The 56,607-nt window shown below is 72.4% G+C and carries 52 protein-coding genes and 1 tRNA gene (2 of these 53 running past the window's edge); 37 read left to right on the top strand and 16 right to left on the bottom strand.

Going from position 1 to position 56,607, the window contains the following annotated elements; translation table 11 throughout:
- The 10 genes from CBP52_RS05180 to CBP52_RS05135 form a co-directional block, all read left to right on the top strand.
- Positions 1-28, top strand: the 3' end of a protein-coding gene (locus tag CBP52_RS05180; protein ID WP_094182177.1) for a replication-associated recombination protein A. It extends 1,370 nt beyond the left edge of the window; only the last 28 of its 1,398 coding nucleotides appear in the window; its start codon lies beyond the left edge, outside the window; the stop codon is at positions 26-28.
- A gap of 228 nt (positions 29-256) precedes the next feature.
- Positions 257-883: a 30S ribosomal protein S4 gene (rpsD, locus tag CBP52_RS05175; protein ID WP_094180098.1), complete on the top strand. Its 627-nt coding sequence runs from the start codon at positions 257-259 to the stop codon at positions 881-883.
- A 142-nt stretch (positions 884-1,025) separates the two neighbouring features.
- Entirely contained in the window at positions 1,026-1,394 is a 369-nt protein-coding gene (locus tag CBP52_RS05170; protein ID WP_094180097.1) for a DUF948 domain-containing protein, read from the top strand.
- Positions 1,394-1,786: a hypothetical protein gene (locus tag CBP52_RS05165; RefSeq protein WP_094180096.1), complete on the top strand. Its 393-nt coding sequence runs from the start codon at positions 1,394-1,396 to the stop codon at positions 1,784-1,786. The genes CBP52_RS05170 and CBP52_RS05165 overlap by 1 nt, the downstream gene beginning before the upstream one ends.
- Positions 1,787-1,875: 89 nt before the next feature.
- Positions 1,876-4,572 (top strand): alanine--tRNA ligase, encoded by a 2,697-nt coding sequence (alaS, locus tag CBP52_RS05160; protein ID WP_094180095.1) that lies wholly within the window; start codon positions 1,876-1,878, stop codon positions 4,570-4,572.
- Positions 4,572-5,198 (top strand): Holliday junction resolvase RuvX, encoded by a 627-nt coding sequence (gene ruvX / locus CBP52_RS05155; protein WP_094180094.1) that lies wholly within the window; start codon positions 4,572-4,574, stop codon positions 5,196-5,198. Before alaS ends, ruvX begins: the two co-directional genes overlap by 1 nt.
- Positions 5,195-6,430, top strand: coding sequence for an endolytic transglycosylase MltG (gene mltG / locus CBP52_RS05150; RefSeq protein ID WP_094180093.1), 1,236 nt, complete (start codon positions 5,195-5,197; stop codon positions 6,428-6,430). Before ruvX ends, mltG (CBP52_RS05150) begins: the two co-directional genes overlap by 4 nt.
- A gap of 96 nt (positions 6,431-6,526) precedes the next feature.
- Positions 6,527-7,696, top strand: a complete 1,170-nt coding sequence (mltG, locus tag CBP52_RS05145; RefSeq protein WP_094180092.1) for an endolytic transglycosylase MltG — start codon at positions 6,527-6,529, stop codon at positions 7,694-7,696.
- Entirely contained in the window at positions 7,693-8,559 is an 867-nt protein-coding gene (locus CBP52_RS05140; protein WP_094180091.1) for a shikimate dehydrogenase, read from the top strand. Before mltG (CBP52_RS05145) ends, CBP52_RS05140 begins: the two co-directional genes overlap by 4 nt.
- Before the next feature lie 75 nt (positions 8,560-8,634).
- Entirely contained in the window at positions 8,635-9,120 is a 486-nt protein-coding gene (locus tag CBP52_RS05135) for a DUF1269 domain-containing protein (protein WP_094182176.1), read from the top strand.
- A 60-nt stretch (positions 9,121-9,180) separates the two neighbouring features.
- On the opposite strand, the gene CBP52_RS05130 is transcribed toward CBP52_RS05135, so the two are convergent.
- Positions 9,181-9,254, bottom strand: a tRNA-Leu gene (locus tag CBP52_RS05130).
- A gap of 163 nt (positions 9,255-9,417) precedes the next feature.
- Between CBP52_RS05130 and CBP52_RS05125 the strand changes: the two genes are divergently transcribed.
- On the top strand, positions 9,418-10,041 hold the full coding sequence (locus CBP52_RS05125; protein WP_232514760.1) for an ANTAR domain-containing response regulator: 624 nt from the start codon (positions 9,418-9,420) through the stop codon (positions 10,039-10,041).
- Between the two features lie 63 nt (positions 10,042-10,104).
- On the opposite strand, the gene CBP52_RS05120 is transcribed toward CBP52_RS05125, so the two are convergent.
- Positions 10,105-10,878, bottom strand: a complete 774-nt coding sequence (locus CBP52_RS05120; RefSeq protein WP_094180090.1) for an endonuclease/exonuclease/phosphatase family protein — start codon at positions 10,876-10,878, stop codon at positions 10,105-10,107.
- Between the two features lie 250 nt (positions 10,879-11,128).
- Between CBP52_RS05120 and CBP52_RS05115 the strand changes: the two genes are divergently transcribed.
- Together CBP52_RS05115 and CBP52_RS05110 are read left to right on the top strand one after the other, a co-directional pair.
- Positions 11,129-12,433, top strand: coding sequence for an ABC transporter substrate-binding protein (locus tag CBP52_RS05115; RefSeq protein ID WP_094180089.1), 1,305 nt, complete (start codon positions 11,129-11,131; stop codon positions 12,431-12,433).
- A gap of 573 nt (positions 12,434-13,006) precedes the next feature.
- Positions 13,007-14,026, top strand: a complete 1,020-nt coding sequence (locus CBP52_RS05110) for an IS30 family transposase (RefSeq protein WP_198303555.1) — start codon at positions 13,007-13,009, stop codon at positions 14,024-14,026.
- A 65-nt stretch (positions 14,027-14,091) separates the two neighbouring features.
- Here CBP52_RS05110 and CBP52_RS05105 read toward each other — a convergent pair whose 3' ends face one another.
- The 4 genes from CBP52_RS05105 to CBP52_RS05090 are packed head-to-tail and all read right to left on the bottom strand — an operon-like array spanning position 14,092 to position 18,277.
- Positions 14,092-14,868 carry an ABC transporter ATP-binding protein gene (locus CBP52_RS05105; RefSeq protein ID WP_369826337.1) on the bottom strand — a complete coding sequence of 259 codons (777 nt, stop codon included), beginning with the start codon at positions 14,866-14,868 and terminating at the stop codon, positions 14,092-14,094.
- A gap of 23 nt (positions 14,869-14,891) precedes the next feature.
- Entirely contained in the window at positions 14,892-15,851 is a 960-nt protein-coding gene (locus tag CBP52_RS05100) for an ABC transporter ATP-binding protein (RefSeq protein WP_094180087.1), read from the bottom strand.
- Entirely contained in the window at positions 15,841-16,827 is a 987-nt protein-coding gene (locus tag CBP52_RS05095) for a branched-chain amino acid ABC transporter permease (RefSeq protein WP_094180086.1), read from the bottom strand. Before CBP52_RS05095 ends, CBP52_RS05100 begins: the two co-directional genes overlap by 11 nt.
- Before the next feature lie 16 nt (positions 16,828-16,843).
- Entirely contained in the window at positions 16,844-18,277 is a 1,434-nt protein-coding gene (locus tag CBP52_RS05090; protein WP_369826302.1) for a branched-chain amino acid ABC transporter permease, read from the bottom strand.
- A gap of 429 nt (positions 18,278-18,706) precedes the next feature.
- On the opposite strand from CBP52_RS05090, the gene CBP52_RS05085 reads away from it, so the two are divergent.
- A complete protein-coding gene (locus tag CBP52_RS05085; protein WP_094180085.1) occupies positions 18,707-19,384 on the top strand; it encodes a GNAT family N-acetyltransferase in 678 nt (225 codons plus the stop codon).
- A 63-nt stretch (positions 19,385-19,447) separates the two neighbouring features.
- Here CBP52_RS05085 and CBP52_RS05080 read toward each other — a convergent pair whose 3' ends face one another.
- Positions 19,448-19,915, bottom strand: a complete 468-nt coding sequence (locus CBP52_RS05080) for a hotdog fold thioesterase (RefSeq protein ID WP_094180084.1) — start codon at positions 19,913-19,915, stop codon at positions 19,448-19,450.
- A gap of 145 nt (positions 19,916-20,060) precedes the next feature.
- Here CBP52_RS05080 and polA point away from each other — a divergent pair, with 145 nt between their 5' ends.
- The 3 genes from polA (at position 20,061) to CBP52_RS05065 (ending at position 24,896) form a co-directional block, all read left to right on the top strand.
- On the top strand, positions 20,061-22,721 hold the full coding sequence (polA, locus tag CBP52_RS05075; RefSeq protein WP_232514757.1) for a DNA polymerase I: 2,661 nt from the start codon (positions 20,061-20,063) through the stop codon (positions 22,719-22,721).
- A gap of 175 nt (positions 22,722-22,896) precedes the next feature.
- Positions 22,897-23,241, top strand: a complete 345-nt coding sequence (locus tag CBP52_RS05070) for a DUF485 domain-containing protein (protein WP_166772029.1) — start codon at positions 22,897-22,899, stop codon at positions 23,239-23,241.
- Entirely contained in the window at positions 23,238-24,896 is a 1,659-nt protein-coding gene (locus tag CBP52_RS05065) for a cation acetate symporter (protein ID WP_094180081.1), read from the top strand. The genes CBP52_RS05070 and CBP52_RS05065 overlap by 4 nt, the downstream gene beginning before the upstream one ends.
- Positions 24,897-24,960: 64 nt before the next feature.
- Here the strand turns inward: CBP52_RS05065 and CBP52_RS05060 are convergent, their stop codons facing one another.
- Positions 24,961-25,782, bottom strand: coding sequence for a class I SAM-dependent methyltransferase (locus CBP52_RS05060; RefSeq protein ID WP_094180080.1), 822 nt, complete (start codon positions 25,780-25,782; stop codon positions 24,961-24,963).
- 139 nt (positions 25,783-25,921) lie between these two features.
- Between CBP52_RS05060 and CBP52_RS05055 the strand changes: the two genes are divergently transcribed.
- From CBP52_RS05055 to CBP52_RS05020, 8 genes are all read left to right on the top strand, one after another.
- Positions 25,922-26,947 carry a 6-phosphofructokinase gene (locus CBP52_RS05055; protein WP_094180079.1) on the top strand — a complete coding sequence of 342 codons (1,026 nt, stop codon included), beginning with the start codon at positions 25,922-25,924 and terminating at the stop codon, positions 26,945-26,947.
- Positions 26,948-27,165: 218 nt separating this feature from the next.
- Positions 27,166-28,635, top strand: a complete 1,470-nt coding sequence (gene rpsA / locus CBP52_RS05050) for a 30S ribosomal protein S1 (protein ID WP_094180078.1) — start codon at positions 27,166-27,168, stop codon at positions 28,633-28,635.
- A 144-nt stretch (positions 28,636-28,779) separates the two neighbouring features.
- Positions 28,780-29,424 (top strand): dephospho-CoA kinase, encoded by a 645-nt coding sequence (gene coaE / locus CBP52_RS05045; protein ID WP_094180077.1) that lies wholly within the window; start codon positions 28,780-28,782, stop codon positions 29,422-29,424.
- A gap of 225 nt (positions 29,425-29,649) precedes the next feature.
- On the top strand, positions 29,650-30,066 hold the full coding sequence (locus tag CBP52_RS05040; protein ID WP_094180076.1) for a hypothetical protein: 417 nt from the start codon (positions 29,650-29,652) through the stop codon (positions 30,064-30,066).
- A 63-nt stretch (positions 30,067-30,129) separates the two neighbouring features.
- Positions 30,130-32,235, top strand: a complete 2,106-nt coding sequence (gene uvrB, locus CBP52_RS05035; RefSeq protein WP_094180075.1) for an excinuclease ABC subunit UvrB — start codon at positions 30,130-30,132, stop codon at positions 32,233-32,235.
- 59 nt (positions 32,236-32,294) lie between these two features.
- Positions 32,295-32,723 (top strand): VOC family protein, encoded by a 429-nt coding sequence (locus CBP52_RS05030; protein ID WP_094180074.1) that lies wholly within the window; start codon positions 32,295-32,297, stop codon positions 32,721-32,723.
- Between the two features lie 234 nt (positions 32,724-32,957).
- Positions 32,958-33,956, top strand: a complete 999-nt coding sequence (locus CBP52_RS05025; protein ID WP_094180073.1) for a TerC family protein — start codon at positions 32,958-32,960, stop codon at positions 33,954-33,956.
- Between the two features lies 1 nt (position 33,957).
- Positions 33,958-34,950 carry a TerC family protein gene (locus CBP52_RS05020; protein WP_094180072.1) on the top strand — a complete coding sequence of 331 codons (993 nt, stop codon included), beginning with the start codon at positions 33,958-33,960 and terminating at the stop codon, positions 34,948-34,950.
- Positions 34,951-34,988: 38 nt separating this feature from the next.
- Here the strand turns inward: CBP52_RS05020 and CBP52_RS05015 are convergent, their stop codons facing one another.
- Positions 34,989-35,273, bottom strand: coding sequence for a YciI family protein (locus CBP52_RS05015; RefSeq protein WP_094180071.1), 285 nt, complete (start codon positions 35,271-35,273; stop codon positions 34,989-34,991).
- Positions 35,274-35,363: 90 nt separating this feature from the next.
- Here CBP52_RS05015 and CBP52_RS05010 point away from each other — a divergent pair, with 90 nt between their 5' ends.
- A complete protein-coding gene (locus CBP52_RS05010; protein ID WP_094180070.1) occupies positions 35,364-36,179 on the top strand; it encodes an aldo/keto reductase in 816 nt (271 codons plus the stop codon).
- 49 nt (positions 36,180-36,228) lie between these two features.
- Positions 36,229-37,386, top strand: coding sequence for an acyl-CoA dehydrogenase family protein (locus tag CBP52_RS05005; protein WP_094180069.1), 1,158 nt, complete (start codon positions 36,229-36,231; stop codon positions 37,384-37,386).
- 23 nt (positions 37,387-37,409) lie between these two features.
- Here the strand turns inward: CBP52_RS05005 and CBP52_RS05000 are convergent, their stop codons facing one another.
- Both CBP52_RS05000 and CBP52_RS04995 read right to left on the bottom strand, forming a co-directional pair.
- Entirely contained in the window at positions 37,410-38,123 is a 714-nt protein-coding gene (locus CBP52_RS05000; protein WP_094180068.1) for an MBL fold metallo-hydrolase, read from the bottom strand.
- Positions 38,120-40,045: a glycoside hydrolase family 15 protein gene (locus tag CBP52_RS04995; RefSeq protein ID WP_094182173.1), complete on the bottom strand. Its 1,926-nt coding sequence runs from the start codon at positions 40,043-40,045 to the stop codon at positions 38,120-38,122. Before CBP52_RS04995 ends, CBP52_RS05000 begins: the two co-directional genes overlap by 4 nt.
- A 135-nt stretch (positions 40,046-40,180) precedes the next feature.
- Between CBP52_RS04995 and uvrA the strand changes: the two genes are divergently transcribed.
- Positions 40,181-43,042, top strand: coding sequence for an excinuclease ABC subunit UvrA (gene uvrA / locus CBP52_RS04990; protein WP_094180067.1), 2,862 nt, complete (start codon positions 40,181-40,183; stop codon positions 43,040-43,042).
- Between the two features lie 65 nt (positions 43,043-43,107).
- Here the strand turns inward: uvrA and CBP52_RS04985 are convergent, their stop codons facing one another.
- Positions 43,108-43,611, bottom strand: coding sequence for an OsmC family protein (locus CBP52_RS04985; protein ID WP_094180066.1), 504 nt, complete (start codon positions 43,609-43,611; stop codon positions 43,108-43,110).
- 130 nt (positions 43,612-43,741) lie between these two features.
- On the opposite strand from CBP52_RS04985, the gene uvrC reads away from it, so the two are divergent.
- From uvrC to CBP52_RS04940, 9 genes are all read left to right on the top strand, one after another.
- Positions 43,742-45,748 carry an excinuclease ABC subunit UvrC gene (uvrC, locus tag CBP52_RS04980; RefSeq protein ID WP_094180065.1) on the top strand — a complete coding sequence of 669 codons (2,007 nt, stop codon included), beginning with the start codon at positions 43,742-43,744 and terminating at the stop codon, positions 45,746-45,748.
- Positions 45,745-46,686 (top strand): RNase adapter RapZ, encoded by a 942-nt coding sequence (gene rapZ, locus CBP52_RS04975; RefSeq protein ID WP_094180064.1) that lies wholly within the window; start codon positions 45,745-45,747, stop codon positions 46,684-46,686. The genes uvrC and rapZ overlap by 4 nt, the downstream gene beginning before the upstream one ends.
- A 106-nt stretch (positions 46,687-46,792) precedes the next feature.
- On the top strand, positions 46,793-47,797 hold the full coding sequence (yvcK, locus tag CBP52_RS04970; protein WP_094182172.1) for a uridine diphosphate-N-acetylglucosamine-binding protein YvcK: 1,005 nt from the start codon (positions 46,793-46,795) through the stop codon (positions 47,795-47,797).
- A gap of 46 nt (positions 47,798-47,843) precedes the next feature.
- Entirely contained in the window at positions 47,844-48,824 is a 981-nt protein-coding gene (gene whiA, locus CBP52_RS04965) for a DNA-binding protein WhiA (protein WP_094182171.1), read from the top strand.
- A 289-nt stretch (positions 48,825-49,113) separates the two neighbouring features.
- Positions 49,114-50,118: a type I glyceraldehyde-3-phosphate dehydrogenase gene (gap, locus tag CBP52_RS04960; RefSeq protein WP_094180063.1), complete on the top strand. Its 1,005-nt coding sequence runs from the start codon at positions 49,114-49,116 to the stop codon at positions 50,116-50,118.
- Between the two features lie 120 nt (positions 50,119-50,238).
- Positions 50,239-51,438, top strand: a complete 1,200-nt coding sequence (pgk, locus tag CBP52_RS04955) for a phosphoglycerate kinase (protein ID WP_094180062.1) — start codon at positions 50,239-50,241, stop codon at positions 51,436-51,438.
- A 3-nt stretch (positions 51,439-51,441) separates the two neighbouring features.
- Positions 51,442-52,236: a triose-phosphate isomerase gene (gene tpiA / locus CBP52_RS04950; RefSeq protein ID WP_094180061.1), complete on the top strand. Its 795-nt coding sequence runs from the start codon at positions 51,442-51,444 to the stop codon at positions 52,234-52,236.
- 152 nt (positions 52,237-52,388) lie between these two features.
- Positions 52,389-52,634, top strand: a complete 246-nt coding sequence (gene secG / locus CBP52_RS04945) for a preprotein translocase subunit SecG (protein WP_094182170.1) — start codon at positions 52,389-52,391, stop codon at positions 52,632-52,634.
- Positions 52,635-52,645: 11 nt separating this feature from the next.
- Entirely contained in the window at positions 52,646-52,993 is a 348-nt protein-coding gene (locus CBP52_RS04940; RefSeq protein ID WP_094180060.1) for an RNA polymerase-binding protein RbpA, read from the top strand.
- 28 nt (positions 52,994-53,021) lie between these two features.
- Here the strand turns inward: CBP52_RS04940 and CBP52_RS04935 are convergent, their stop codons facing one another.
- The 4 genes in view from CBP52_RS04935 to zwf are tightly spaced (at most 18 nt apart) and all read right to left on the bottom strand, a layout consistent with a single transcriptional unit that may run on beyond the window.
- Complete coding sequence (locus tag CBP52_RS04935; RefSeq protein WP_094180059.1) at positions 53,022-53,720, bottom strand: O-methyltransferase; 699 nt, start codon at positions 53,718-53,720, stop codon at positions 53,022-53,024.
- A gap of 18 nt (positions 53,721-53,738) precedes the next feature.
- On the bottom strand, positions 53,739-54,509 hold the full coding sequence (gene pgl, locus CBP52_RS04930) for a 6-phosphogluconolactonase (RefSeq protein ID WP_094180058.1): 771 nt from the start codon (positions 54,507-54,509) through the stop codon (positions 53,739-53,741).
- Positions 54,506-55,435, bottom strand: coding sequence for a glucose-6-phosphate dehydrogenase assembly protein OpcA (locus tag CBP52_RS04925; protein ID WP_094182169.1), 930 nt, complete (start codon positions 55,433-55,435; stop codon positions 54,506-54,508). Before CBP52_RS04925 ends, pgl begins: the two co-directional genes overlap by 4 nt.
- Positions 55,432-56,607: the 3' portion of a glucose-6-phosphate dehydrogenase gene (gene zwf / locus CBP52_RS04920; RefSeq protein ID WP_094180057.1), read on the bottom strand. 366 nt of this gene lie beyond the right edge of the window; the window shows 1,176 of its 1,542 coding nt (coding positions 367-1,542); the start codon falls outside the window, past its right edge; its stop codon occupies positions 55,432-55,434. The genes CBP52_RS04925 and zwf overlap by 4 nt, the downstream gene beginning before the upstream one ends.

The following is a 56,607-nucleotide window of genomic DNA, read 5'->3' as shown; positions in this document are numbered from 1 at the left end:
CCGGATCCGCCAGATCCTCGGGCCGTGACGCACCTCCCAGGGGCGGATTCGTCGTGGCGTGCTCCCGCCGGGTAAGGTTGACCGGTCATGTGCGCCGCCGTGCCTTCGGCGGGCGTCGTGCAGGACCACCCTGGGGCCTTAGCCAGGACGCCGCGGCGGCAGCAGAGCGCGGTCGCGTCCCTCGAAGGTCGGCCCCACGCCGACGGACCACCGTCCGTCGGGCGTGACGTCAACGAACACGACAGGAAGTACAGCTGTGAGCAGTGTGACCCGTTCGCGCCGCCAGGTCCGCCTGAGCCGCGCCCTCGGCCTGGCCCTGACGCCCAAGGCCGTCAAGCACTTCGAGAAGCGCCCCTACCCGCCCGGTGAGCACGGCCGCGCGCGTCGCCGCACCGAGTCGGACTACGCGGTCCGTCTGCGTGAGAAGCAGCGTCTGCGCGCGCAGTACGCGCTCCGCGAGAAGCAGCTCGCGCGTGCGTACCAGGACGCCCGCAAGGCCCCGGGCCTGACCGGTGAGGCGCTCGTCGAGATCCTCGAGACGCGTCTCGACGCGCTCGTCCTGCGCTCGGGCTTCGCCCGCACGATCCTGCAGGCGCGCCAGGCCGTGACGCACCGTCACATCCTCGTCGACGGCAAGATCGTCGACCGCCCGTCGTTCCGCGTGAAGGTCGGCCAGACCATCCAGGTCAAGCCGAAGAGCCAGGCGACCACGCCGTTCCAGGTCGCCGCCGCGGGCGCGCACCGCGACGTGCTGCCGGCCGTCCCGGGCTACCTCGACGTCCAGCTCGAGAAGCTGTCGGCCGTCCTGGTCCGCGACCCGAAGCGCGCCGAGGTCCCCGTGACCTGCGAGGTCCAGCTCGTCGTCGAGTACTACGCCCGCTGACGCAGCTCGCACCACGTCACGGAGCCCCGTCGCGCGACCTGCGCGGCGGGGCTCCGTCGTGCTCCGCCGACGCGGACGCCCGGGTGCGTGCTCGCGCACGCCGCACGGGTAGGGTGCAACAGTCATCGAGGAAGGACGAGGGATGTCGGTCTCAGACGTCGCGGGGCTGGTCGCGGCCATCGCCTTCGTGCTGCTCGTGGGCCTGCTCGCGGTCCCGCTGCTGAAGCTGGGGCGTGTGCTGGACGAGACGCGCAGCTCGGTCAAGGAGCTCACGGACCACACCGTGCCGGTGCTCGACGAGGCGGCCCAGCTCGTCGCGTCCTCGAACGGCCAGCTCGACAACGTCGACAAGGTCACGACCGCCGCCGCGCAGGTGTCGCAGAACGTGTCGGCGCTCACCGCGCTGTTCGCGGCCACCGTCGGGGGCCCGATGGTCAAGGTCGCCGCCTTCTCGTACGGCGTGCGACGCGCGTTCGGCGGGTTCGCCGCCGGGGCGCGCAAGGTCCGCTGATGCGCCGGCTGTTCTGGGTCGGCGTGGGCGTCGCCGTCACGGTCGTCGTGGTCCGCAAGGGCCGGGCGGTCGCCGAGGCGTACCTGCCGCAGGGCACGCCCGAGGTCGTGGCGGGCGCGACGTCCCTCACGCGCGCGTTCGCGACCGCGCGCCACGAGTTCGCGGCCGGCATGGCGGAGCGTGAGACGCAGCTGCGCCGAGAGCTCGTCGGCGACGTGGACGTCGACGAGGTCCGCGCCGGGGCCGGCCGGCGTGCCGCCGAGCTGCGCTCCGCGTGGGACGACGCGCGTGGCGGTGCCCGCCGTGGCCCGCAGCGCGAGCGGCGCGTGCCGCCCGGCTGGGCCGGACCGCTCGACGACCCGGACGACGACGCCGACGCGTCGTTCTTCTGACCGGACCAGACCCCACAGACCCCGGCCGCGCTCGTCGCGCGGCAGCACCCCCGGGCCGCCAGGCCCACCGTCACGACCCCGAGGACATCATGCGTACCGCCGAGATCCGCCAGCGTTGGCTCGACTTCTTCTCCGCCCGCGGCCACGCGGTCGTGCCGTCGGCCCCGCTCATCTCGCCCGACCCGTCGACGCTGTTCGTGATCGCGGGCATGGTGCCGTTCATCCCGTACATGCTCGGGGAGCAGACGCCGCCGTGGCCGCGCGCCACCAGCGTGCAGAAGTGCGTGCGCACCCTCGACATCGAGGAGGTCGGCAAGACCACCCGGCACGGCACGTTCTTCCAGATGAACGGGAATTTCTCCTTCGGGGACTACTTCAAGGAGGGCGCGATCACGTACGCCTGGGAGCTCGTCACGGGCAGCCAGGCGGACGGCGGGTACGGCTTCGACCCCGACTCGATCTGGGTGACGGTCTTCCACGACGACGACGAGGCCGCAGCGCTCTGGAAGCGGATCGCGGGCCTGCCCGACGAGCGCATCCAGCGCCGCGGGATGAAGGACAACTTCTGGTCGACGGGCGCACGTGGCCCGGCGGGCCCGTGCTCGGAGATCTACGTCGACCGCGGTCCGCAGTACGGCGCGGAGGGCGGCCCGGTCGTGGACGAGGACCGGTACCTCGAGATCTGGAACCTCGTGTTCATGCAGTACGAGCGCGACAACGGCGGCACCAAGGAGTCGTTCCCGATCCTGGGCGACCTCAAGCAGAAGAACATCGACACCGGCATGGGCCTGGAGCGCGTCGCGTACCTGCTGCAGGGCGTCGACAACCTCTACGAGATCGACCAGGTGCGCCCGGTGATCGACGGCGCGGTGCAGATGTCGGGCCGCCGCTACGGCGCGGACCACGACGACGACGTGCGCATGCGGGTGGTGGCCGACCACGTCCGCTCGGGCCTCATGCTGATGGGCGACGGCGTGACGCCGTCGAACGAGGGCCGGGGCTACGTGCTGCGCCGCCTGCTGCGCCGCTCGATCCGCGCGATGCGCCTGCTGGGCGTGGACGACCCGGCGCTGCCGGTCCTGCTCCCCATGAGCCGCGACGCGATGAGGGACTCCTACCCGGAGCTCGAGCGCGACTTCGACCGCATCAGCCAGGTCGCGTACGCGGAGGAGGAGGCGTTCCGCCGGACGCTCGCGGCGGGCACGACGATCCTCGACACCGCCGTCGCGGGCGCCAAGGCGAGCGCACCTGCCGAGACCGGCGCGCGTCCCGTGCTCTCGGGCGCCGACGCGTTCCAGCTGCACGACACGTACGGCTTCCCGATCGACCTCACGCTCGAGATGGCGGAGGAGCACGGCGTCGACGTCGACCGCGAGGCGTTCCGCACGCTCATGGCGGAGCAGCGCTCGCGCGCCCGCGCCGACGCGCTCGCCAAGCGCGCGGGGCACGCGAACCTCGCGGCGTACCAGGACCTGCACCAGAGCCTCGCGTCGGAGACGGCCAAGCCCGTGACGTTCGTCGGGTACACCGACGCGCAGGCGCGCTCGACGGTCGTCGGGCTGCTCGTCGACGGCGTGCCCGCCCCCGCCGCGACGGCTCCCGCGGACGTCGAGGTGGTGCTGGACGTCACCCCGTTCTACGCGGAGGCCGGTGGCCAGCAGGCCGATCACGGCACGATCGTGCTGGACAACGGCGCGCGCATCGAGGTCGACGACGTGCAGGCGCCGCTCAAGGGCCTGTCGGTGCACCACGGTCGGCTCGTGGACGGCACGGTGACGCTCGGCGAGCCGGGTACCGCGTCGATCGACACCGGCCGGCGGCAGGCGATCGCTCGTGCGCACACCGCGACGCACCTGGTGCACAAGGCGCTGCACGAGTCGCTCGGCGAGTCCGCGACGCAGGCCGGCTCGCTGAACGCGCCCAGCCGGCTGCGCTTCGACTTCCGCTCGCCGTCCGCGACCCCGGCCGACGTCGTCGCCGAGATCGAGGCGCGCGTCAACGAGCGCCTGCAGGACGACCTCGAGGTCACCGACTCAATCAAGCCGATCGACGAGGCACGCGCGATGGGTGCGATGGCGCTGTTCGGCGAGAAGTACGGCAACGAGGTGCGGGTCGTGTCGATCGGCGGCGACTGGTCGCTCGAGCTCTGCGCGGGCACGCACGTGCGCCGGTCGGGCGAGCTGGGCCTGGTCACGCTGCTGTCGGAGTCCGCGATCGGCTCGGGTGTGCGGCGTGTCGACGCGCTCGTCGGCGCGGGCGCGTACGGCTACCAGGCCAAGGAGCGCGCGCTCGTCGGCCAGCTCTCGGGTCTGCTGGGTGCGCGGCCGGACGAGCTCGCGGAGCGCGTCTCCGGGCTCATGACCAAGCTCAAGGAGTCGGAGAAGGAGCTCGCCGCGCTGCGTCAGGCACAGGTCCTCGCGCTGGCCGGCTCGCTCGCCTCGGGCGCCGAGCAGGTCGGCGTGACGCGCGTGGTCGCGTACGACGCGGGGGAGCAGTCGCCCGACGACCTGCGCACCCTGGTGCTCGACGTGCGGTCGCGGCTCGGGGACTCGGCACCGAGCGTCGTCGCGGTCGGTGGCGTCGCCAAGGGCCGCCCGGTCGTCGTCGTCGCGACGAACGCCGCGGCGCGTGAGGCCGGCCTCCGGGCGGGTGCGCTCGTCCGCACGGCCTCGCAGGTCCTCGGTGGTGGCGGCGGCGGCAAGGACGACCTCGCGCAGGGCGGCGGCTCGGACGCCGACCGGCTCACCGACGCGCTCGCCGCGGTGCGGACCGCGGTCGCGTCCTGATGGCGTACGCGCCGTCCGGCGCCCCCGGGCACGGGACTCCCGGCCCGGGGACGCCGGACGACGTCGCGCACGACGCGCTCGCGCGGGGTCCGCGGCTCGCGGTGGACGTGGGTACCGTCCGGGTCGGCCTCGCGGCCAGCGACCCCGACGGGATGCTCGCGACGCCCGTGGAGACGCTCGTCCGCGACGGTCGCACCCGTCCGGGGCGGCTGCCGAAGGACCTCGCCCGGGTCGTGCGAGAGGCGCGCGAACGTTGTGCGAGGTGTGTGTACGTCGGGTTGCCACGCCACCTTTCGGGGGCGGAAAGCTCGTCCTCACACTCCGCGCGCGCGTACGCTGGCACACTGGCGCAGGCCGTCGCACCGATCGAGGTGCGGTTGGTCGATGAGCGGATGAGCACGGTGTCCGCGCATCAGGCGCTGTGGGCGTCCGGCCGATCCGGGCGCCGCCACCGCGACGTGGTCGACCAGGCCGCCGCGGTGGTGATCCTGCAGTACGCGTTGGACGCCGAGCGTGCGACGGGACGTCGTCCCGGAGAACGGGTCGAGGTGGACCCGTCGCTCGGCCCGACGGGTCAGGGGGCTGTGGGCGACGCGACGGACGACGGTGGAGCGACGCGGACGTGACGGGCAGCCAGACGCAGTGGTGGACGACGGACGGGGCTCCGCCCCGGGTCGCCACTCCCGCGCCCGACCCCGCGGCCGGCCCCGCGTCCGACCGCGCGTCCGACCGCGCGCCCGACCACGCGGCCCGGACGCAGCCGCCGTCGCGCCGGGACCGCCGCTCGGGCCGTGACCGGCAGGAGCGCGAGCGTCAGGAGGGGCGGCGCCGCACGCTCGTCGTGACGCTCGTCGTGCTCGCCCTGCTGGGCGGTGCCGGCTACGTCGTGGCCTCGCTGCTCGCGGGCGACGACGAGCCCGCCGGCACGCAGGCGGTGCGCAAGGTCTCCGACTTCTCGGGACCGGGCCACGGCTCGGTGCGGGTCACGATCGAGGCGGACTCCGGTGCGGCCGCGATCGGTGCGGCGCTCGTCGAGGCCGGTGTGGTCGCCGACGCGGACGTGTTCGCCGAGGTGTACACGTCGCAGGACGCGGGCGAGATCGCACCGGGTACCTACGAGCTCGCGCTCGAGATGAGCTCCGCCGACGCGGTCGCGGCGCTGCTCGACCCGGCGAGCAAGGCGTCCCTGACGGTGACGCTCCCCGAGGGGCTGGCGTCGTGGCAGATCCTGGCGAAGGTCTCCGAGAAGACGACCATCCCGCTCGCGGACCTGCAGGCGGCGGCCCAGGACCCGGAGGCCATCGGTCTGCCCCCGCAGGCGGGCGGCAAGGTCGAGGGGTGGCTCGCGGCCGGCACGTACGAGGTCCCGTCCGACGCCGGCGCGGCGAAGGTGCTCGGCCAGCTCGTCGCGCGCACCGTCAAGGACCTCACCGACCGCGGGGTCGACCCGGACGTGTGGCAGTCGGTGCTCACCAAGGCCTCGCTGGTCCAGCGGGAGATGACGGTGGACTCGACGCGTGCGACGTTCGCCCGGCTCATCGAGAACCGGCTCGAGAAGGAACGGCCGCTCGAGATCCCGGCGACGGTCTCCTACGGCGCGGGGACCACGTCCCCGCCGACCGAGGCGATGCGCGCCGACACCGGCAACCCCTACAACACGTACGTGGACCTCGGTCTGCCGCCGACGCCGATCGCGACGCCCGGCGCAGCCTCGCTCGACGCGGTGCTCGCGCCCGCCGACGGCGACTGGCTGTTCTGGACGATGGTCGACGCCGAGACGGGCGAGACGGTGTTCGCGGTGACGTACGACGAGTTCCAGGAGATGGTCGCGCAGATCGACGCCGCGAAGGACGAGTGAGACGACGAGCAGGACGACGGCCGTGACGTGGGCTCGCCCCCATCCCGGACCGGCAGACCCGACCGTGCAGACGGCCGACGATGGGGAGAACCCGACGTGAGCGAGAGTCAGACCGAGTGGTGGGCCCCCGCACGCCCGGACGGCGGCGAGGCGCCGCAGGCTCGTGCCACGCGCCGCGACAGCCGTGACCGCCGCAAGCAGGCGCGCGTGCGCAAGGCGCGCCGGCGTCGCACGACATGGGTCGTGCTCGTCGTGCTCGTGCTCGTCGGCGGGGCGGGCTACCTCGTCTGGTCGATGCTCGGCGACATGCTGGGTGGCGACTCCAAGGTCGCGACGGCGACGGACTTCCCGGGCCCGGGACACGGCTCCGTGGAGATCCAGGTCAACCCCGGCGACTCGGGGCAGGCCATCGGCCAGACCCTGAAGGACGCGGGCGTGGTCGCCTCCGTGGGGGCGTTCGTCGATGCCTACGACGCGACGCCCGGTGCGACCGGCATCCAGCCCGGCACGTACTCGATGCTGCTCGAGATCCCTGCGGCGGACGCCGTGACGGCCCTGCTGAACCCCGCGACGCGCGTCGAGGAGAAGCTGGTCGTGCCCGAGGGCAGGCGCGCCTCGCAGATCCTCGCGCTGGTCGCCGACGCGCTCGGCACGTCGGTGGAGTCCGTCGAGAAGGTCGTCGGCGACGGGTCCGCGATCGGCCTGCCCGCGCAGGCGGACGGCGAGCTCGAGGGGTGGCTGTACCCCGCGACGTACGCGATCCAGCCCGACGACGACGCGGCCGGCGTCCTGACGGCGATGGTCACCAAGACCGTGCAGGTGCTCACCGACCTCGGGGTGCCCGAGGACCAGTGGGAGACCACGCTCATCAAGGCGTCCCTGGTGGAGCGTGAGGGCAAGCTCGACGACGACCGCCCCAAGATCGCACGGACGATCGAGAATCGCCTCGCGCAGGACTGGCGCCTCGACATCGACGCGGCCGTCGCGTACGGCGCGGGCGTCAAGGGGACCGAGCTGACGAAGGCCATGCTCGAGGACACCTCCAACCCGTACAACCTGCGCCGGCTCAAGGGTCTGCCGCCGACGCCGATCGCGTCGCCGGGGAAGGCGTCCATCAGCGCCGTCATGCACCCGGCCGAGGGCGACTGGATGTACTGGTGCACGGTGAACCTCGAGACCGGCGAGACGTGGTTCAGCGTGACCGAGGCCGAGCACGGGCAGTGCGTCGCGGCGATGAACGAGTGGCTCGCCGAGAACCCGCAGTGAGCACGACGCAGGTCGTCCGACGCCGCGCCGCCGTCCTGGGGCACCCCGTCGCTCACTCGTTGTCGCCCACGTTGCACCGGGCCGCGTACGCGGCCCTCGGTCTGGACGACTGGGCCTACGAGGCTCGCGACGTCACGGAGGCGCAGCTCGAGGGGTTCGTCGCGGGGCTGTCCGACGAGTGGGCCGGACTCAGCCTGACGATGCCGCTCAAGCAGACGGTCATCCCGTTGCTCGACCACGTCGAGCCGCTCGCACAGGTCGTCGGGGCCGTGAACACCGTGCTGCTGCAGGGCACCGGGTCCGGCCGGTCGCTCGTCGGCGCGAACACCGACGTGCACGGCCTGGTCGCCGCGCTGCGCGAAGGGCTCGTCCCGGGGACCGCGGTGCGGGACGCCGTCGTGCTCGGTGCCGGCGCGACCGCCTCGTCGACCCTTGCCGCGCTCGCCGAGCTGGGCTGCACCACCCCGCGTGTGCTCGTCCGCTCGGTCGCGCGTGCCGGCGCGCTGCTGCGCGCGGCGCACCGCATGGGCGTCGAGCCGGTCCTGCGTCCGCTCGACGACGCGCCCGCCCTCGGGCTCGCCGCGGACGTCGTCGTCTCCACGCTCCCGCCGCGCGCGGCGGACGCGATCGCCGAGCGCCTCGACCGAGCGCCCCGCGGGGTGCTGCTCGACGTCGCGTACGACCCGCGACCCACGGCCCTGCACGCGCGGTGGGTGACGCTCGGTGGCGTCGCGGTGGGCGGCGAGCGGATGCTGCTGCACCAGGCCGCCGAGCAGGTCCGTCTCATGACCGGGCACCCGGGCCCCGTCGCGGCGATGGACCGCGCCCTGCGGTCCGCGTTGGAGATCACCCCCGCGGGGTGATGGCACGCCATGGGCCGCGCGCCGACGATGGCGACCGTCGGGGTTGGACCGACATGGACCGGCACGGAGGTCGCGATGACGACGTTCACGGCGTGGAAGTTCGAGACCGACGACGGCGCGGCCAAGGCCGTCGTCGCGCTCGAGGCGGCGCAGACCGACGGCCTGGTGACGCTCGTCGACCACGCCGTGATCAGCTGGCCGCAGGGTGAGCAGCGCCCCGAGCTGCACCACGCGCGGGACGACACGAAGCGCGGCACGGCGTGGGGTGCGTTCTGGGGTCTGCTGTTCGGCGGGCTGTTCTTCGCCCCGCTGCTCGGCGCCGCGGTCGGCGCGGGAGTGGGTGCCGTCGCGAAGTCGGTCGCGGGGATCGGCATCGCTGAGGAGGACCTGGAGAGCATCCGCTCGCAGCTCACCGAGGGGACGTCGTTGCTGGGCGCCGTGACCGAGGGCGCGGACATGGACCGCCTCGGCGAGCGGCTGCGGCAGCTCCAGAGCAGCACGCTCGTCGCGACGAACCTCACCGACGCGGAGCGCTCGCTGTTGCTCGAGACCTTCGGCTGACGGCGTCGGCCGGGTCGCAGGTGCGTCCCGGGTGCGGGACGTGGTCGTGCTCTCGTGCGGTGCCCCGAGTGGGATTCGAACCCACACTGGATCGGGTTTGAGCCGAACGCCTCTGCCGGTTGGGCTATCGGGGCCGGTCGCCAGCATATCGGCGCATGTCCTCGACTCGGACGGCGCCCGGCCGCGCGTGAACGGTGTCACACGGCGCGCGCGCGGTGCGAGCGGACCGCGGGCCATTACGCTGTGTCCGTGACCAAGGACGCCAGCACCGACCCCGCCCAGGCGAGCTCCGACGCCGTGGACCTCCCCGACACGGGCTCCGCGAGCGCGCCGACGGGCGCGCGCCCGGCGCGGCGTGCCGTCGTCGCCGAGGACGAGGCGCTCATCCGCATGGACGTCGTCGAGACGCTGCGCGACGGTGGGTTCGACGTCGTGGGTGAGGCCGGGGACGGCGAGCAGGCGGTCGCGCTCGCGACCGAGCTGAAGCCGGACGTCGTCGTGATGGACGTCAAGATGCCGGTCCTCGACGGGATCTCCGCGGCCGAGCGGATCGCCAAGGAGCACGTGGCCCCCGTGGTGCTGCTCACGGCGTTCTCGCAGACGGAGCTCGTCGAGCGGGCGCGCGACGCCGGCGCGATGGCGTACGTGGTCAAGCCCTTCAGCCCGGCCGACCTGCTTCCCGCGGTCGAGATCGCGATCTCCCGGTACGCGCAGATCAGCGCGCTCGAGTCCGAGGTCGCCGACCTGGCGGAGCGGTTCGAGACCCGCAAGCGCGTGGACCGGGCCAAGGGCCTGCTCATGACGAAGATGGGGCTGACGGAGCCGGAGTCGTTCCGGTGGATCCAGAAGACCTCGATGGACCGGCGCCTGACGATGCGCGAGGTGGCCGACGCGGTCATCGAGCAGGTCGGCGGCGCCTGACCCCCGCACTCCACGACGTCCCCGTCGCGACGGCTCCGGCCGGCCGCGGCGGGGACGTCGTCGTCAGGGGGCCGGGGGCCCGAGGCGCACGTCGACGACGAGCGCGCGGTGGTCGGACAGGCCGGTGTCCACGCTGCGGCCGGGGCCGGTCGGGTGGACGTCGCCCTCGGCGAGGACGTGGTCGATCTGTGCGGTGGGGGCGTGCACCGGGTAGGTCGGTGCGTCCGCGAGCGAGCGCAGGCCGGTCGCGGCCCGCGCGGTCGCGGGGCCGACGTTGAGGTCGCCCAGGACGACGAGCGGGCGCGGCAGGTCCGCGAGCTCACGCGCGAGGTGCCGCGCCTGGACCGTGTTCTGCCCCGCGAGGAACGACAGGTGCACGCACGCGACGGTCAGCGGCCCGTCCGGCGTGTCCAGCACCCCGACGAGCGCGGCGCGCGGGTGGTCGTGGTGCGGGCGCGGAAGCCTGCCGGGGCGTCGGGTCCAGGTCACGCCCGGGCGCCGGGGGAGCCGCACCGTGCGCCAGTCGAGCACGGGGAAGCGGGACACCAACGCCACCCCGTACGCGGCACCCCGCGGCGCCGCCTCGTCGCGCGGCTCGCGCCACAGACCCACCGGGCCACGCAGGGTGACGGCCAGGCGCGCGTCGCGGGCGCCGGCGGCCTGCGCGGCGACCGCGGTGAGGTCCGTTCGGCCGGAACGCAGCTGACGGTGGTCGACCTCCTGGAGCGCCAGCACGTCGGCGTCGAGGTCGCGGACCGCGCGGGCGAACCGCGCGACGTCGACGCGGCGGTCGTCGGCCGTCCGGCCGTGCTGGACGTTGAAGGTCGCGAGTCGCACGGGTCGATTCTGCTCGGCGGCGGGCCGGCGCGCGCGGCACGCGGTGTCTTCGGTGGCGAGATCAGCCGTCTCGCCTCGCGGGCAGGGCCGTTCGAGTGATCCGTTTCATCACGACTTGGCAACGAAGCGATGCGCGATCTTGGCGGACACATTCCGGATACAAACCATGGTTACCGTCGCGTCACGTTGTACGGGAACCGGACTCCACCGGCATCCCGGACGCACCCCTCACGGAGAGGTTGGAACGCCCATGGTTCGTTCTCATCACGCGATGAGGGCCGCGGCCCTCGCCGGCGCAGTCGCCCTGGCCCTGACCGCATGCGGGTCGGACGGCGGCTCGGACGACGAGACGCCCGGCGCCGCCGGCACGTCCGCCGCGCCGACCGGCGGTGGCGGCGACGGCGAGCTCGTCATCGGCACGCTGCTGCCGCAGACCGGTTCGCTCGCCTACCTCGGCCCGCCCGAGATCGCGGGTGTCGACCTCGCGGTGCAGGAGATCAACGAGAACGGCGGCGTCAACGGCAAGGACGTGGTCGTGCACCACGCCGACTCCTCGGACGCCGACCACGGTGACGTCGCTCCGCAGTCGTGGACCGACCTGCAGTCGAAGGGCGTGCAGGCCGTCATCGGCGCCGCGTCCTCGTCCGTCACGCAGCTCGTCGTCGACGACATCACCAACGCGAAGGTCGTCATGGTCTCGCCGGCGAACACGGCGACGAGCCTGTCGGGGTACAGCGACTTCTACTTCCGCACCGCGCCGCCGGACACGGTCCAGGGCTCGGCTCTCGGCAACCTCATCCTCGACGACGGCGTGACGAGCCTCGGGATCCTCGTCTTCAACGAGGAGTACGGCACGTCGCTGCGCGACGTGGTGAAGTCGACGGTGGAGGCCGCCGGCGCGACCGTCACGTACGGCAACAAGGACGAGGAGTTCGACCCGACGTCGTCCTCGTTCGCCGACCCGGTCGCGGGCGTCATGACGTCGAACAACGGCGGCGCGCCCGAGGCGATCGCGATCATCGCGTTCGAGCAGACCAAGTCGATCGTCCCCGAGCTCGTCGCGGCGGGCTACGAGGGTCGCATCTACATGGTCGACGGCAACACGGCCGACTACTCGAAGGACTTCGAGGCCGGCACGCTCGCCGCGTGGACGTCGCAGGGCACGATCCCCGGGTCGTACCCGAACGACGACTTCAAGGCGCGCATGCTCGAGGTCGACCCCGACCTGACGGACTACGCGTACGGCCCCGAGTCGTACGACGCGGCGATCCTCGTCGCCCTCGCGGCGCTCAAGGGCGGCGGCGTCGACGGCGCGACGATCCAGGAGAACATGGCGGCCGTGTCCGGCGCCGACGGCGGCACGAAGTGCACCGGTTGGAAGGAGTGCGCCGACCTGGTGACCGCGGGTGAGGACATCGACTACGAGGCGGTCTCGGGCGCCGGTCCGTTCAACGAGGACAACGACCCGTCGTCGGCGTTCATCGGGATCTACGGCTACAACGACGACAACACGATCACGTGGAAGAAGGCCGTGGAGGGCTCCGTCGAGGGCTGACCCTCGTCGAGCCGACCTGCGCCGGCCCCGGCGGTCACCGCGACCGTCGGGGCCGGCGCACGTCCGGCCCGCTCCGGGCGCGGCACGGGTCCGGAACCGGCCACGCCTCACGGGTGCTGGTGGGCGGCGCGCCAGGACGACGAGGGCCCGACCCCTGGGGGGCGGGTTCTAGCGATCCCCGCAACGCCCTGTTTTCAGGGAGTTGCGGGGATCGTGCTTTCACCAGAGCTCAAGATGAGGTTCTTCGAGGTCTTCGACCGTGTCGGGAGTGCGACGCTCGCCGCTCGGGAGGTCGGCCTGAGCCGGCACACGGCGGCGGGGTGGGTGCGCCAGGCCGGTCTGCGTTCCGTGGGCGTTGGGGGGTGGGGGCCGCATCCGGGCAAGGGTGAGTACCAGCGGCTGCGGCGTGCGGGTGTATCCCGGCGTCGCGCTGCTGAGCAGGTGGGGGTCAACGAGCGCACCGCACGCGACTGGGACGGCGGCGTTCGTAAGACCCGCGGGGCTCGGATCTACCCCGACGGGCGCCGGGTGGACTATAAGACGGGCGTGACCACCCTTGTCCGAGCGCACGAGATGGTGTCGCTCGCGGCACTGGAGGCCGAGCTGGATCGGCGGTTCTTGACGTTGGCCGAGCGGGAGACGATCGCCGACCTACGCCGGCAGAATGCCTCGCTGCGTGAGATCGGTCGCCAACTGGGTCGGCCGGCGTCGACGATCAAACGAGAGCTGGACCGGCGGTCCGTCGACGGCGTCTACCGCCCGTATGCCGCCCAGCGGGCGTGGGCTAAGAGCCGCGCCCGTCCCAAGGCGGCCAAGCTCGCCGCCGACGGTCCGCTGCGTGAGTTCGTCGCCGCGAAGCTCGCGCAGCGGTGGTCACCCGAGCAGGTCTGCCACGCTCTGGTCGAGGACTTCCCCCACGACGAGAGCATGCGGGTGAGCACCGAGACGATCTACCAGGCGATCTACGTCCAGGCCCGCGGTGGGCTGCGCCGTGAGGTCGCCGACGCGCTGCGCACCGGGCGGACCCGCCGCAAACCCCACACGAGCCCGGACCAGCGCACGTCCCGGTTCGTTGACGAGATGGTGATGATCTGTGAACGCCCCGCCGAGGTCGAGGACCGAGCGGTGCCCGGGCACTGGGAGGGCGACCTGATCGTCGGCACCGGGTCGGCCTCCGCGATCGTGACCCTGGTCGAACGCTCGACCCGCTACGTGATGCTCGGGCACCTGCCCGGCGGGCACAGCGCCGAGGAGGTCCGCGACGTCCTGGTCCCGCTGATCACAACCCTGCCAGACCACCTGCGCGGATCGCTGACCTGGGACCAGGGCTGCGAGATGGCCGCCCACAAGCAGTTCACGATCGCGACCGGGGTGCCGGTCTACTTCTGCGACCCGCACTCGCCCTGGCAGCGCGGCTCGAACGAGAACACCAACGGGCTGCTGCGCCAGTACTTCCCCAAGGGCACAGACCTGTCGATCCACTCCCCGGCCGACCTCGAACACGTCGCCCAACAACTCAACGGCCGACCACGCAAGACGCTCGGCTGGAGAACCCCAGCCGAGCGTCTGCGTGATCTACTGACAACCACATAAGCCATCAGGTGTTGCGAGGACCCCGAGAATCCGCCGGGGATCGGGCCCTCGTCGTCAGGGCGTGCTCAGTCGGCGGGCTTGTCCTTGGCCGCGGCCTCGACGTCCGTCGCGAGCGTGCCCAGGTACAGCTCGATGACCTTCGGGTCGTGCATGAGCTCCCGCCCGGGGCCCGAGTAGGCGTTGCGGCCCTGGTCCAGCACGTACGCCCGGTCGCAGATCTGCAGGCAGCGCCGCGCGTTCTGCTCGACGATGACGATCGAGACGCCCGCCTTGTTGATCTTGCGGGTGCGCAGGAACGCCTCGTCCTGGCGCACGGGGGAGAGCCCGGCCGAGGGCTCGTCGAGAAGCAGCACGGACGGCTCCATCATGAGCGCGCGGCCCATCGCGACCATCTGGCGCTCACCCCCGGACAGCGAGCCCGCACGCTGCCGTCGGCGCTCGCCGAGCGCGGGGAAGATGTCGGTGACGAACGCGAAGCGCTCGGCGAACCGCTTGTGGTCCTGGAAGATGCCCATCTGCAGGTTCTCCTCGATCGTCAGCGAGGGGAACACGTTGTTGGTCTGCGGCACGAACCCGACGCCGCGTCGCACGAGCTTGTCGGCCCGCAGGTTCGTGATCGTGTCGCCGCCCAGCGTCACGCTGCCCTGACGGATCGGCACGAGGCCGAACAGGGCCTTGAGCAGCGTCGACTTGCCGGCGCCGTTCGGCCCGATGATGCCGACGAGCTCGCCCGGGTGCAGGACGAGGTTGCAGCCGTTGAGGATGTCGACGCCCGGCAGGTACCCCGCGTACAGGTCGCGTGCGTCGAGCAGCGGCTCGCCGTCGGGTGCACCGCGGTGCACGTCCCGGGCCGTGGTCTGGGTGGTCACTGCGTCGCCTCCTCGGCCTCGGCCTCTGCCTCGTACTGCTCGACGACGTCGTCCGCGAGGAGCGAGTCGTCGCCCAGGTCCGTGTCGTGGTGCGCCCCGAGGTAGGCGTCGACGACGGCCTGGTCCTGCATGATCGTCTCGGGCGGGCCCTCGGCGACTGTGCGCCCCTCGGCCATGACGACGACCCAGTCCGAGATGTGCCGCACCATGTGCATGTCGTGCTCGACGAACAGGACGGTCATGCCCTCGTCGCGCAGCGCCTGGATGTGGCCCAGCAGGGACTGCGTGAGCGCGGGGTTCACGCCGGCCATCGGCTCGTCGAGCATGACCATCGTGGGACGCGTCATGAGCGCGCGCGCCATCTCGAGGAGCTTGCGCTGCCCACCCGAGAGGCTCCCGGCGAAGTCGTCGGCCTTGCCGTCGAGCTTGAACCGCTCGAGCAGCTCGCGCGCCCGCTCCGTGACCTCGGCCTCCTGCGCCCGCCACAGCCACGGCAGCAGCGACCCGAAGAGGTTCTCGCCCCGCTGACCGGTCGCGCCGAGCCGCATGTTGTCCATGACGGTCATGCGGGACAGCGCCTTGGTGAGCTGGAACGTGCGCACCATGCCCGCGTCGGCCATCCGGGCGGCGGGCTTGCCCTGCGCCGGGCGCCCCTCGAACGTCCACTGGCCGGCGTCGGCGCGGTCGAACCCGGTCAGCAGGTTGAACAGCGTCGTCTTGCCCGCACCGTTCGGACCGATGAGCGCGGTGATGGCGCCGCGCTGGACCTCCAGGTGCTCGACGTCGACGGCGTTGATGCCGCCGAACGTCCGGCGCACGTCCGACGCGACGATGATCGGGTCGGGCTTGGGGGCGCCGGGGACGCGGGGGACCGAGGCGAGCTCGCGGGCGATGCGCTCGCGCGGGACGACCGCGCGGGCCTCGGCGCCGGGGGTGTCGGGAGTCTCAGCGGACATCGATCGCCAGCTCCTTCTTGTCGCCGAGGATGCCTTGCGGCCGGAAGATCACGAGCAGCATCAGCGTGAGCCCGACGAGCATCCAGGAGAAGGCCTCGGACTGCGTGCTCGAGATGAACGACAGGTCCAGGTCGCGCAGCACGCTCTTGACCAGCATGAACACGGTCCACATGAGGACCGACCCGAGCACGGGGCCGAACACCGTCGCGGCGCCGCCCAGCAGCAGGATCGTCCAGATGTTGAAGGTCATGGTGCGGCCCATCGAGTCGGCCTGCACGGCCGTGGGCAGCGTGTAGAAGATGCCCGCGACCGCGCCGCCGACGCCGCCCAGCACGAGCGCCTGCATCTTGTAGCCGTAGACGTTCTTGCCCAGCGCGCGCACCGCGTCCTCGTCCTCGCGCACGCCCTTGAGCACGCGGCCCCAGGGCGAGCGCATCCACCGCCAGACGAGCAGGCAGCCGATCGCGACCGCGGCCCATGCCGCGACGCGCAGCCACCACGACCCCGAGGTGCAGTTGGGGTAGGTCCACAGCCAGATCGTCGTCGTCCCGTCGGGGAACGGGCACAGCGCCTCGAAGGACTTCTTGAAGCCGTCCCCGCCCGAGAGACCGGAGTTGCCGCCGGTGAGCTCGGTCAGCGAGGTCGAGCGGCTGACGATGCGGACGATCTCCGCGGCGGCGATGGTGACGATCGACAGGTAGTCGCCGCGCAGCTTGAGCGTCGGGATGCCGAGCACGATGCCGAACACGACCGCGGAGGCGATCGCGGCGAGCACCGACGCCCAGAACGGCCACCCGGCGATCGCGGTGATGGCGTAGGAGTACGCACCGAGCAGCACGAACCCGGCCTGCCCGAAGTTGAGCAGTCCCGTCATGCCGAAGTGCACGTTGAGGCCGATCGCGGCGAGCGCGTAGGCCGCGGTCGCGGGGGCGAACGCCTCGCCCGCGACGTTGGTGAGGATCCGGGTCCAGTCCATGGTGTCCCTCCTGGCCTCAGCCGATCCGGTCCCGGCGGCCCAGGATGCCCTGGGGCCGCACGAGCAGGACGAGGATGAGGATGAGCAGCGCTCCTGCGTACTTCATGTCGGACGGGATGACGAGGCTCGACATCTCGGCGACGACGCCGATGACGATCGACCCGGCGAGCGCACCCCACGCCGTGCCGAGCCCGCCGAGGGTGACCGAGGCGAACATCAGGAGCAGGACGGTGCCGCCCATGTTCCAGGCGGTCGACTGGAAGTACAGACCGGTCAGCACGCCACCGAGGGCCGCGAGGCCCGCGGCGCCGGTCCAGACGATCCGGATGACGCGCTCGACACCGATGCCCGACGCGGCGGCCAGGGCCGGGTTGTCGGACACCGCGCGCGTCGCGCGGCCGGTGCGGCTGTACAGGAGGAACGCGGCGACGCCCGCGAGGACGACGACCGCGATCCCGGCGGACACGATCGCCTGCTGCGTGAGGGACACGGGCCCGATCGAGACCCGCGTGGGGTTCGTGGTGTCGATGCGCAGCCGGCCGCCACCGAGCAGGAACTGGAACAGGTACTGCAGCACCATCGACAGGCCGATCGTGACGATCATCTGCTGCGTCAGGCCGATGCGCTTGCGCCGCAGCGGTCGCCAGATCCCGGCGTCCTGCAGCCAGCCCGACGCGGCGCCGAGCAGGGTCGCGAGCACCGCCGCGAGCCACAGGTCGAGCCCGACCGTCTGGACGAAGAAGTAGGCGAGGATCGCCCCGAGCGTGACCTGCTCGCCGTGCGCGAAGCTGCTCAGCCCGGTGGTGCCGTAGATGAGGGAGAGCCCGACCGAGGCGAGCGCGAGCAGCAGACCGAACACGAGACCGTTCGCGAGCTGCTGGGCGACGCGCTTGCCCGTCACGCCGCCGCCGGCGGTGCTGCTGCCGCTCGTCGGACCCGGACTGTCGTCCGGTGCGGTGCTCGCGCCGGACGTGGGCGAGGTCGTCGCGCCGCCGGTGGGCTCACCGAGCGCGAACAGCGCGCGCGACTGCGAGTTGAGCAGCACCTTGACGGTCCGGGAGGTCACCGACGGGTCGCGCAGCGTCTCGCCCTCGGGCAGGGTCGCGGGGTCGATCGAGACGGTGTAGTCCCCGGCGGTCGTGACGGGCACGGACCACGTGCCGTCCGCCGCGGTGGTCACCTCGACGCTCTCGCCGCCGCCCTCGACCGTGAGGACCACGCCGACCGCCGGCTCCCCGGACGCCGTCTTGATCGTCCCCAGGACGCAGCCTGTGGTCGCGTCGGGCGTGCAGGGCGCCGCGGTGGCCGCGGACGCCGGACCGGCGTGCACGACCAGGGCCAGGAAGGCCACCAGTGCGAGCACGAGCGTGCCTGCCGCGCGTCTGGTGCGCCTCGAGATCGCGTGCCGTGCCGTGCCCGGTGCTCGTCCTGGATGGGCGAGAGCGCTCACCTAGGACCTCCGTCCTGTACTCGCAACACCGCCCGGGGGGTCAGGCGGTCGTCCTGCGTGGTGCAAGGTGCTGGTGGTACGGGGTGGTACTGCGTGCTGGTTCTGCGGGGTGCAGCGGTGCCTCGAGCCGCGCCGGGCGCGAGGCGCGGCCGACGTTAGGCACTGATTGTGTCGATCTCGTTTCGCGTTGCCCAGAGGACGGGCGCGTGTCGCACGATCGGACGCGTCCGATGCGCGCAGAACCTCCTGCGGGAGCGGGCGACCGGACGTCCGGAACGTCCCGGAGCCCCGGCTCGGAACGGTCACAGCGCCGGGTCCGGGACTAGGCACGGCGGCCCGATGTGGTCCATGATCGACGTCGGCGCCGTCGTGGGCAGCGGGGCGTGCCGGAGTCCGGATCCCCCTCGTCCGCCGGAGGTGCTCGAAACCGTGCGTCCTGGAGTGCAAGCGCGCGCTGCCCGGCCCGCCGACCTCGACGACCTCGTGCACCTGTGCCTCGAGGCCCGCAAGGAGGCGGGGACCGGCGCCCAGCTCTGCACCGACGACACCGAGCGCCTGCGCCGCCAGCTCGGCGCGCTCCTCGGGGTCGAGGGCGGGATGGTCCTCGTCGGGACGATCGACGAGCAGCCCGCAGGACTCCTGCTCGGGCGGCTCGTCGGACCGAGCCTGTTCCAGGACGGCACGTCGCTGGCGCTCGAGGCGATCTACGTGGTCGGCACGGCGCGCCGGCGCGGGCTCGGCCACGCGATGCTCGCGCACGCGGTCTCGCTCGCGGACCAGAACGGCGCCGCCGAGGTCTACGCGGCGCCGCTGCCCGGCGCGCGCGGCATGCAGCGCTTCCTGGCCCGGCTGGGGTTCGCCCCCGCGGCGGCGTTCCGGGTCGCCGGTACGGCCGCGCTCCAGCGCCGCCTGCAGCACGACGGTGCGGCGGCGGTGCCCGCGCGCCGGCCGGCTCCCCGAGGGCTCGAGGACCTCATCGCGCGCCGCCGGCAGGCACGCGCCGCCCGGCAGCCGGCCGAGGCCGAGCAGTCCGCGGCACTGGGCCTGCGCATCGACCGCTCCGCCGCGTTGCGCCGTCCCTCGGCGACGCCCGGCCGGGGCTGGTGACCCGAGCGGCACCGCGTCAGCCGCTCCGGTGCCGCACCGACGCGGGTCCGCCCCGCGCAGTGCTCAGCGCGCGTCGAGGACCATGCACGTGAGGCGTGCGGTGCACAGTCGTCGCCCCTCGTCGTCGTCGACGACGACCTCGTAGGTCGCCAGCGTCCGGCCCAGGTGCACCGCACGGGCCGTGCCCGTGACGGTCCCGCTCCGGGCGGAGCGATGGTGCGTCGCGTTCAGCTCGATGCCCACCGCGACCCGCCCCGGTCCGGCGTGCGCGACCGCGGCGTACGAGCCGAGCGTCTCAGCGAGCGCGGCGGTCGCCCCGCCGTGCAGCAGGCCGAACGGCTGCGTGTTGCCGGCGACGGGCATCGTCGCGACCGCGTGCTCGGCGCTGACCTCGCGCACCACGATCCCGAGCCGCTCGATCAGGGTCCCGCGTTCGTCGACCAGCGCCTCGGGGACACCGCTGCGGCCGCTGCCGGGGACGGGGTCCGCGTGGGGGTGTGCGGCGGGCGCGGGCTCGGGCGTGTCGGTCATGGCAGATAGGTTGGCACCCGTGAGCGAGGGACATCGGGACGTGGACCGGGAAGTCGGGCCGGGAGTCGGGCGGGACGTGGACCAGGACGGTCGTGGCGGGCAGCGGCAGGAGCCTGCGCGGCTCCTGCTGATCGACGGCCACTCGATGGCGTACCGCGCGTTCTTCGCGCTCCCGGTCGAGAACTTCGCGACGTCGTCGGGCCAGCCGACGAACGCGGTGTTCGGCTTCACCTCGATGCTCGCCAACCTGCTGCGCGACGAGCAGCCGACGCACGTCGCGGTCGCGTTCGACCTCGGGCGCACGACCTTCCGCACCGAGCAGTACGAGGCGTACAAGGGGACGCGGGACGCGACGCCCGAGCCGTTCCGGGGCCAGGTGGACGTGATCCGCCGCGTGCTGGAGCCGCTGCACATCCCCGTGCTCACCAAGGAGCGGTTCGAGGCCGACGACGTGCTCGCGACCCTCGCGACGCAGGCGACGGCGCAGGGCATGCACGTGCTCATCTGCACGGGCGACCGCGACGCGTTCCAGCTGGTGCGCGACGACGTGACCGTGCTCTACCCGGTGCGTGGGGTCTCCGAGCTCGCCCGGATGACGCCGGAGGCCGTCGCCGCCAAGTACGGCGTGCCGCCGGAGCGGTACAGCGACCTCGCGGCGCTCGTCGGCGAGACGTCCGACAACCTGCCGGGTGTGCCGGGCGTCGGTCCCAAGACCGCCGCGAAGTGGCTCACGCAGTACGACGGGCTCGAGGGCGTCGTCGCCGCGGCGGACCGGATCACGGGCAAGGCGGGGGAGTCGCTGCGCGCGAACCTCGCGCAGGTCCAGCTGAACCGGCAGCTCAACCAGCTCGTCACCGACCTCGAGCTGCCGATGGGCCCGGAGGACCTCGAGGCGCGGCCCTGGGACCGGCAGGCGCTGCACTCGATCCTGGACGAGCTCGAGTTCCGCACGCTGCGCGACCGCCTGTTCGCGATGCTGCCCGACGAGTCGAGCACGTCCGCGGTGGCCGTGGCGGCGGCGGCGCTCGAGCTGGCCGAGCTCGCCGACGGGGCGCTCGAGGGCTGGCTCGCAGAGCGTTCGGACGCGGTGCTGGGCCTGGACGTGCGCGGCTCGGGCGCACCCGCGGGTGGGGACGCGTGGGGTGTGGCGATCGCCGACGCCGAGGGTCGCGCGGCCGTCGTGGACCTGGCCGAGGTGTCGCCCGCCGACGAGCACGCGCTCGCCGCGTGGCTGGCCGACGAGGCGCGCGGCAAGGCGGTGCACGGCGCGAAGGTCGCGGCGCACGCGCTGCGCGGCCGCGGCCTGACGCTCGCGGGCGTGCGCGCGGACACCGAGCTCGCGGCGTACCTGTGCCAGCCCGACCGCCGCGCGTACGACCTGCCCGACCTCGCGATCGGCTACCTGCACCGCGAGCTCGGCGAGGACGACGCCGCGACGGGTGGCCAGGGAGCGCTCGACCTGGAGCTCGACGGCACGGGTGAGGACCGCCGGGCCGCGGTCCGGGCCGCGGCGGTCCGGGACCTGGCCGACGTGCTCGAGTCGGAGGTGGAGGACCGCGGCGCGGCGCACCTGCTGCGGGACGTCGAGCTGCCGCTGCAGGCCGTGCTCGTGCGGATGGAGGGCACGGGCATCGCGGTCGACGCGGACTGGCTGCACCACCTGGAGCGCGAGTTCGACGGCCAGGTGACGCGCGCCGCGCAGGAGGCGTACGCGGTGATCGGGCGCGAGGTGAACCTCGGCTCGCCGAAGCAGCTGCAGGAGGTGCTGTTCGACCAGCTGCAGATGCCGAAGACCAAGCGCATCAAGACCGGCTACACGACGGACGCCGCGGCGCTCACGGACCTGTTCGCGCGCACGCAGCACCCGTTCCTCGAACACCTGCTCGCGCACCGCGACGCGATCCGCCTGCGCCAGACGGTCGAGGGTCTGCAGCGCTCGGTCGCTCCCGACGGCCGCATCCACACGACGTTCCAGCAGACGATCGCGGCGACGGGGCGGCTGTCCTCGACGGACCCCAACCTGCAGAACATCCCGATCCGCACCGAGGCCGGCCGGCAGATCCGCCGGGCGTTCGTCGTCGGGGACGGGTTCGAGACGCTCCTCACCGCGGACTACTCGCAGATCGAGATGCGGATCATGGCGCACCTGTCGGGCGACGAGGGCCTGATCGAGGCGTTCCGCTCGGGGGAGGACCTGCACAGCTACGTCGGCTCGCGCGTGTTCGGCGTGCCCACCGACGAGGTCACGGCCGCGCAGCGCTCGAAGATCAAGGCGATGTCCTACGGGCTCGCGTACGGGCTCTCGTCGTACGGCCTGTCGCAGCAGCTCTCGATCGAGGTGTCCGAGGCCGCCGAGCTCATGAAGGACTACTTCGCGCGGTTCGGCGGGGTGCGCGAGTACCTCACGGGCGTCGTGGACACGGCACGGGCGACGGGGTACACGGCGACGGTCCTCGACCGGCGGCGGTACCTGCCGGACCTCACGAGCGACAACCGACAGCGCCGCGAGGCGGCCGAGCGGATGGCGCTCAACGCCCCGATCCAGGGCAGTGCCGCGGACCTCATCAAGCTCGCGATGCTCGGGGTCGACGCCGAGCTGCGACGTCGGCGGCTGGACTCGCGCATGCTCCTGCAGGTGCACGACGAGCTGGTCCTGGAGGTCGCCGCCGGCGAGCAGGACGAGGTCGAGGCGCTCGTGCGGGAGCAGATGGCGGCAGCCGACTCGGCCCTCCCCGACGGCCGGCTCGACGTTCCCCTGGATGTGAGCGTCGGCGTGGGGTCGAGCTGGCACGAGGCGGGCCACTGACGCACGTCAGGCGGCGGGGCCGGCACCTACCAGCACGACTGTTTCGACCGGCTGGTGTTGCATTTCGGTGAATTGTCGGGTGTGTCTCTCGATGTGACGCCGTGTCGTGGGTCACACTCATGGCCGGCGGCAATGGTGCCGTTCGCCCGTTCGGGAGGAGACGCGCGTGTCAGAGATGATCGACGAACCACCCCAGACCCCGTACCAGGTGGTCCAGGACAGCCCCGACTTCCAGGCGTTGCGCAGCCGGTTCCGCCGCTTCGTCTTCCCCATGACCGCACTGTTCCTGGTCTGGTACTTCGTGTACGTCCTGCTCGCGGACTACGCGCACGACTTCATGGCCACCAAGGTGTGGGGGAACATCACCGTCGGGCTGCTGTTCGGCCTCGGGCAGTTCGTGTCCACGTTCGCGATCACCATGATCTACGCGCGGTGGGCCAACGACCGGCAGGACCCGGTCGCCGAGGAGCTGCGCGCGAAGATCGAGGACGGCGAGCTCGGGTCGGGTGAGGTGGCATGAGCGCGCTCGTCGGATCGGCGACCCTGGCGGCGGAGTCGAAGACGGTCGGTGAGCCGGTCGTCAACATCGGGATCTTCGCGCTGTTCGTGCTCGTGACGCTCGTCATCGTGTTCCGGGCGTCGCGCAACAACAAGACCGCCGCGGACTACTACGCGGCGGGGCGGTCCTTCACCGGCCCGCAGAACGGGACCGCGATCGCGGGCGACTACCTGTCCGCGGCGTCCTTCCTCGGCATCTGCGGCGCCATCGCGCTCAACGGGTACGACGGCTTCCTGTACTCGATCGGGTTCCTCGTCGCGTGGCTCGTGGCGCTCCTGCTCGTCGCCGAGCTGCTGCGCAACACCGGCCGCTTCACGATGGCGGACGTCCTGTCCTTCCGGCTGAAGCAGCGGCCCGTGCGCATGGCGGCGGCGCTGTCGACGCTCGCGGTGGTGTTCTTCTACCTGCTCGCGCAGATGGCGGGCGCCGGCGGCCTCGTGGCGCTCCTGCTGGGCATCGAGGGAGTGGCCGCGCAGGGCGTCGTCATCGCGGTCGTCGGCGCGCTCATGATCCTGTACGTCCTGGTCGGCGGGATGAAGGGCACCACGTGGGTGCAGATCATCAAGGCCGTCCTGCTGATCGTCGGCGCTGGCGTGATGACGCTGTGGGTGCTCGCGCGGTTCGGGTTCAGCCTGTCGGAGGTCATGCAGGGCGCGGTCGACGCGGCGGGCGAGGGCGGTGAGGCGCTGCTCGGCCCGGGCAAGCAGTACGGCGCGAGCGCGACCAGCCAGCTCAACTTCCTGTCGCTCGCCCTGGCCCTCGTGCTGGGCACCGCGGGTCTGCCGCACGTGCTGATGCGCTTCTACACGGTGCCCTCCGCCAAGGAGGCCCGGCGCTCGGTGGTGTGGGCCATCTGGCTGATCGGCATCTTCTACCTGTTCACGCTGGTGCTCGGCTACGGCGCGGGTGCGCTCGTCGGCCCGGAGGCGATCAAGGCGGCGCCGGGCGGCGTGAACTCGGCCGCGCCGCTGCTCGCGTTCGAGCTGGGCGGGACCGTCCTCCTGGGCGTGATCTCGGCGGTCGCGTTCGCGACGATCCTCGCGGTCGTCGCGGGCCTCACGATCACCGCCGCGACCTCGTTCGCGCACGACATCTACGCGAACGTCATCAAGCGCGGTCAGGTGCGTCCGGACGGCGAGGTGCGCGTCGCGCGCATGACGGTCGTCGCGATCGGGATCCTGGCGATCGTGGGCGGGATCTTCGCCAACGGTCAGAACGTCGCGTTCCTCGTCGCGCTCGCGTTCGCGGTCGCAGCCAGCGCGAACCTCCCGACGATCCTGTACTCGCTGTTCTGGAAGCGGTTCAACACGTCGGGTGCACTGTGGAGCATGTACGGGGGTCTGATCTCGTGCATCGTGCTCATCACGTTCTCGCCCGTCGTCTCGGGCAAGGTCGACCCGGTGACGGGCGACAGCCTGTCGATGATCAAGGACACGTCGGTCGACTTCCACGTGATCCCGCTCGAGAACCCCGGGCTCATCTCGATCCCGCTCGCGTTCGTGCTCGGCATCGTCGGCACGTACCTGTCGAAGGAGAAGCCGCACCCCGAGAAGTTCGCGGAGATGGAGGTGCGCTCGCTCACCGGTGCCGGCGCGGAGAAGGCCACCGTGCACTGAGCTGTGCCACGTGACGACGGGCGGCCCGCGAGCCGGGCCGCCCGTCGTCACGCCCCCTGCGGGGTCAGGGGCGGTGCGTCACGAAGATCGCGGTACCGGGCAGCAGCGCGCCCCGGACCGGGCCCCAGCCGCCCCACGTGCGGTCGTGCCCCGCGGGCCACTCGGGCTCGACCACCCGGTCCAGCGCCAGGCCCGCGCCGACGACGTCCGCGACGTGGTCGCCGAGCGTGCGGTGGTACTCGGCGTACAGCACGGCCCCCGACGCGCCGAGCTCCACGTACGGGCGCCGGTCGAAGTAGGAGCGGATCGCCGTCAGGCCCTCGGGGTCGTCGGGGAACGCCCACCGCAGCGGGTGCGTCACCGCGAACACCCACCGCCCGCCCGGGCGCAGCACCCGGGCGGCCTCGACGTGCACGGCGCGCGCGTCCGGGACGAACGGGATGGCGCCGAACGCGGTGAACGCGACGTCCACGCACGCGTCCGGCAACGGCAGCCGACGCGCGTCGGCGACCACCGCGGGCACCCGCACGCCGGCCGCCTCGTCGTACCGGCGGCCGGCGGCGAGCATCGAGCGCGAGACGTCGGTCGCGAGCACCGAGGCGCCCTGCGCGGCGAGCCAGCGGCTGCACTGCGCGGCGCCCGCCCCGACCTCGAGGACGCGCGTCGCGGGCGTGATCTCGCCGAGCAGCCGGGCGTCGGCCTCGCGCAGCCCTTCGGGGCACCAGACGAAGTCGGCCGGCCCGAGGAACGCGCCGTGCTCGTCGAGGTAGTCGTCGGCGTTCGCGTCCCACCAGCGGCGCCCCGCGGAGCCGTCGTCCGCGACGTGGCGGAACGCGACCTCCGCGAGCTCGTCCGGGCGGTCGTCGTCGTGCGCGGCGGAGGGCATGCCACCAGTGTCGCCGACGTCCCTGGGACGGAAGGTCTGCGCTCCTCGCGCCGCGCGCCGTTAGGCTGACGTGCACACGGACGCCCGACGACGCGCGGACCGCTGTTCCCCCACCTGTTGTCGACGAAGGAGCGCACGCGTGCGAGTCGGTCTGCTCACCGGAGGTGGCGACGTCCCGGGGCTGAACGCAGCCATCCGGGCCGTGGTCAAGCGAGGCGAGGGGGAGTACGGCCACCAGATCGTCGGCTTCCGCAACGGGTGGCGCGGCGTCGTCGACGGCGACGTCCAGCCCCTCACGCGCAAGGACATCCGCAACGTCCTGCCCGTGGGCGGCACGCTGCTGGGTACCGCGCGGTTCCACCCGCACGCGTCCGACGGCGGGATCGACGCCGTGCTCGCGACTCTCGAGGCCGAGCGCCTCGAGGCGCTCATCTGCATCGGGGGCGACGGGACCCTGCACGCCGCGAGCAAGATGGCGGAGGCGGGTGTGAACATCGTCGCGATCCCCAAGACCATCGACAACGACGTGTGGGGCACGGACCAGTCCATCGGCTTCGACACGGCCGTGACGGTCGCGACCGACGCGGTGGACCGCATCCACACCACCGCGGAGAGCCACAACCGCGTCATGATCGTCGAGGTCATGGGCCGGCACGCCGGGTGGATCGCGACGACCGCGGGCATCGCCGGTGGTGCGGAGATCGTGCTGGCGCCCGAGGCGCCGTTCGACATCGAGCGCATCGAGCGGTTCCTCAAGCACCGGCACCGCGCGCACGCGAGCTTCTCGATCATCGTCGTCGCGGAGGGTGCGGTCCCGGCCGAGGGCACGGCGATGCACTACGAGACGCAGGTCGGCAAGTTCGGCGAGATCGTCGCCGGCGCGATCGGCGAGCGGCTCAAGGCCGAGATCGAGCAGCGCACGGGGTTCGACACGCGCGTGACCGTGCTGGGCCACGTGCAGCGTGGCGGGACGCCGACGCCGACCGACCGGATCCTCGGCAGCCGGTTCGGCGTCGCGGCGATCGACGCGGTGTCCCAGGGGCGCTCGAACGTCATGACCGCGCTGCGCGGCGACCGGGTCGAGCTCGTGCCCCTCGAGGAGGTCGCGGGCAAGGTCAAGCACGTGCCCGCGGAGCTGCTCGCGGTGGCCAGCGCGCTCGCCTGACCTCCCCGGGGACGCTTTGACCGGTCCCGCCGTCCACCGATAGGGTGGACGGCGGTGCCGCGCGCCTTCTTCTCGCGAGCCCGCGTGATCTCCCGTTCGTCGGGAGCCGCGACGGGCCGTCGGGGGCCTCGAGAACACATCCACGTGATCCCGTCGTCGAGACGTGCCCGCCGTCCACGTCCGAACTACTTCCTGTCCGCATCGGAGCCCACCACTACATGAGCATCTCCACCCCCGCGAAGTCCGGCACGCCGCAGGTCGCGATCAACGACATCGGCACGGCCGAGGACCTCCTCGCCGCGATCGACGCCACCATCAAGTACTTCAACGACGGCGACATCGTCGAGGGCGTCGTCGTCAAGGTCGACCGTGACGAGGTCCTGCTGGACATCGGTTACAAGACCGAGGGCGTCATCCCCTCCCGTGAGCTGTCCATCAAGCACGACGTGGACCCCGGCGAGGTCGTCAAGGTCGGCGACGAGGTCGAGGCCCTTGTCCTCCAGAAGGAGGACAAGGAAGGCCGGCTGATCCTGTCCAAGAAGCGGGCGCAGTACGAGCGCGCGTGGGGCACGATCGAGAAGATCAAGGAGGAGGACGGCGTCGTCACCGGCACCGTCATCGAGGTCGTCAAGGGCGGCCTCATCCTCGACATCGGTCTGCGCGGCTTCCTTCCCGCGTCGCTCGTCGAGATGCGTCGTGTCCGCGACCTCGGCCCCTACGTGGGCAAGGAGATCGAGGCCAAGATCATCGAGCTCGACAAGAACCGCAACAACGTGGTCCTGTCGCGCCGCGCGTGGCTCGAGCAGACGCAGTCCGAGGTCCGCTCCACCTTCCTGCAGACGCTGCAGAAGGGCCAGGTGCGCCCCGGTGTCGTCTCCTCGATCGTCAACTTCGGTGCGTTCGTCGACCTGGGTGGCGTGGACGGCCTCGTGCACGTCTCCGAGCTGTCCTGGAAGCACATCGACCACCCGTCCGAGGTCGTCGAGGTCGGCCAGGAGGTCACGGTCGAGGTCCTCGACGTCGACTTCGACCGCGAGCGTGTCTCCCTGTCGCTGAAGGCGACGCAGGAGGACCCGTGGCAGGCCTTCGCCCGGACGCACGCCATCGGCCAGGTCGTCCCCGGCAAGGTCACCAAGCTCGTCCCGTTCGGCGCGTTCGTGCGCGTCGAGGACGGCATCGAGGGCCTCGTGCACATCTCGGAGCTGGCCGTGCGCCACGTCGAGATCCCGGAGCAGGTCGTGCAGGTCGGCGACGACGTGTTCGTCAAGGTCATCGACATCGACCTCGAGCGTCGCCGCATCTCGCTGTCGCTGAAGCAGGCGAACGAGGGCTTCGACCCCGAGTCGGAGGACTTCGACCCCGCGCTGTACGGCATGGCGGCCGAGTACGACGAGCAGGGCAACTACAAGTACCCGGAGGGCTTCGACCCGACGACGAACGAGTGGCTCGAGGGCTTCGAGACGCAGCGCGAGGCGTGGGAGGCCCAGTACGCGGCCGCGCACGAGCGCTGGGAGGCGCACCGCAAGCAGGTCGCGGACGCGCAGAAGGCCGACGCCGAGGCGCAGACGCCCGAGGGCAGCAGCGCTCCTGCGCCGTCGACCTACTCGTCGTCGACCGACGAGGCCACGGGGACGCTCGCGTCCGACGAGGCGCTCGCCGCTCTGCGCGAGAAGCTCACCGGCAACTGAGCAGCTGAACGCACCGCGGGCCTCGTCCCGCGGCACGCTCCACGACGGGCCGGTCACCTACGGGTGGCCGGCCCGTCGGCGTGTGCCGGGCCGGCCTCGACCTGCCGCGGGCGCGGGACGGCCCGTGCGGGCAGGATGGGGCCCATGCAGCGCATCGGGTTGACGGGTGGGATCGCGGCCGGCAAGTCCGTGGCGGCGCGCCGCCTGGCCGAGCGAGGCGCCGTCGTCGTGGACGCCGACGCGCTCGCGCGCGAGGCGGTGGCGCCGGGGACGGCCGGGCTCGACGCGGTGGTCGAGGCGTTCGGTGCGGAGGTGCTCGCACCCGACGGCTCGCTCGACCGTGCCGCGCTCGCGTCAGTGGTGTTCGGCGACGACGAGCGTCGGCGGACCCTCGAGGCGATCGTGCACCCCGCGGTGCGGCGCCTGTCGGCCGAGCGTGAGGCCGCCGCCGCGACGGCCGACCCGGGCGCGGTCGTCGTCCACGACATCCCGCTGCTCGTCGAGACGGGTCAGGCCGGCTCGTTCCACCTCGTCGTCGTCGTCCACGCGCCGGCGGTGCTGCGCGTCGAGCGCCTCGTGCGGCTGCGCGGCATGTCACGCGAGGACGCCGAGGCGCGGGTCGCGGCGCAGGCCGGCGACGACGAGCGCCTGGCGGTGGCGGACGTGGTCCTGGACGGGTCGGGGACCGACGCGGACCTGCGCGCGCAGGTGGACGAGCTGTGGGACCGGCTGTGCACGGAGCGGACGCAGGAGCGGGCCGCCGAGGAGACCGACGCGCGGCACGGCTGAGCCGCCCGCCGTCACGCGGCGGGGTGAGCGGATGCGGCGTCCGAGGCACTCTCGGTCACGATCTGGGAACGGCCGTTCCGCCCGTCCGCCCGAGCCGCTATGGTCCCGCCAGACCGGGGACGAAAGTGCCTTGTGCCTGGTGGGGGCTCAACTTCGACGGTCGGACGACCGATAGACGACACATCCGGTGCCGAAGAGGTCGCCGCAACAAGGAGGTACGAGCGGATGGTCAAGCCCGTCCAGACGCGCGCGTCGGTGTCGGTCGCGTCGTCGACGCTGTCCGAGGGTCGCATGCTCGAGCTCGCGGAGAAGGCGGCGATGTCCGGCGACTCGGACGCGGGCCGGTTCCGCGTCGAGGCACGCACTCCGCACTCGACGACGGTGTCGCTGCGTGACCACATCGAGGGTGCGGAGCTGATCCGCTTCGAGGTGCGCACCGACCGTGCGGTGGGCCGCACCACGGCCCGGACCGCGATCACGTTCTTCCGCACCAAGGACGGCGGCGTCAACGCGCTCATCCCGATGGCGAAGCGCAAGCTCCTCGGCTTCAGCGCGTACGAGATCTTCATGGACTGGTACGTCGCCGCGGTGGTGCGCGAGGACCCGAACGCGATCGTCACCCTGGTCGACGGCAAGGACTGAGCCCCGTGGCCGGCGACTGACGCCGGCGACGGGTGTGTCGGTGGTCCGACGTACCGTGGTGCCATGCGTCCAGTCACGGAGCTCCAGCGGACCGTCGCGCCCTTCGAGGTCGTGTCGGACTACACGCCGTCCGGCGACCAGCCTCAGGCGATCGCCCAGCTCACGCGTCGGCTGCAGGCCGGCGAGAAGGACGTCGTGCTGCTGGGCGCGACGGGTACCGGCAAGTCTGCGACGACCGCCTGGCTGATCGAGCAGGTGCAGCGTCCGACGCTCGTCATGGCGCCGAACAAGACGCTGGCCGCGCAGCTCGCGACCGAGTTCCGCGAGCTGTTGCCCAACAACGCGGTCGAGTACTTCGTCTCGTACTACGACTACTACCAGCCCGAGGCGTACATCGCGCAGACGGACACCTACATCGAGAAGGACTCGTCGATCAACGACGAGGTCGAGCGTCTGCGGCACTCGGCGACGTCCTCGCTGCTCACACGCCGTGACGTGGTCGTCGTCGCGTCGGTCTCCTGCATCTACGGTCTGGGTACCCCGCAGGAGTACGTGGACCGCATGGTCACGCTGCGCGTCGGCGACCAGGTGGACCGCGACCAGCTGCTGCGCCGGTTCGTGCAGATGCAGTACTCGCGCAACGACATGGCGTTCACGCGCGGTACGTTCCGGGTGCGTGGCGACACGGTCGAGATCATCCCGATGTACGAGGAGCTGGCCGTCCGGATCGAGTTCTTCGGTGACGAGATCGAGGCGATCGCGACGCTGCACCCGCTCACCGGTGAGGTGGTCCGCGCCGAGGACGAGATGATGATCTTCCCGGCGACTCACTACGTGGCGGGGCCGGAGCGCATGGAACGCGCGATCCACGGCATCGAGGCCGAGCTCGAGGAGCGGCTCGCGGAGCTCGAGCGGCAGAACAAGCTGCTCGAGGCGCAGCGGCTGCGGATGCGCACGACGTACGACATCGAGCTGATGCGGCAGGTCGGCTCGTGCTCCGGCATCGAGAACTACTCGCGGCACATCGACGGACGCGCAGCCGGGTCGGCGCCCAACACGCTGCTGGACTTCTTCCCCGAGGACTTCCTGCTGGTCATCGACGAGTCGCACGTGACCGTGCCGCAGATCGGCGCGATGTTCGAGGGCGACATGTCGCGCAAGCGTTCGCTCGTCGAGCACGGCTTCCGCCTGCCGAGCGCCGTCGACAACCGCCCTCTGCGGTGGGAGGAGTTCGTCGAGCGCATCGGCCAGACGGTCTACCTCTCCGCGACGCCGGGCGACTACGAGCTGTCGATGTCCGACGGTGTGGTCGAGCAGATCATCCGCCCGACGGGCCTCGTCGACCCGGAGGTCGTCGTCAAGCCGACGAAGGGTCAGATCGACGACCTGCTCGGCGAGATCCGCGACCGGGTGGATCGCGACGAGCGCGTGCTCGTCACGACTCTGACCAAGAAGATGGCCGAGGACCTCACGGACTACCTGCTCGAGAAGGGCGTGCGGGTGCGGTACCTGCACTCCGAGGTCGACACGCTGCGCCGCGTCGAGCTGCTGCGCGAGCTCCGGCTCGGCGAGTACGACGTGCTGGTCGGGATCAACCTGCTGCGCGAGGGCCTGGACCTGCCGGAGGTGTCGCTCGTCGCGATCCTCGACGCGGACAAGGAGGGCTTCCTGCGCTCGGGCAAGTCGCTCATCCAGACCATCGGCCGCGCGGCGCGCAACGTGTCCGGCCAGGTCCACATGTACGCGGACAAGGTCACGCCGGCGATGCAGCTCGCGATCGAGGAGACCAGCCGGCGCCGCGAGAAGCAGGTCGCCTACAACCTCGAGCACGGGATCGACCCGCAGCCGTTGCGCAAGAAGATCGGCGACATCACCGACATGCTCGCGCGCGAGGACGCGGACACCGCCGAGCTGCTGGGCGGTGGCGGCCGCCAGACGAGCCGCGGCAAGGCGCCGGTCCCCGGGTTCGGCTCGAAGGCGGCGCCGTCCGACGAGCGGACCCGGCTCACCGGGGCTGCCGCAGGTGAGCTCGCGACGCTGATCCAGGAGCTCACGGACCAGATGCACGCGGCGGCCGGTGAGCTGCAGTTCGAGCTCGCCGCGCGGCTGCGTGACGAGATCTCGGGCCTGAAGAAGGAGCTGCGGCAGATGCAGGCCGCGACCGCCTGACGGCACGACGCGTCCACCCACGCACCACCCGCCCACCCGCAGGACGACGAGGAGTGAGCATGGCAGCACGGATCCAGGTCACGTTCGACGCCGCGAGCCCGCCCACGCTGGGCCGGTTCTGGGCGCAGGTGCTCGGCTACGTGGAGGACGCGCCCCCGCCGCCGTTCTCGACGTGGGACGAGGCGCTCGACGCGATGGGCGTCCCGGTCGAGGAGCGCGACTCCGCGTACGCCGTGGTCGACCCGGACGGAGCCGGCCCGCGCCTGTGGTTCCAGAAGGTCCCCGAGGAGAAGTCGGGCAAGAACCGCGTGCACCTCGACGTGACGGTCCGGCCGGACCTCCCGCGCGAGGAGCGTCCGGACGCAGTGCGTGCCCGGGCGAGCGAGCTCGAGGCGCTCGGCGCGCGGCGGCTGTACGAGAAGGAGGAGCTCGGCAGCTTCTGGGTGACGATGCAGGACCCCGAGGGCAACGAGTTCTGCGTCCAGTAGCGGCCCGACGCGCGCGGCCGTGGACACGTGCGGCGCGTGGGGCATCCGTCACCTACGATGGCGGACGGTGAAGGGGAGTACCCCACAATCGGCCGCGTCGTCATCACGGACGCCGCCGGTCGCAGCCCGGCGATCCGCCGTGGTGGCGACCGACGGAGCCCGGTGCGGTCGGCCCGCATCGCGGGCGGGGGAGACCTTCGGTACTGACGCACAACTCGTACCGGAGGTCTGTCCATGGATGTCTCGAGCCTCGTCTGGCTGCTCACGGCCGCCGGCGTCGTCGGTCTGCTCGTCTTCGACTTCTTCGCGCACGTGCGCACGCCGCACGAGCCGACGTTCCGCGAGTCGGCCTGGTGGTCGTCGGTCTACATCGTCCTCGCGCTGCTGTTCGGCGTGGCGGTCGGCGCGTCCTGGGGCTGGGACCACGGCGCGGAGTACTTCGCGGGGTACGTGACCGAGAAGAGCCTGTCGGTCGACAACCTGTTCGTGTTCCTCATCATCATGACGAGGTTCGCCGTCCCCAGGGCGTTCCAGCAGAAGGTGCTGCTGATCGGTGTGGCGATCGCGCTGGTGCTGCGCACCGTGTTCATCCTCGTGGGCGCGGCGGCGATCGAGCGGTGGTCGTGGGTCTTCTACCTGTTCGGTGCGTTCCTCGTGTACACCGGCGTCAAGCTCGCGCGGGAGGACCACGACGGGTCCGACGAGAAGGAGGTCGGCGACGGGTTCCTCGTGCGGGCGGTGCGTCGCGTCTTCCCGACGACGACGGAGTACGACGGCGACCGGCTCACGACCGTGGTCGACGGCAAGCGGCTGCTCACGCCGATGCTCCTCGTCATGGTCGCGATCGGCTCGACGGACATCCTGTTCGCGCTCGACTCGATCCCCGCGATCTACGGTCTGACCGAGGAGCCGTACATCGTGTTCACCGCGAACGCGTTCGCACTGCTCGGGCTGCGTCAGCTGTACTTCCTGATCGGCGGGCTGCTCGAGCGTCTCGTGTACCTCTCGCAGGGCCTCGCCGTGATCCTCGGCTTCATCGGGGTGAAGCTCCTGCTGCACGCGATGCACACCAACGAGCTGCCGTTCATCAACGGGGGCGAGCACATCGAGTGGGCGCCGGAGATCCCCATCTGGCTCTCGCTCACGGTGATCCTGGGGACCCTCGCGGTCGCGACGGTCGCCAGCCTTCTCAAGACACGCAGCGACCGACGCGTCGCTGCCGGACAGGAGTGACGTGGACGTCTCCCTGCTGGTGTGGGCGGTCTCGCTCGGGATCGTGACCGCCCTGCTGGTCGTCGACGTGGTGATCGTGGGGCGCCGGCCGCACGTGCCGAGCACCGCGGAGTGCCTGCGGCACCTCGGGCTGTACGTCGGCCTCGCGGTGCTGTTCGGGCTCGGAGTGCTCGTCACGTCGGGGGGCCAGTACGCGGGTGAGTTCTACGCGGGCTGGCTCACCGAGTACTCGCTGTCGGTCGACAACCTGTTCGTCTTCATGCTGATCATGGGTCGGTTCGCCGTGCCGCGGCAGTACCAGCAGACGGCGCTGCTCGTCGGGATCGTGCTGGCGCTGGTGTTCCGGACCGTGTTCATCCTGCTCGGGTCGGCGATCGTCAGCTCGTTCAGCTGGGTGTTCTACCTGTTCGGTGCGTTCCTCGTGTGGACGGCGTGGAAGGTCGCACGTGAGGGGTCGGACGACGGCCCCGACGAGTTCCACCCGCCCCTGCTGCTGCGCCTCGTGCAGCGCTGGTTCCCGTCGACCACGCAGTACCACGGCGTGCACCTGACGGTCGTCGAGAACGGGCGGCGCCTCATCACGCCGATGCTGATCGTCCTGGTCGCGCTGGGCGCGACGGACCTGCTGTTCGCGTTCGACTCGATCCCCGCGCTGTTCGGGCTGACGAGCGAGCCGTACCTCATCATGATGGCGAACCTGTTCGCGCTCATGGGGCTGCGCCAGCTGTACTTCCTGCTCGGTGACCTGCTCGCGCGCCTGGTCTACCTGAACTACGGGCTCGCGGTGCTGCTCGGCTTCATCGGCGTGAAGCTCGTGCTCGAGGCGTTGCACGAGAACGAGCTGCCGGTCATCAACGGCGGTGAGCCCGTGGCGTGGGCGCCGGAGATCCCGATCTGGCTGTCGCTGGTCGCGATCGTCGTGATCCTCGGGACGACGGCGGCCGTGAGCCTGGTGAAGTCAGCGCGCGACGCCCGGGCGGCGCTCACGCCCTGAGCGGCACGCGGGGTCGGTGCCGTGCCGGTGCGGCGGGGTCAGGAGGCCCAGGGACCGAGCACGACGTCCCAGCCGCGCACCTCGGTCTCGGCGACGAGGCCCTCGCGCTGGAACGGGTCGTCCGCGAGCATCGCCCGCAGGCGGTCCTCGTCGTCCGCGACGAGGACGAGCAGCGCGCCGGGCGCGCCGTCCGTCCACGGTCCGGAGCCCTTGAGCGCGCCCGCGTCGGCGAGGCCCGCGAGGTAGGCGCGGTGCTCGGGGCGGAAGTGGTCGCGAGCATCGGTGCGCTCGTCGTAGGTGTAGCGGACGGCGAAGGTGGCCATGGCGACATCCTGCCCGAACGCGACGTGGGATGGCGCACACCGACCGGCCACCGGCACGCGTCGGGCCTGGTCGGGTGGCAGAGTGGCGGGATGACGACTCGCGTGACGCTCGCCGACGGCATGCGCATGCCGGTCCTCGGCTTCGGGGTCTACAAGGTGTCCGACGAGGCCGCGCAGCCCGCGGTGGCCGAGGCGCTGACGGCGGGGTACCGGCTCGTCGACACGGCGACGCTGTACCGCAACGAGGCTGCGGTGGGGCGCGCGGTGCGCGCCAGCGGCCTCGACCGGGACGACGTCTTCGTCACGACGAAGCTGTGGAACGACGCGCAGGGCGACCGCGCCGAGGCGGCGTTCGAGGAGTCGGTCGGGCGCCTGGGGCTCGGCGCGCCGGACCTGTACCTGATCCACTGGCCCGCTCCGGCGCGGGAGCAGTACGTGCCGACGTGGCGCACGTTGCTGCGGCTGCGCGACGAGGGCCGCGTGCGGTCGGTGGGCGTCTCGAACTTCCAGCCCGACCACCTGGAGCGCATCGTGCAGGACTCGGGTGAGGTGCCCGTGGTGAACCAGGTCGAGCTGCACCCGTACCTGCAGCAGCGCGAGCTGCGTGCGATGCACTCCCAGCTCGGCATCGTGACGCAGGCGTGGTCGCCGCTGGGCCGGGGCGCCGTCCTGGAGGATCCCGTCCTGCTCGACATCGCGCGTGAGCACGGCGCGAGCGTCGCGCAGGTGGTCCTGCGCTGGCACCTCGACCTGGGCGTCGCGGTCGTCCCGAAGTCGGTGACGCCCGCGCGCATCCGCGAGAACCTCGCCGCGGCGGACCTCGAGCTGACCCCGCGGGACCACGAGCGGATCGCGGCGCTCGACCGCGGTGAGCGCTCCGGCTCCCACCCGGACCTCGTGAGCTGACCCCGCGGCACCCGATCACCGACCGACCCGAGCACGAGACGAGGCGAACATGGCGCGCGAGCTGCGCACGCTCCTCACCGACGACCTGCTGACCCGCGTGCACGAGCGCGCCGCGGCACACGACCGCGAGAACACGTTCCCGCACGACGACCTCGCGGAGCTCGCGGAGGCCGGCTACCTGCGGGCGTTCGTGCCGCAGCGGCTCGGTGGTGCGGGGCTCACCCTCGAGGAGGTCGCGCGCGAGCAGGTCCGGCTCGCCGCCGCGGCGCCCGCGACGGCGCTGGCCGTGAACATGCACCTCGTCGTGACCGGTCTGGCGGCGCAGCTCGTCGAGCGCGGGGACGAGGCATTCGAGTTCGTCCTGCAGGACGCGGCGGACGGTGAGGTGTTCGCGTTCGGCAACTCGGAGGCCGGCAACGACCTGGTGATGTTCGGCTCGCGCACCCGCGCCGAGCGCCAGGCGGACGGGGGCTACCGGTTCTTCGGCACCAAGATCTTCACGTCCCTGTCGCCCGTGTGGACGCGGCTCGCGACGTTCGGTCTCGACGACTCGGACCCGGCCGACCCGCGCCTCGTCCACGGCGTCGTCGGGCGGGAGGGCGTCACGGCCAAGGACGACTGGGACACGCTGGGCATGCGTGCCACGCAGTCGACGACGACCGTGCTGGACGGCGCCTACGCGCCGCCCGGGCGTGTGTACCGCAGCCTGCCCGCCGGGCCGTCCGCCGACTCGTTCATGTTCGCGTTGTTCTCCGTGTTCGAGATCCTGCTCGGCGCGGTCTACACGGGTATCGGGCGTCGCGCGGTCGAGCTCGCGGTCGCGGCCGCGCGTCGTCGGACCTCGCTCAAGAACGGCGGGCGCGCGTACGCGCAGGACCCCGACATCCGGTGGCGCATTGCCGACGCCGCGCTGCTGCAGGACGGCGCCGAGCTGCAGGTGTTCGCGCTCGCGCGCGACGTCGACGAGCGGGTGGACCACGGCGCGCGCTGGTTCGCCCAGCTCGTGGGGCTCAAGGTCCGCGCGACGGAGTCGGCGCGCCAGGTCGTCGAGCTCGCGCTGCGCGCGTCGGGCGGCGGGTCGTACTTCAGCGGCAACGAGCTGGGCAGGCTCTACCGGGACGTGCTCGCGGGGATCTTCCACCCGTCCGACGACGAGTCCGCGCACGCGACGGTGGCCACGTCCGTGCTCGGCCCGCCGGAGGCCTGACGCGCTACGGCACGCGCGCGCCGTCACCAGCCCCGGGCGCGCCACTGCGCGAGGTGCGGACGTTCCGCCCCGAGCGTCGTGTCGCGCCCGTGACCGGGGTACACCCACGTCTCGTCGCCGAACCGGTCGAAGACGCGGGCGACGACGTCGTCGTACAGCGACGTGAAGTCCTGCGGGGTCGTGGTGCGGCCGACCCCACCGGGGAACAGCGAGTCGCCCGTCAGCAGGTGCACCCGGCCGGGCGCCGCGCCCGGGACGTGGGTGTGCTCGGGCTCGCGGTAGGCGAGCGCGACCGACCCGGGCGTGTGGCCGCGCAGCGCGACGACCTCGAGCGTGACGTGCCCGACGACCAGCAGGTCGCCGTCGTGCAGGCGCTGCCCGACCGGCACGCCCGTCGCCTGGGTGATCGCGTCCGCGTCGTCGGCGCCGGCGGCCGTGCGCGCACCCGTCACCGCGACGACCGACGCGAGCGCTCCGACATGGTCGCGGTGCCGGTGCGTCGTGACGACCAGGTCGAGCCGTGCGCTCGCGTCGCCCTCGCGCACCAGCGCGAGCAGGCGGTCCGGGTCGGCGGCGGCGTCGACGAGCAGCTGCGCGCCGTCGCGGCGGCACGTCAGCAGGTAGGCGTTGTTGTCCATCGGCCCGACCGACACCTTGCGGAGCTCGACCTCGTCGAGCACGCGCACCGCGGTCGGGCCGCCGGGCGTCACGTGACCGGTCCAGGGTGCCGTGCTCATGCGGGTCCCTCCGAGGCGCCCGTGGCCAGCCCGACGGCGTGGGCCGCACGCACGAGCGCGAGGTGCGACAGCGCCTGGGGCACGTTGCCGGCCATCCGGCGCCCGACCGGGTCGTACTGCTCGGCGAGGAGACCCACGTCGTTCGTCAGCCCGACGAGCCCGTCCAGCACCTCGGACGCCTCGTCGACCTGCCCCGTGCGGGCGAGCGCCTCCGCGAGCCAGAACGAGCACGCGAGGAACGCGTGCTCGCCGCCGGGCACACCGTCGTCGGTCCGTTCGGTGCGGTAGCGGCGCAGCAGCCCCGGGGCGACCTCCAGCTCGGCGCGCACCGCGGCGAGCGTGCCGAGGACGCGAGGGTCGTCGGGCGGGAGGAAGCCGACCTGGAGGATCTGCAGGAGCGAGGCGTCGGTGTGCGTCGCGCCGTAGTGCTGCACGAACGTCCCGCGGTCCGCGTCCCAGCCGTGGGCCAGCACGTCCGCATGGATCTCCGCACGCGCCGCGCGCCAGCGGTCGACCGGCCCGGACAGGCCGTGCTCCTCGACGGCGCGTACCGCGCGGTCGACCGCGGCCCAGGCCATGACCTTCGAGTGCACGAAGTGCCGGGGGTCGCCGCGCACCTCCCAGATCCCGCGGTCCGGGTCGCGCCAGCGCCGCAGGAGCGCCTCGAGGAGGTGGCGCTGGAGCGACCACGAGTCCGCGGACTCGGTGATCCCGGCACGGCGCGCCTCGTGCAGCGCGCAGATGACCTCGCCCAGCACGTCGTTCTGGACCTGGCCGACCGCGGCGTTGCCGAGCCGCACCGGGCGGGAGCCGGCGTAGCCCGGCAGGTGTCCGAGCTCACGCTCCGGCAGGTCACGCCCGCCGTCGACGCGGTACATGATCTGCAGGTCGGTGGGGTCGCCGGCGACGGCGCGCAGCAGCCAGTCGCGCCACTGGGTCGCCTCGTCGCGGAACCCCTGCTCGAGGAGCGCCTCGAGCGTCATCGCGGCGTCGCGCAGCCAGCAGTAGCGGTAGTCCCAGTTGCGTGCGCCGCCGAAGTCCTCGGGCAGGCTCGTCGTCGCCGCGGCGGCGATGCCGCCCGTCTCGAAGTCGGTGAGGAGCCGCAGCACGAGCAGCGAGCGCACGACGGCCTCGCGGTGCGGCCCCGCGTACCGTGCGCCGCGCGCCCACAGCCCCCACGCGACGCGCGTCGTGTCGACGCGGGTCGCCGCCGCCAGGGGCGGTGGCACCGGCTCCCACGAGCGTGACCACGTGAGGTCGAGCTCGAGCTCCTCGCCCTCCCGCAGCTCGAACGCGTCGCGGTGCCGGTGGTCGTCGGCGTGCGGCAGGCGCGTCCCGCGCAGGACGAGCGCGTCCGGTCCGGCCACCGCGCGGATCCGCGCGTCGGGACCGCCCGTGCGCGTGACCCACGGCTCGATGCCGCCGTAGCCGAAGCGCACCACCCACTCGTGCTCGACGCGCACCGTGCCCCGCGTGCACCGCACGTGCCGCACGAGGTCCGCCCGTCCGTCGGAGATGGGCATCGAGTCGGTGACGACGGCGGTGCCGGTGGGGGAGCGGTACGTCGTCTCGAGGACGAACGAGTCGTCGAGGTAGCGACGCGTGACCTCGTGCGCGTCGGGGACGGTCAGCAGCCAGCGGCCGTTGTCCTCCGTGCCGAGCAGTCGTGCGAAGCACGCCGCCGAGTCGACGTGCGGCAGGCACAGCCAGTCGACCGAGCCGCGGCGGGAGACGAGCGCGGTCGTGCGCCCGTCGCCGACGACCGCGTACTCGGCGACGGGGACGGGGAGGGGCTCGGGTCCGGTGGACGCGATCGACGCGGTGGGGCCCGTGGGCGGATCGGCGGCGACGGTCGGGTCGTCGGTCACCGTCGGTGCGTCGGTCACCGTCGGGTCGTCGGTCGTGGTCGGTTCTGTCGTCATGGTGCGTCCCAGCATGGGGCGATCGGGCACGCTCGGCACGACGACGGCGCCGGGGCGACCGCGGACCGCGCGGCTGCTCTCCAGGAGGATCGAACGGGTGTGCGATTGTCAGCGGTGGAACGTAGACTGCACGCCGTGAACGACCGTCTGGTGGTGCAGGGTGCCCGCGAGCACAACCTCCGCAACGTCGACCTGGACCTGCCCCGGGACCAGCTGATCGTCTTCACCGGCCTGTCCGGGTCGGGGAAGTCGTCGCTGGCCTTCGACACGATCTTCGCCGAGGGGCAGCGGCGGTACGTGGAGTCGCTCTCGGCGTACGCGCGCCAGTTCCTCGGGCAGATGGACAAGCCCGACGTCGACTTCATCGAGGGGCTGTCGCCCGCCGTCTCGATCGACCAGAAGTCGACGAACCGCAACCCTCGCTCGACGGTCGGCACGATCACCGAGGTGTACGACTACCTGCGCCTGCTGTTCGCGCGCGCCGGGACGCAGTACTGCCCCGTCTGCGGCGAGCGCGTCACCGCGCAGACGCCGCAGCAGATCGTCGACCGGCTGCTCGAGCTGCCCGAGGGCACGCGGTACCAGGTGCTCGCGCCCGTCGTCCGCGGCCGCAAGGGCGAGTACACGGACCTGTTCGGAGAGCTGCAGGCGAAGGGCTTCTCGCGCGCGCGCGTCGACGGGGAGGTCGTGCAGCTCACGGCGCCGCCGACGCTCGAGAAGAAGCTCAAGCACGACATCGAGGTCGTGGTCGACCGGCTGGTCGCGCGCGAGGGCGTGCAGCGCCGCCTCACCGACTCGGTGGAGACCGCTCTCGGGCTGTCCGGCGGGCTGCTCGTGATCGACCTGGTGGACCGCGACGCCGAGGACCCGGACAAGGAGCGCCGGTTCTCCGAGCAGCGGGCGTGCCCGAACGACCACGTGCTCACGCTCGAGGAGGTCGAGCCGCGCACGTTCTCGTTCAACGCGCCGTACGGGGCGTGCCCGGAGTGCACCGGCATCGGCTCGCGTCTCGAGGTCGACCCGGAGCTCGTCGTGCCCGACGAGGAGCTGAGCCTCGCGCAGGGCGCGGTCGCCCCGTGGGCGCAGACCTCCTCGGAGTACTTCGAGCGCGTCATGTCGGCTCTCGCCGACGAGATGGGCTTCGCCATGGACGTGCCGTGGCGCGCGCTGCCGCAGCGCGCGAAGGACGCGATCCTGCACGGCCGCAACCACAAGGTGCAGGTCCGGTACCGCAACCGGTGGGGTCGCGAGCGCCAGTACTCCACCGGGTTCGAGGGCGTGATCACGTTCCTCGAGCGCCGGCACGCCGAGACCGAGTCGGAGTGGAGCAAGGACAAGTACGAGGGCTTCATGCGTGAGGTCCCGTGCCCGACGTGCCAGGGCCAGCGGCTCAAGCCCGAGGTGCTCGCCGTCAAGGTCGGCGGGCGGTCGATCGCGGAGGTCTGCGAGCTGCCGATCCGGGAGGCACGCGACTTCCTCGACACCCTCGAGCTCGGCGAGCGCGAGCGGCAGATCGCGGCGCAGGTGCTCAAGGAGATCCAGGCGCGCCTGGGCTTCTTGCTCGACGTGGGCCTGGACTACCTGTCGCTGATGCGCCCGGCGGCGACGCTCTCGGGCGGTGAGGCCCAGCGCATCCGGCTCGCGACGCAGATCGGCTCCGGCCTGGTGGGCGTCCTCTACGTGCTCGACGAGCCCTCGATCGGCCTGCACCAGCGGGACAACCGACGCCTGATCGACACGCTCACGCGTCTGCGCGACCTGGGCAACACGCTCATCGTCGTCGAGCACGACGAGGACACCATCCGGATGGCCGACTGGATCGTGGACATCGGCCCGGGCGCGGGAGAGCACGGTGGTCGCGTCGTGCACTCGGGCGACCTCGCGGGGCTGCTCGCGTCGAACGAGTCGGTGACCGGCGCGTACCTGTCGGGACGTCGGCAGATCCCGATGCCGGCCGACCGGCGCCCGGTCGACCGGTCGCGGCTCGTGACCGTGCAGGGCGCGCGGGAGCACAACCTGCGCGGGATCGACGTGTCGTTCCCGCTGGGGGTCCTGACGGCCGTCACGGGCGTGTCGGGCTCCGGCAAGTCGACGCTCGTGAACTCGATCCTGTACACGGTGATGGCGAACGAGCTCAACGGCGCGCGCCAGGTCGCCGGCCGGCACAAGCGCGTCACGGGGCTCGACCAGCTCGACAAGGTCGTGCACGTCGACCAGGGCCCGATCGGCCGCACGCCGCGCTCGAACCCCGCGACGTACACGGGCGTGTGGGACAACATCCGCAAGCTGTTCGCGGAGACGACCGAGGCGAAGGTCCGCGGCTACACGCCGGGGCGGTTCTCGTTCAACGTGAAGGGCGGGCGCTGCGAGGCGTGCTCGGGCGACGGCACGCTCAAGATCGAGATGAACTTCCTGCCCGACGTGTACGTCCCGTGCGAGGTCTGCCACGGCGCGCGGTACAACCGCGAGACGCTCGAGGTGCACTTCAAGGGCAAGACGGTCGCGGACGTGCTCGACATGCCGATCGAGGAGGCCGCCGAGTTCTTCAGCGCGGTCCCCGCGATCAGCCGGCACCTGCGGACGCTCGTCGACGTCGGTCTGGGGTACGTGCGCCTGGGCCAGCCCGCGCCGACGCTGTCGGGCGGTGAGGCGCAGCGCGTCAAGCTCGCCTCCGAGCTCCAGCGGCGCTCGACGGGCCGCACCGCGTACGTGCTCGACGAGCCCACCACCGGACTGCACTTCGAGGACATCCGCAAGCTGCTCGGGGTGCTGCAGTCGCTCGTCGACAAGGGCAACACCGTGATCGTCATCGAGCACAACCTCGACGTCATCAAGAACGCCGACTGGGTGATCGACATGGGTCCCGAGGGGGGCTCGGGCGGTGGCACGGTCGTCGCGGAGGGGACGCCCGAGCACGTCGCGGGAGTGTCCGCGAGCCACACGGGCCGTTTCCTCGCCGAGGTGCTGGACCTCGAGCCCGCGGCGGTCTCGGCCTGAGCGTGCGCACGGCCCGCGCCGGCCGCCGCGCCGCACGCGTGGGTGCAGTCCTGCCGGTGGGCTCCTCAGACCCGCTCGAACGCCACCGGCACGGGCTCGTGCCGCACGGTGAAGTTGACCGAGCGCGCGACGAAGCAGTGTTCGTGAGCGCGGTGGTGCAGGTCGGCCAGGACGCCGTCGGTCACAGGCTGCCCGTCGGCCAGCACCCGGGTGCGGACGACCACGCGCGGGCGCAGGACGACCTCGGTGAACTGCCCGTGCCCGGCCGCCTCGATCCGCATCGTCCCGGACGCGGCGTCCGCGTAGCCGACGACGACCACGCCCGCGGCCGCCGCGAGGTGCAGGAACCAGAGCATGTGGCACTGCGCGAGCGCGCCCACGACGAGGTCCTCCGGCGACCACCGCGACGGGTCTCCCCGGAAGCCCGGGTCCGAGGTGCCCGGCAGGGGCAGCTTGTCGCCCGACGTGAGCTCGTGGTCGCGACCGTACGACGTGTACGTCGACGTCCCCGCCTCGCCCGCTCCGGTCCAGGTCAGGTCCACCGAGTAGGAGTGCAGCAGCTGCGCCATGTCGACACGCTAGCGGCACCCGGTGCCGGGCGCGGGCCGTGCCGTCGTCCGGCGTGGCGGCCGGCCGGTCGAGCCCTCGACGACCCGGGGCACCGCGGGGTGTGTCCGCGGTGCGAACTAGGCTCGGACCATGGCTGATCCCGCGACCTACCGACCGGCGCCGGGGGAGATCCCCGACTCGCCCGGCGTGTACCGGTTCCGCGACGGTGACGGCCGCGTCATCTACGTCGGCAAGGCCAAGAGCCTGCGGCAGCGGCTCAACAGCTACTTCCAGGACGTGGCGGGGCTGCACCCGCGCACGCAGACGATGGTGACCACGGCGGCGTCGGTGCAGTGGACGGTCGTGGGCACCGAGGTCGAGGCGCTCGCGCTCGAGTACTCGTGGATCAAGGAGTTCGACCCGCGGTTCAACGTGAAGTACCGCGACGACAAGTCGTACCCCTACCTGGCGGTCACGCTCGCGGACGAGTTCCCGCGCGTGCAGGTGATGCGCGGCGCCAAGCGCAAGGGGACGCGGTACTTCGGCCCCTACGCGCACGCGTGGGCGATCCGCGAGACGGTCGACCTGCTGCTGCGCGTGTTCCCCGTGCGCACCTGCTCGGCGGGCGTGTTCAAGCGCGCGCACCAGCAGGGACGCCCGTGCCTCCTCGGCTACATCGACAAGTGCTCCGCCCCGTGCGTGGGACGGATCTCGCCCGAGGACCACCACCGGCTCGCGCAGGACTTCTGCGACTTCATGGCCGGGGACACCACCCGGTTCGAGAAGCGGCTGACGCGCCGCATGCAGGAGGCGGCCGCGGAGCTGGACTACGAGCGCGCCGCACGTCTGCGCGACGACATCCAGACGCTGCGCCGCGCGACGGAGCGCAACGCCGTGGTGCTCCCGGACGGCACCGAGGCGGACGTGTTCGGCCTCGCGGGCGACGACCTCGAGGCCGCGGTGCAGGTGTTCCACGTGCGCGACGGTCGGATCCGGGGCCAGCGTGGCTGGGTCGTCGAGAAGGTCGAGGACGTCGACGACGCGGGCCTGGTGGAGCACCTGCTGCAGCAGGTCTACGGCACGGACGAGGCGGACGGCACCGCGGTCCCGCGCGAGGTGCTGGTGCCGGTGCTGCCGACCGACGTCGACCAGGTCGAGTCGTGGCTCACGGGGCTGCGCGGCTCGCGGGTACGGGTCCGTGTGCCCCAGCGCGGGGACAAGCGCGAGCTGGCGGCGACGGTGCACCGCAACGCCGAGCACGCGCTGAACCTGCACCGCACCCGGCGTGCGGGCGACCTGACGTCGCGCAGCCAGGCGCTGCGCGAGATCCAGGAGGCGCTGGGCCTGGACACCGCGCCGCTGCGGATCGAGTGCTACGACGTCTCGCACAACCAGGGGACGTACCAGTCGGCGTCGATGGTCGTGTTCGAGGACGGCCTCGCCCGCAAGAGCGAGTACCGCCTGTTCTCGGTGCGTGGACGGCACGGCGAGGGCGCGGCCGACGACACCGAGGCCATGCACGAGGTGATCACGCGCCGGTTCCGCCGCTACCTGGCGGAGCGCTCCGAGTCGGGCGACGTCGAGCTCGGTGACGCGGACGCGCAGGACGGTGAGCGGTTGGTCTCGGGCCCGATCGACGAGACGACGGGGCGGCCGCGTCGGTTCGCGTACCCGCCGAACCTCGTCGTCGTCGACGGCGGCCCTCCGCAGGTCGCCGCGGCCGCGCGGGCGCTCGAGGAGCTCGGGATCGACGACGTGGCGCTGTGCGGCCTCGCGAAGCGGCTCGAGGAGGTGTGGGTGCCGGGCGACGACTACCCGGTGATCCTGCAGCGCAGCTCGGAGGGCCTCTACCTGCTGCAGCGCGTGCGCGACGAGGCGCACCGGTTCGCGATCACGGCGCACCGCAAGCGACGCAGCAAGGGCATGACGGTGTCGGTGCTCGACGACGTCCCCGGGCTGGGGCCGGCGCGGCAGAAGGCGCTGCTGCGGCACTTCGGCTCGGTCAAGCGCCTGCGGGCGGCGAGCGTCGAGGAGATCGCCTCGGTCCCCGGCATGGGGGAGCGGACGGCCGCCGCGGTCGTCGCCGCGCTCGCGCCGGACGACACCGCCGCGCCCACCGAGGCTCTCGCCCCGTCCGCTGGCATGCTGGGGACATGACCGAGCCCTCGCCCATCACGGTCCCGGCCGGGATCCCGGCGATCGACGCCGCGACCGAGCACCCCCGGCTCCACCAGCCCCAGGTGCTCGTCATCACGGGCATGTCGGGTGCGGGGCGCACGCGGGCGGCCGCGGTGCTCGAGGACCTCGACTGGTACGTCGTCGACAACCTGCCCGCGCAGATGCTCACGCACCTCGTCGGGATGCTCACCAGCGGCCCGCCCGAGACGCGCGCCCACCGCGTCGCCGCGGTCATCGACGTGCGCGGGCGCGGGTTCTTCGACGACCTCGCCGAGGTCCTCGGCGGGTTGCGCGCGGCGGGTGTCGAGTACCGGATCCTGTTCCTCGACGCGTCGGACGAGGTGCTCGTGCGCCGCTACGAGCAGGTGCGCCGGCCGCACCCGCTGCAGGGCACGGGCACGCTGCTCGACGGGATCCGCGAGGAGCGCGCGGTGCTGTCGGACATCCGCGAGCGCGCGGACAACGTGATCGACACGTCCGAGCTCAACGTGCACGACCTCGCACGGCAGGTCCGATCGCTCGTCGCGGGGGACGCGGACGACCACCTGCGCGTCAACGTGACGTCGTTCGGGTTCAAGTACGGCATCCCGCTCGACGCCGACCACGTCGTCGACGTGCGGTTCCTCGCGAACCCGTACTGGGTGACGGAGCTGCGGCATCTCACGGGGCGCGACGGCCCGGTGCGCGACTACGTGCTGGGGCTGCCGGGGGCGACGCAGTTCGTCGACCGGTACGTCGACGCGCTCGAGCCGGTGCTGGCCGGCTACCTCAACGAGGAGAAGCGCTACGTGACCATCGCGGTCGGCTGCACGGGCGGCAAGCACCGGTCGGTCGCGATCAGCGAGGCCATCGCCGCGCGGCTGCGTGACGCGGGGCACCGTGTCACGGTCGCCGCGCGTGACCTGGGCAAGGAGTGAACGGGTCGGTCACCCGGGCCGGGCGCCCGACCACGGGAGGACGACGAGGCCGCGGGGCGGTCCGGTGAGCGCCGAGGTCCGCGGGGCGCCCACACCGGCGAGCGGCGTGGGGCCGGTCCCGGGCGCCCGCTCGTCGCACCACGGGCCCGCGGTGGTGGCGTGCGGCGGCGGGCACGGCGTCTCGGCGACGCTCTCGGCGCTGCGGCTGATGACGGACCAGATCACCGCGGTCGTGACGGTGGCGGACGACGGGGGCTCGTCCGGTCGGCTGCGCGACGAGCTCGCGGTGCTGCCGCCGGGCGACCTGCGGATGGCGCTGGCGGCGCTGTGCGACGACTCCGACTGGGGCCGCACGTGGCGTGACGTGCTGCAGCACCGGTTCGCGACGGACGGCCCGCTCGACCAGCACGCGCTCGGCAACCTGCTGATCGTGACGCTGTGGGAGCTGCTCGGGGACCCGGTCGCGGGTCTGGACTGGGTGGGCAGGCTCCTGGGTGCGCGCGGGCGGGTGCTGCCGATGACCGAGGTGCCGCTGCTCATCGAGGCGGACGTGCGTCGACCGTCCGGTGTGCTCGAGACGGTGCGGGGCCAGAGCGCGGTGGCCCGCACGACGGATCCGATCGTGCACGTGCGCCTGGTGCCGTCGGACCCGCCCGCGTGCCCGCAGGCGGTCGAGGCGGTCGAGCGTGCGCAGTGGGTCGTGCTGGGGCCCGGCTCCTGGTACACGTCCGTGCTGCCGCACCTGCTCGTGCCCGACCTGCGGGCCGCGCTGCACCGCTCGCCCGCCCGGGTCGTCGTCGTGCTGAACCTCTCACCGGAGGAGCACGGCGAGACGGCGGGCCTGCGCGCGGAGGACTACCTGTCGGTGCTGCACGACCACGCGCCCGAGCTCGCGGTCGACGCGGTCATCGCCGACCCGCGTGCGGTCGAGGACGTGTCCCACCTCGCGGCGCACTGCGAGGCTCGTGACGCTCGTCTCCTGCTGCGGCAGGTGGGCCGGTCGGACGGCACGGCCCGGCACGACCCGTTGCGGCTGGCCGCGGCACTGCGTGACGTGGTCGAGGGCGTGCTCGGCGACGTGCACACGGGAGCGGGCCGTCCGCGACGGTGACGTCAACCGTCCACCGGCGCCCCGCGCAACTGGCAGGATGACGCCCATGGCGTTGACGGCACAGGTGAAGGACGAGCTCGCCCGACTCCAGGTGGACAAGACCTCCTGCCGCAAGGCCGAGGTCGCCGCGACCCTCAGGTTCGCGGGCGGCCTGCACATCATCTCGGGCCGGATCGTCATCGAGGCCGAGCTCGACACCGCGATCGCCGCACGCCGGCTCCGCCAGGCCGTCTCGGAGGTCTACGGCCACGAGAGCGAGATCATCGTCGTGTCCGGCGGTGGTCTGCGCCGCGGGAGCCACTACGTGGTGCGGGTCGTCAAGGACGGCGAGTCGCTCGCACGCCAGACGGGGCTGCTCGACAACCGGGGCCGTCCGGTGCGCGGCCTGCCCCCGCAGGTCGTCGCGGGCGGGATCGCGGAGGCCGAGGCGGCGTGGCGCGGTGCGTTCCTCGCGCACGGCTCGCTCACCGAGCCGGGGCGGTCGTCGTCGCTCGAGGTCACGTGCCCGGGGCCCGAGGCGGCGCTCGCGCTCGTCGGCGCGGCACGGCGCATGAACATCCCCGCCAAGGCGCGCGAGGTGCGCGGCGTCGACCGCGTGGTGATCCGCGACGGCGACGCGATCGGGGCGATGCTCACCCGGATCGGCGCGCACGAGGCGATGCTCGTGTGGGAGGAGCGGCGCGTGCGCCGCGAGGTGCGGGGGACCGCGAACCGGCTCGCGAACTTCGACGACGCGAACCTGCGTCGGTCGGCCCGGGCCGCGGTCGCGGCCGGGGCGCGCGTCGAGCGCGCGTTCGAGATCCTGGCCGAGGACCTGCCGGAGCACCTGCGGGAGGCGGGTCAGCTGCGGCTCGCGCACAAGGACGCGTCGCTCGAGGAGCTGGGCAAGCTGGCCGACCCGCCGCTCACGAAGGACGCGGTCGCCGGTCGGATCCGGCGGCTGCTCGCGACGGCCGACAAGCGGGCCGCCGAGCTCGGCATCCCGGACACCGAGGCGGGTCTGTCGCCCGACCTGCTCGACCTCTGAGCGGAGCCGGCAGCGCGTCCGCGCGGCGCCCGTCCGCGCAGGTCGCGGCGGATCCCAGCACGTGGACAGCGGGCCGGTCTGGGACCTTCGCTGCGTGCTCCTCGGGCCCGGGGGTATAGGCTCGGGACATCCGATCGTCACACGGTCGTCACGCGCTGGGCATGAACCGGTCTGGTCAAGACCTTCGCCCGGTATCGCGGCGGTCGCGGGCGTGAGGCACGCACATCGGCGTGCGGGAACCCACCACCACATTGTGCGCCGACCCCGTCGGCGCTGCCGAGGAGGGCACGTGACCATCAAGGTCGGCATCAACGGCTTCGGCCGCATCGGTCGGAACTTCTACCGGGCCATCATCGCGTCCGGCGCGGACATCGAGATCGTGGGTGTCAACGACCTCACGGACAACAAGACGCTCGCGCACCTGCTGAAGTACGACACGGTGCTCGGCCGCTTCCCCCTGAGCGTGGACTTCGACGACGACAACATCATCGTCGACGGCAAGAAGATCCGTGCGCTCGCCGAGCGCAACCCCGCCGACCTCCCCTGGGGCGAGCTGGGTGCGGACATCGTCATCGAGTCGACGGGCTTCTTCACCGACGCGACCAAGGCCAAGGCGCACATCGACGCCGGCGCCAAGAAGGTCATCATCTCGGCTCCCGCCAAGAACGAGGACGGCACGTTCGTCGTCGGCGTGAACCACGAGCTGTACGACCCGGCGACGCAGCACATCATCTCGAACGCGTCGTGCACGACGAACTGCCTCGCCCCGCTGGCGAAGGCGCTCAACGACTCGATCGGCATCGAGCGTGGCCTCATGACCACGATCCACGCCTACACGGGTGACCAGAACCTGCAGGACGGCCCGCACCGCGACCTGCGTCGCGCCCGCGCCGCCGCGCAGAACATCGTCCCGACCTCGACCGGTGCGGCCAAGGCCGTCGCCCTCGTGCTCCCGGAGCTCAAGGGCAAGCTCGACGGCTACGCGCTGCGCGTGCCGACGATCACCGGCTCGGCCACGGACCTGACCTTCACCGCCTCGCGCGAGGTCACGGTCGAGGAGGTCAACGCCGCGGTCAAGGCCGCCGCCGAGGGCCCCCTCAAGGGCGTACTGTCCTACGTCGAGGACGAGATCGTCTCGAGCGACATCGTCACCGACCCGCACCAGAGCATCTTCGACTCGAAGCTCACCAAGGTGTCGGGCGACCTGGTCAAGGTCGTCTCCTGGTACGACAACGAGTGGGGCTACTCCAACTCGCTCGTCGCGCTGACGTCGTACGTGGGCGAGCGTCTCTGACGCCCCTGCGGCACCCGTAGCACCACAGCACATGCGTCCGCGTGCGCCCCGGCCACGGCCTCGGCGCACGCGGACGCTGTCGTTGTGACCCCTGTCCACCCGGTACCCCTGGTAGGAGCCATGAAGACCATCGAGGACCTCGGCGACCTGCGCGGCAAGCGCGTGCTCGTCCGTTCCGACTTCAACGTGCCGCTCGACGGCACGACCATCACCGACGACGGCCGCATCCGGGCCGCGCTGCCCACGCTGACGGCGCTGCTCGACGCCGGTGCGCGCGTCGTCGTGACCGCGCACCTGGGCCGCCCGAAGGGCGCGCCCGAGGCCAAGTACTCGCTCGCGCCCGTCGCGGCGCGCCTCGGCGAGCTGCTCGGCAAGCCCGTCGCCCTCGCCGAGGACACCGTCGGCGAGTCCGCCCGGGCGACCGTCGCGGCGCTGCAGGACGGCGAGATCGCCCTGCTCGAGAACATCCGCTTCGACCCGCGCGAGACGAGCAAGGACGACGCGGAGCGCGCGGCGCTCGCCGACGACCTCGCCGCCCTGGCCGACGCGTTCGTCTCGGACGGCTTCGGCGTGGTGCACCGCAAGCAGGCGTCGGTGTACGACGTCGCGCTCAAGCTGCCGCACGCGGTTGGCAAGCTCGTGCTCAACGAGGTCTCGTCGCTGCGCAAGGCGACCGACGACCCGGCGCGCCCCTACGTCGTCGTGCTCGGCGGCTCGAAGGTGTCGGACAAGCTCGGCGTCATCTCGAACCTGCTCGGCAAGGCCGACCGCCTCGTGATCGGTGGCGGCATGCTGTTCACGTTCCTCGCGGCCAAGGGCTACTCGGTGGGGTCGTCGCTGCTCGAGGCCGACCAGATCGACACGGTCAAGGGCTACCTCGCGCAGGCCGAGAAGGACGGCGTCGAGATCGTCCTGCCGGTCGACATCCGCGTGGGCGACTCGTTCGCCGCGGACACCCCGGTCGCGGTCGTCCCGGCGGACCAGATCCCCGACGGCAAGATCGGCCTCGACATCGGCCCCGAGTCGGAGAAGCTGTTCGCGTCGAAGATCGTCGACGCCAAGACGGTCGTCTGGAACGGCCCTGCGGGCGTGTTCGAGTTCGAGGCGTTCGCCGGCGGCACCAAGGCCGTCGCACAGGCGCTCATCGACGCCGGCACGGCAGGCGCGTTCACCATCGTCGGCGGCGGCGACTCGGCCGCGGCCGTGCGCACGCTCGGCTTCGACGAGTCCGGGTTCGGCCACATCTCCACCGGTGGCGGCGCGAGCCTGGAGTTCCTGGAGGGCAAGACCCTCCCCGGCATCGCCGTCCTGGAGGACTGACGCATGGCTCAGCGCACCCCGCTCATGGCGGGCAACTGGAAGATGAACCTGGACCACCACGAGGCGGTCCACACGCTCCAGAAGCTCGCGTGGACGCTCAAGGACGGCAAGCACGACTACGCCACGGTCGAGGTCGCGGTCATCCCGCCGTTCACCGACCTGCGCAGCGTGCAGACGCTCGTCGACGCGGACAAGCTCGAGATCGTGTACGGCGCGCAGGACGTGTCGGCGCACACCTCGGGCGCGTACACGGGCGAGATCGCGCCCGCGTTCCTCACGAAGCTGGGCGTCACCTACGCGGTGATCGGCCACTCGGAGCGTCGCGAGTACCACGCGGAGGACGACGCGCTCGTCAACGCGAAGGTCAAGAACGCCCTGGCCGGCGGCCTCAAGCCGATCCTGTGCGTCGGCGAGAAGCTCGAGTCGCGCAAGGCCGGTGAGCACGTCCAGGTGACGCTCGCGCAGCTCGACGGCGGTCTCGAGGGTCTGACCGCCGAGCAGGTGCGCGAGGTCGTCGTGGCGTACGAGCCCGTCTGGGCCATCGGCACCGGCGAGACCGCGACCCCCGAGGACGCGCAGGAGCTGGCCGGGGCGATCCGCCGGCGGGTCGCCGAGCTGTACGACGCGGAGACGGCCGAGGCCGTCCGCGTGCTCTACGGCGGTTCGGTGAAGTCGTCGAACGTCGCCTCGATCATGGCGAAGCCGGACGTCGACGGCGCGCTCGTCGGTGGTGCGAGCCTCGACCCGGAGGAGTTCGCGAAGATCGTGCGCTACCAGTCCCACGCGGTCGGTCTCTGACCTGACCCGCACGACGCCCCGGTGCAGCCGTCTCACGGACGCGCGCACCGGGGCGTCGGATGTGGCTTCCCGGGCGACTCGTCGCCTACCCTGTACCCCGGCCCGCACTCCTGGCGCGGGCGACCGGACCGCTAGTGAGGATCGACACCGACGTGACCGCCCTGAAGATCTCGATGCAGGCGCTGCTGGTCCTGACCAGCCTGCTCCTCGTTCCGCTGGTGCTCCTCCACAAGGGCAAGGGCGGTGGCCTGTCCGACATGTTCGGCGGCGGCATCACGTCCAGCGCCGGCAGCTCCGGTGTGGCCGAGCGCAACCTCAACCGGATCACCATCGGGGTCGCGCTCGTGTGGACCGCGGTCATCGTGGTGCTGGGCCTCATCGAGCGCTACGACGGCTGAGGCGGGCGACCATGGCGAGCGGTAACGCGATCCGGGGCTCCCGCGTCGGCGCCGGCCCGATGGGCGAGGCGGAGCGCGGGGACGCGGCTCCGCGCATCTGGATCTCCTACTGGTGCGCGAACGGGCACGAGACCCGCCCGAGCTTCGCGGAGGAGGCGGCCGAGGAGGCCCCCGTCACGTGGGACTGCCCGCGCTGCGGTTTCCCCGCCGGGCAGGACCAGGAGAACCCGCCGGCCCCGGTCCGCAACGAGCCCTACAAGACGCACCTCGCGTACGTGAAGGAGCGTCGGTCCGACGAGGACGGCGCCGCCATCCTCGACGAGGCGCTGGCCGCGCTGCGAGCCCGGCGCGGCGGCTGAGCCCGAACGCTCTCAGGGCAGCACGCGCTCAGGGCAGCACGCGCAGGAGCGCGAAGCCGTCGTACCCCTTGACCCCGACGGTCTGGACGACGGTCGCGTCGAACCGCGGGTGGTCGGCGAGCAGGTCGACCATGCGCCGGACCCCCTGCACGCGGTCGTCGGGGTGGTCCGGGTCCACGACGGCACCGAGACGCACGACGTTGTCGACCACGACGAGCGCGCCGGGCCGGACCAGGGGCAGGATGCGCTCGAGGTAGAGCGCGAGCTGCTGCTTGTCCGCGTCGACGAACACGAGGTCGAACGGCTCGACCTCGCGTCCCGCGAGGGCGACCAGTGCGTCGGCGGCCGGGCCGACGAGGACCTCGACCTGCTCACCGACGCCCGCGGCGTCCAGCGACGACCGCGCGACGTCGGCGTGGTGCTGCTCGAGCTCGAGCGTGACGACTCGGCCGTCGGGCGGCAGCGCCCGCGCGAGCCAGAGCGTGCTGTACCCACCGAGAGTGCCGATCTCCAGCACCCGGCGGGCGCCCGTGAGCGTCGCGAGCAGGTGCAGCAGCTTGCCCTGGTTGGGCGCGACCGCGATGTCCGGCAGACCGGCCGCCTCCGCCCTGGTCCGCGTGTCGACGAGCGCGTCGTCCTCCGGCGTCAGCACGGCGAAGTACTCGTCGACGCGGGACCACAGCGCGTCCTGGCCCTGTGGGGCGTCCTGGGTCGGTCGGCCGGTCATGTGCGCTCCCTCGTGCGGTCAGGCGGTGGTCGCGCCCCCGGGCAGCCCGGCGGCGGCTGCCGCGTCGACGAGCCACAGCGTGCGCTCGGTGCCGAGCGCACCTGCGGCCGGGGTGGTCTCGACGGGGGCCGACGCGAGCGCGGACGCGACGGCGCCCGCCTTCTCGGAGCCCGCGGCGACGACCCACACCTGGCGGGCCGTGCGGATGGCGTCGAACGTGAGCGAGACCCGCAGCGGCGGCGGCTTGGGTGACCCGTGCACCCCCGTCGTCGCGCCGCGCGCCCCGAGCGCCGGGTGGCCGGGGAACAGGGACGCGACGTGCCCGTCGGGACCCATGCCGAGGAGCAGCACGTCGAACGCCGGGACGTCCGCGTGGTCGGACGCGAACCGCGCGAGCTCGGTCGCATACGCCTCCGCGGCCGCCTCGGGCGTGGTCACGAGCGTGTCGAGCGCGGGGACGGCGTGGACGTTCTCGGCCGGCAGCGCGTCGGCGAGGGCGGTCAGCAGCGCGTCGCGTGCCTGTGTCTCGTTGCGGTCGCCGTCGCCCTCGGGCAGGAACCGCTCGTCCCCCCACCAGACGTGCACCTGCGACCAGTCGACGGCGTCGCGCACGGGGGAGGAGGCCGCGGCGGCGAGCGTGCGGATCCCCACGGTCCCGCCGGTGAGCACGAGGTGCAGGGGAGCGCGATGCGACTGGGCGTCGACGAGAGCGACGAGCAGCCGTGCCGCGGTGGCCTGCGCGAGCACCTCCGCGTCGGGGTGGACGACGACCTCGCGTGGCGTGGTCATGCGGCCGGGATCTTCGGCAGGCCCTTGGTGAGCACGTCGCCGTAGACCTCGTCGGGGTCGAGACGGCGCAGCTCCTCCGCGAGGCACTCGCGCAGGTGACGGATCGGCAGCGCGATGCGGTGCTCGGGCTGCTCGGGCTGTCGCAGCGCGGCAGTCTTGCCGTCGGGCCGGTCGAGCACGATGTCCCCGGACGCCCGCTCGAGCCGGACCTGGATGATCGCGGGGGCGTCGTCGATCCGCTCGACCTCGACCGGGCAGCGCAGCGCGTGCGCGAGCCAGGCCGCGACCATGTCGACCGACGTGTGCGTCGTCTGCCCCGAGACGACCGCGCGACGCACCGGCTCGAACGGCGGCTGCTCGAGCGTCGCGGCGATGAGACCGCGCCACAGGGTCGCGCGCGTCCACGCGAGGTCGGTGTCGCCCTCGCGGTAGGAGTCCGCGAGCGTCCGCAGCCACCGACCGGGGTCCGACGAGCGGACGGAGTCGGTGATGCGCCGCTGGGCCATGCGCCCGAGCGGGTGCTCGGAGGGCACCTCGGGCGGCTCGTACGGCCACCAGGCGACGATGGGCGCGTCCGGCAGCAGCAGCGGCATGACGAGCGTGTCGAGGTGCTCGGCGACCTCGCCCGTCGGCCGCAGGATGATGACCTCGCTCGCACCCGCGTCGCCGCCGAGGCGGATCTGGGCGTCGAGGCCCACCTCGGACGGCGCGGCGCCCGCACGCTGCGACGTGATGAGGATGACGCGGCAGGGGTGCTCGCGGCTCGCGTCGTTCGCGGCGGCGATCGCGTGCTCGGGGTCGTGGTCGCCCGTGTCCACGACGAGCGTCAGCACGCGCCCGAGGGCGACCGCACCGCCTTCGTCGCGCTCGGTGAGCAGACGCTTGGCGACCGCGCGCGTCGTCGTGCCCGGCATGTCGATGATCACGGCAGCCTCCACTGGCGCCCGTCGCGCGCCATCATCTCGTCGGCCGAGGCCGGTCCCCACGTGCCCGCCCGGTAGCCGTCCGGCTTCCCGTGGCGCGCCCAGTACTCGATGATCGGGTCGAGGATCTTCCAGGAGAGCTCGACCTCGGTGTTCTGCGGGAACAGCGGCGGGTCGCCCAGCAGGACGTCGAGGATCAGCCGCTCGTACGCCTCGGGCGACGCCTCGGTGAACGCGTGCCCGTAGCCGAAGTCCATCGTGACGTCACGGACCTCCATCTGCGTGCCCGGGACCTTGGCACCGAACCGCAGCGTGACACCCTCGTCGGGCTGCACGCGGATGACCAGGGCGTTCTTGCCGAGCTCCTCGGTGGCGGTCGACTCGAACGGCAGGTGCGGCGCCTTCTTGAAGACGACCGCGATCTCCGTGACGCGCTTGCCGAGCCGCTTGCCGGTGCGCAGGTAGAACGGCACGCCCGCCCAGCGACGGGTGTCGATGTCGACGCGGATCGCGGCGTACGTCTCCGTCGTCGAGTGCGGGTTGAAGCCCTCCTCCTCGAGGAAGCCGACGACCTGCTCGCCGCCCTGCCAGCCCGCGGTGTACTGACCGCGGGCCGTGTGTCGGCCGATGTCGCGGGGCACGCGCACGGCCGAGAGCACCTTCTCCTTCTCGGCCCGCAGCGCGGTCGCGTCGAACGAGACGGGCTCCTCCATCGCGGTGAGCGCGAGGAGCTGCAGCAGGTGGTTCTGGATGACGTCGCGAGCGGCCCCGATGCCGTCGTAGTAGCCCGCGCGTCCGCCGATGCCGATGTCCTCGGCCATCGTGATCTGCACGTGGTCGACGTAGTTCGCGTTCCAGATCGGCTCGAACAGCTGGTTCGCGAAGCGCAGCGCCAGCAGGTTCTGGACCGTCTCCTTGCCGAGGTAGTGGTCGATCCGGAAGATGTCGTCCGGTCGGAACACCGACGAGACGATCTCCTGCAGCTCGCGTGCGCTGGCGAGGTCGTGCCCGAACGGCTTCTCGATCACGACGCGGCGCCAGCGGCCCTCCTGCGGCTGCGACAGGCCGGACCGCGACAGCTGCTCGCACACGATCGGGAACGAGGACGGCGGCACCGACAGGTAGAACGCGTGGTTGCCACCCGTGCCGCGGGACACGTCGAGCTCCTCGACGGT

It is taken from the genome of Cellulomonas sp. PSBB021 (genome assembly GCF_002240455.1).
Classification (GTDB): Bacteria; Actinomycetota; Actinomycetes; order Actinomycetales; family Cellulomonadaceae; genus Cellulomonas; species Cellulomonas uda.
The sequence above is the reverse complement of the archived record's forward strand: the minus strand, read 5'-3'. Positions and strand labels throughout refer to the sequence as shown.

What these genes read in the sequence shown, in the direction of transcription:
- CBP52_RS05170 (WP_094180097.1), top strand. Translation starts at nt 1,026, where the DNA reads ATGTCGGTCTCAGACGTCGCGGGGCTGGTCGCGGCCATCGCCTTCGTG.
- CBP52_RS05165 (WP_094180096.1), top strand. Translation starts at nt 1,394, where the DNA reads ATGCGCCGGCTGTTCTGGGTCGGCGTGGGCGTCGCCGTCACGGTCGTC.
- alaS (WP_094180095.1), top strand. Translation starts at nt 1,876, where the DNA reads ATGCGTACCGCCGAGATCCGCCAGCGTTGGCTCGACTTCTTCTCCGCC.
- ruvX (WP_094180094.1), top strand. Translation starts at nt 4,572, where the DNA reads ATGGCGTACGCGCCGTCCGGCGCCCCCGGGCACGGGACTCCCGGCCCG.
- CBP52_RS05135 (WP_094182176.1), top strand. Translation starts at nt 8,635, where the DNA reads ATGACGACGTTCACGGCGTGGAAGTTCGAGACCGACGACGGCGCGGCC.
- CBP52_RS05115 (WP_094180089.1), top strand. Translation starts at nt 11,129, where the DNA reads ATGGTTCGTTCTCATCACGCGATGAGGGCCGCGGCCCTCGCCGGCGCA.
- CBP52_RS05110 (WP_198303555.1), top strand. Translation starts at nt 13,007, where the DNA reads ATGGTGTCGCTCGCGGCACTGGAGGCCGAGCTGGATCGGCGGTTCTTG.
- CBP52_RS05100 (WP_094180087.1), bottom strand. Translation starts at nt 15,851, where the DNA reads ATGTCCGCTGAGACTCCCGACACCCCCGGCGCCGAGGCCCGCGCGGTC.
- CBP52_RS05095 (WP_094180086.1), bottom strand. Translation starts at nt 16,827, where the DNA reads ATGGACTGGACCCGGATCCTCACCAACGTCGCGGGCGAGGCGTTCGCC.
- CBP52_RS05080 (WP_094180084.1), bottom strand. Translation starts at nt 19,915, where the DNA reads ATGACCGACACGCCCGAGCCCGCGCCCGCCGCACACCCCCACGCGGAC.
- polA (WP_232514757.1), top strand. Translation starts at nt 20,061, where the DNA reads ATGGCGTACCGCGCGTTCTTCGCGCTCCCGGTCGAGAACTTCGCGACG.
- CBP52_RS05070 (WP_166772029.1), top strand. Translation starts at nt 22,897, where the DNA reads ATGATCGACGAACCACCCCAGACCCCGTACCAGGTGGTCCAGGACAGC.
- CBP52_RS05065 (WP_094180081.1), top strand. Translation starts at nt 23,238, where the DNA reads ATGAGCGCGCTCGTCGGATCGGCGACCCTGGCGGCGGAGTCGAAGACG.
- CBP52_RS05060 (WP_094180080.1), bottom strand. Translation starts at nt 25,782, where the DNA reads ATGCCCTCCGCCGCGCACGACGACGACCGCCCGGACGAGCTCGCGGAG.
- rpsA (WP_094180078.1), top strand. Translation starts at nt 27,166, where the DNA reads ATGAGCATCTCCACCCCCGCGAAGTCCGGCACGCCGCAGGTCGCGATC.
- coaE (WP_094180077.1), top strand. Translation starts at nt 28,780, where the DNA reads ATGCAGCGCATCGGGTTGACGGGTGGGATCGCGGCCGGCAAGTCCGTG.
- CBP52_RS05040 (WP_094180076.1), top strand. Translation starts at nt 29,650, where the DNA reads ATGGTCAAGCCCGTCCAGACGCGCGCGTCGGTGTCGGTCGCGTCGTCG.
- uvrB (WP_094180075.1), top strand. Translation starts at nt 30,130, where the DNA reads ATGCGTCCAGTCACGGAGCTCCAGCGGACCGTCGCGCCCTTCGAGGTC.
- CBP52_RS05030 (WP_094180074.1), top strand. Translation starts at nt 32,295, where the DNA reads ATGGCAGCACGGATCCAGGTCACGTTCGACGCCGCGAGCCCGCCCACG.
- CBP52_RS05025 (WP_094180073.1), top strand. Translation starts at nt 32,958, where the DNA reads ATGGATGTCTCGAGCCTCGTCTGGCTGCTCACGGCCGCCGGCGTCGTC.
- CBP52_RS05015 (WP_094180071.1), bottom strand. Translation starts at nt 35,273, where the DNA reads ATGGCCACCTTCGCCGTCCGCTACACCTACGACGAGCGCACCGATGCT.
- CBP52_RS05010 (WP_094180070.1), top strand. Translation starts at nt 35,364, where the DNA reads ATGACGACTCGCGTGACGCTCGCCGACGGCATGCGCATGCCGGTCCTC.
- CBP52_RS05005 (WP_094180069.1), top strand. Translation starts at nt 36,229, where the DNA reads ATGGCGCGCGAGCTGCGCACGCTCCTCACCGACGACCTGCTGACCCGC.
- CBP52_RS05000 (WP_094180068.1), bottom strand. Translation starts at nt 38,123, where the DNA reads ATGAGCACGGCACCCTGGACCGGTCACGTGACGCCCGGCGGCCCGACC.
- CBP52_RS04995 (WP_094182173.1), bottom strand. Translation starts at nt 40,045, where the DNA reads ATGACGACAGAACCGACCACGACCGACGACCCGACGGTGACCGACGCA.
- CBP52_RS04985 (WP_094180066.1), bottom strand. Translation starts at nt 43,611, where the DNA reads ATGGCGCAGCTGCTGCACTCCTACTCGGTGGACCTGACCTGGACCGGA.
- uvrC (WP_094180065.1), top strand. Translation starts at nt 43,742, where the DNA reads ATGGCTGATCCCGCGACCTACCGACCGGCGCCGGGGGAGATCCCCGAC.
- rapZ (WP_094180064.1), top strand. Translation starts at nt 45,745, where the DNA reads ATGACCGAGCCCTCGCCCATCACGGTCCCGGCCGGGATCCCGGCGATC.
- whiA (WP_094182171.1), top strand. Translation starts at nt 47,844, where the DNA reads ATGGCGTTGACGGCACAGGTGAAGGACGAGCTCGCCCGACTCCAGGTG.
- pgk (WP_094180062.1), top strand. Translation starts at nt 50,239, where the DNA reads ATGAAGACCATCGAGGACCTCGGCGACCTGCGCGGCAAGCGCGTGCTC.
- tpiA (WP_094180061.1), top strand. Translation starts at nt 51,442, where the DNA reads ATGGCTCAGCGCACCCCGCTCATGGCGGGCAACTGGAAGATGAACCTG.
- CBP52_RS04940 (WP_094180060.1), top strand. Translation starts at nt 52,646, where the DNA reads ATGGCGAGCGGTAACGCGATCCGGGGCTCCCGCGTCGGCGCCGGCCCG.
- CBP52_RS04935 (WP_094180059.1), bottom strand. Translation starts at nt 53,720, where the DNA reads ATGACCGGCCGACCGACCCAGGACGCCCCACAGGGCCAGGACGCGCTG.
- pgl (WP_094180058.1), bottom strand. Translation starts at nt 54,509, where the DNA reads ATGACCACGCCACGCGAGGTCGTCGTCCACCCCGACGCGGAGGTGCTC.